A 57,230-nucleotide genomic window follows, 5' to 3' on the forward strand; every position below is an offset into this window, starting at 1 on the left:
TAGTTGGGCAGCAGGGGGTTGTCGGGACGGAACAGTTTGCCGACGTTCTGCGCGTGTTCGATGCCGACGTAAAAGTCGGTGTAGTCGTTGATGCGCGCCGGAACGTGCATCTGGCAGTCGGCGGCACGGTGAAGCACCTGGGCCTCGCGGGTTTGCAGCTTGCTGCCTTCGGCGAGCAGTTCCAGTAGACGTTCGCGCAAGGCCACGCGCGGGCCACGACCCAGTTCGAAAAACGCATTCAACTGGCCGCTGGCCGTTGCTTCGACGGCACGACGGGCATCACCCTCGAATTCGTCGATGGCTGCCTGCAAGTCGAGGATCGAATCGCCAATCGCCACGCCAGCGCGCGGCGCCGAACCGTTGATGCTGAACACCCCCAGCGGCAGGTTTTGCAGGGGGAAGTCGGTGTGACCGTTGGCGGAGGCCACCCAGCTGCGGGTAAGTGTGGGCTGAGTCATGGGTTATCTCCGGTTCGGGTTGAAGGTGGCGGGCAGCGAAGCCCAGCACGCGTCGTAAGAGTTTTGTAGTTGCAGGCATTCCAGGGCGAACTGTGTAGGGCGCAGCACTTGGCTGGTCTCGAACATGAAGGCCATGGTGTTATCGATCTTGTGCGGCGCCAACTCGACGTTGATGGCCTTGGTGCAGGTCTCGCCGTCCGGGCCGTGGGCGCTCATGCAGCTGTGCAGCGACGCACCGCCCGGCAGGAAACCTTCGGCCTTGGCGTCGTAGGCGCCCTGGATCAGGCCCATGTATTCGTTCATCAGGTTGCGGTGGAACCACGGCGGACGGAAGGTGTTCTCGGCCACCATCCAGCGCGGCGGGAAGATCACGAAGTCGAGGTTGGCCAGGCCGTGCACGCTGGTGGGCGAGGTCAACACGGTGAAGATCGACGGGTCCGGGTGATCGAAACTCACCGTGCCAATCGTGTTGAAGCGGCGCAGGTCGTATTTGTACGGCACGTTATTGCCGTGCCAGGCGACGACGTTGAGCGGCGAATGGTCCAGCTCGCAGGCCCATAGCTCACCGAGGAATTTCTGCACGAGGGTGGTCGGTTGCTTGAGGTCTTCGTAGTGGGCCACCGGCGTCAGGAAGTCGCGTGGGTTGGCCAGGCCGTTGCTGCCGATAGGCCCCAGGTCTGGCAGACGCAGCGGTGCGCCATGGTTCTCGGCGACATAGCCACGCGCCTGGGCGTCCAGCAGTTCGATGCGGAATTTAAGGCCACGCGGCAGCACGACGATTTCCAGCGGCTCCACCTCCAGCACGCCCAGTTCGGTGGCGATACGCAGGCGGCCCTGCTCGGGCACGATCAACAGTTCGCCATCAGCGTTGAAGAACACACGCTCCATGGAGCGGTTGGCGCGGTAGTGATAGATGCTGATGCCAGACGGTTTTTCCGACCCGGCGTTGGCAACCATGCCGACAAGCCCATCGATGAAGTCCGTCGGCTCGCCCGGAATATCCAGTGGGTTCCAACGCAAGCGATTAGGCGTCACCGCGCCGAGCGGGCCACCGGCCAACTGCCGTTCCAACTTGATAAACGCTGGGTGATTGGCCGACGGCTGGATGCGATACAGCCAGGTGCGACGGGCTTCGCTGCGCGCCATGGTGAACGCGGTGCCGGAGAACAGTTCGGTGTACAGCCCGTAGGGCGCTTTTTGCGGGGAGTTCTGGCCGACGGGCAGTGCGCCGGGCAGGGCTTCGCTGGCGAATTCATTGCCGAAGCCCGACAGGTATTCGAGGGTCATGGATCGTCCTCTGAGCGGAAGTTGTTTTTATCGTAATCCAGTTACGCATAACGTAATTTGATCACTATCGACCGTCAAGCTATAAAGACGCCCATTCATCTCTCGGATTCCCGCTGCCCCATGGAAAAGCCCCGCGACACCGGTAAACAGAAAGTCCGCTCGGCCGAAGTGGGCACCGATATCCTCAAGGCCCTGGCCGAACTGTCCCCCGCCACGTCATTGTCACGCCTGGCCGAGCACGTGCAGATGCCCGCCAGCAAGGTGCATCGCTATTTACAGGCGCTGATCGCCTCGGGGTTTGCCGAACAGAACACCGCCACCAACCATTACGGCCTGGGCCGCGAAGCGTTGCGCGTGGGCCTGGCCGCGCTGGGCAGCATGGACGTGCTGAAAGTCGGCGCGATGCCTCTGGCGGAGCTGCGCGATGAATTGAACGAAACCTGCTTTTTGGCGGTGTGGGGCAACCAAGGCGCCACCGTGGTGCAGATCGAACCCGCCGTGCGTGCGGTGACGGTGGTGACGCAGTTGGGCTCGGTACTGCCCCTGCTCAGTTCCTCCACCGGGCTGGTGTTCAGCGCCTACTTGCCGTCACGGGAGACCGTGGAATTGCGCGAGCGCGAAATCCAGGCGGGCACTGCCCACGCCCTGGCGGACGACCAGGCCTACGCCACCGCCTGCGAACAGATCCGCAGCCGTGGCCTGCACTTTGTGCATGGCTTGCTGATGCCTGGGGTGGATGCGCTCTCGGCGCCGGTGTTCAACGCGGTCGGGCAGGTGGCGGCGGTGATGACCGTGGTCGGCCCCACCTCCCTGTTCCATGCCGATGAAGATGGCCCGGCGGCCCAGCACTTGCTGGCGGCGACCCGGGCCGTGAGCTGGCGCATGGGCTACCAGCCCTGAATCAGTTGTCCCAACCGGCGAGGGCTACGGCCACGCGGTTTTCCACGGCCTTGACCTGCGCCCCGGCCACCACGTAGTTGTTGGTGACCATCGAGAACACCAACCGATGCCCGCGCGCATCATTGATGTAGCCACTGAGTGACGACACACCGCCCATGGAACCGGTCTTGGCATGCAAGTTGTTCTCGGCCGGCGTGCCGACCAGGCGATAACGCAAGCTGCCACCCGTCATGCGGTCGGCGTTGCCAGCAATCGGCAGCGCGTTGTACCAGGCGTTGAACCAGGGTTGTTTGCTGGCCGCCAGCAACAGGTCGGTCAGGGTTTGCGAAGAGACCAGATTGCGTCGCGACAAACCGGAACCATCCACTTGATTCAGCGCGGCCGCATCCAGGCCCTGGCGCTTGAGAAACCCGGCCACCGCCAACGCCCCCGCCGCCGCCGTGCCGCTATTGGCGGTCTGGCGCCCCATGGCCTTGAGCAAGGCTTCGGACATGTTGTTGTTCGACAGTTTAAGCAGCGGCGTGATCAGTTCCTGCAACGGTGCCGATTGGTGTTCGGCCAGCACGCTGGCGGTTGCCGGGCTGGTGCCGCCCATCACCCGACGACCCGACACGCGGATGCCCTGCTGGGCCAACGCCTGTTCAAACAGGTTGGCCACCAGTTGCGTCGGTTCCCAGACACTCACCAACTGCTGGCTCTGTTTGCCTGGCGCTACCGCACCACTGAGCTGCAGCAGGTTGGTGCCATGGCGGCGGTTGATCCCGTAGGTATTGCCCGGGCCGCTGACGGCGCGGTTACTCAATTGCAGGTAGTCGGTGGGCGGGAAGATCTCCACCCCCACCGGCTGGCCTGCACGCAACGGAGCCTTGGCAGTCACCAGCACGGTGCCCGCATCAAAATCGCTGTTGGGTGAGACGGTCAGCGCCGAAATCTGCGCGCCGTAGTAGGTGCTTTCATCGTCATGGGACCAGTCGACGCCCAGCCGCTCGGCGTCAAACCAGGTGTCGTCGAACACCAGGTCGCCCTGCACCTCGCGCACGCCCCGGCTGGCGAGTTGCGCGGCCAGTACCTGGTAATCGGCAAACTGCAGGGTGGGATCGCCCAGGCCGCGCAGGTAGAGGTTGCCGGTCAGGCGATCACCTTGCTGCTGGCCGTTGCTCAAGAGCTGAGTGGAGAACCGATACTGCGGCCCCAGCACATCCATCGCCGCCGCCGTGGTCAACAACTTGAGGTTGGAGGCTGGCACCAGCCGTGTGCGCGGGTTGTGCTGGTAGAGCGTGGCGCCGCTACGGGCATCCCGCACCGTGAGGGAAACCGTGGCGCCATGCAGCGCCGGGTCGGCCAGCATTTGGTCCAGGCGCTGCCCGCTCGCGGTGTTCGAAGACGTGGCGCAACCGCCGAGCAACACACCGAAACCCAGCGCCATCGCGCTGGCCTGTATCCATCGTCCCAACCGCATAACCCTGGCATTCCTGAATCTAAGAAAGTGCGCAGCTTGGGTAATTCACCGCATTCAATCAAGTGCCAGGGTGGTGATAGAGAATGTTCCCGCTTGAAACTGCGGGTCTGCCTTGGGCTCGGCGGCGGGCTGCACGTAGTCCATGGCCGGCAAGTAAACCCGTTGGTGCTGCGCGTCGAACGCCATGTTGTAGGCCATCGGCAAGGTGCTGATGGTCGCTGCCACGGCGTAATGGTCGGCATCCGTCTGGTCGATCACCACAAGGCTGGCGTCCACACCGCTGGGGACCAGCAAGCGGCGATGCTGTGCGTCGTAGGCCACGGCGTTGACGTCACGCCCGATCGGCAATTTGGCCTTCACTTCACCCGTCTCGCGGTCCGCCACGATCAACAACGGCGTGTCACCTCGACAGGCCACAAACAAGCGTTGCCGCTCGACATCCTGAGCCAATGCGCTGGGCTTGGGGCAGTCGGCAAACTGCCAGGTGTCGAGCAGCGCAAAGTTGCTCGCGGCATAACGCGCGACCTTGCCTTCATCCCGCATGGGCAGAAAAAAGCTGCCATCGCCCTTGAGCAGCAGCGGGTCGATCTTCTTCACGGCCAGCTCATGGGCACCGGTGATGCGCTCCAGCTTCGGATCAAACTCGAACAAGGTTGATCGGTCTGCACGGCGCCCACTGACGATGATCACTTTGCCGGTCAAAGGCTCGTACACCGCGCTGTTGAGGTTGCTTTGCGCCACCTCGATGCGCTTGAGCGGCTTGAGCGTGGATAACTGCACCACACTCAAACTGCCGTCGGTGTTGAGCACAAACACGCGATCCAACTCAGGCACGAACACCACGCCGTTGGCGCCTTGCGACTGCGCCACCGTCTTGACCGTTTTCTGGTGCTGAACATCAAACACCGTCAGGCCATTTTCACGCCGGGCCACAAACAGGTAGGGCCGCGTCGGGTCCAGGCCGACAAAGCCCCAACTGTGACCGGAACCGGGCAACGTCACCCGGTGTTCACGGTGGGCGACGGCATCATCTGCCGCCGCCGTGGTGGTGATGAACAGGGCCAGTAGCCAAGCGAAGGCCTTCATCAGAAGGTCAACGTGCTGGAGACCGACACCTGGCGCGCATCGCCGATGGACACGAACTGCGTATTCACCGAAGACGTGTAATACGTGCGGTCGAACAGGTTCTTCACGTTGAGTTGGAACTTGACTTTCTGCCCGTCGATTTTGGTGTCGTAGCTGGCAAACGCATCGGCCACGGTGTAGCTCGGCAGTTCGAAGCTGTTGGCCGCGTCCCCTGCCCGCTCGCCCACATAACGCGCACCGGCGCCGACACGCAGCTGATCGCCACCCAGAATGCTGCCGAAGTCATACACGGCCGACAGCGAAGCGGTATTTTTCGCCACGTTCTGTAGGCGCTTACCTTTGAGTGCAGGGTCTTCGGTGACCTCGGCATCGGTGTAGGCGTAGCTGCCGATCAGGCTCCAGTTATCAGTCAGCTGGCCACTGGCATCCAGCTCCAGGCCACGGGAGCGCACCTTGCCCGCCACGCTGTAGACCGCTGCCAAGCCGTCGCCGACCTGCACCAGCACATTGCGTTTCTCGATATCGAACAGCGCGGCGCTGGCCGTGATGCGGCCCGGAATGTCGAGCTTGGTACCCAGTTCCCAGGCCTTGGACTGCTCCGGTTCCAGGCTACCGTCTAGCACGCTTTTGTTAGCCAACGGAGCGATGGTCGAGTTGGGTTTGAACGACTCGGTGTAGCTGCCGTAGAAGGACAACTGGTCGGTATAGCGGTACACCAGACCAGCACGCGGTACCCACTTCTGGCCATTGCCATCGGTGTTGGCAGTGAACGGTACGCCCTTGCCCGCGTATTGGTCGTACATCTGGTAGCGCGCGCCGCCGACCAGAATCCATTGGTCATTCAGGTGAATGGCATCCTGGAAGAACAGCGAATCGCTGCGCAACAGGTCGGTCTGGTTGCTGTCAGGTGCACTGACGGTCGTGCCAGCGACTTCGTTGCCATATACCGGGTTGTTATAGTTGAAGACACCCCGCGGGGCTTGGCGAATCAGGTCAGCGCGGTAGATCTTGCGGTATTCGTCATCCAGGCCGAACACCAGGTCATGTTGCATGCCGGCGACGTCAACCTTGCCTTCCAGGCTGGTGGTAGCGAAACGGTCGGTGGTCAACGCGCCCTGCGTGCCGTCCATGCTGCGGGTCAACGTACCGTTGGTGTTCACCTTGACCACACGCACCTGGCTGGCATCGTACGTCTCGCGGTTCCAGCTGTAGCCGAAGTGGGCTTTCCAGTCGTCGTTCAGATCATGATCGACTTCCAGGCGGTACAGGTCGGAGCGGCCTTCCATGTTGTTGAACGGCTCATCCAGGCGACGGGTCGCAGGGATGTTCAACGGGTGGTTGGTCTTGGGGTCGATGGCAGTGCCACGGTCGAACGGTGAAAGGAATTCACGGTGTTCATAGGCAAACACCACCTTGGTGGTGTCGCCATACCAGGCCAGCGACGGCGCCACCAGCGTCTCGCGGTGGGTGCCGAAGTTGCGCCAGTAGTCTTCGTCTTCATGGTCGACGATCAGGCGATAAGCCAGGCCGCTGTCACCAATCGGGCCGGTGGTGTCGAGGTTGCCGCCGCTGCCGTTCTTGCCATCACCAAAAGTCGAACCGCGTGCGGTCAACGAAGTGGACTGCACCAGTTCAGGCTTTTTGCTGACGATGTTGACGACGCCGCCCGGGTCCTGGATGCCGTACAACAATGACGACGGGCCCTTGAGTACTTCAACGCGCTCGGCGGTGGAGTTCAACGCACGGCCCTGCACCACGGGCATGCCGTCCTGCATGATCGAGCCGTTACGGTTGTCGCCGAAACCCCGCAGCATCACCGCATCCTGCGTGCTGCCGAGGGTGTTTGCCTGGGTAATGCCACTGATGTTGCCCAGGGCGTCGTCCAGGTTGCGTGGCTGTTGATCACGCAGCACTTGGGCCGGCACCACGTTGACGGTTTGCGGAGTCTCCAGCAGCAAGCCGTGGGAGCGCATCACCGAACTGGTGGGCGGCGGCTGGTAGCTGGTGGTGTCCTGGGTCTGGCCGACACCGCTGATGGTGGTGGCGCCGAGGTTCACCGCGCCTTCGGTCGGCACAGGCTCCAGGGCCAGGGTGCGGGCGTCGATCTGGCGGAAGGTAAAGCCGGACTTGCCCAGCAGGCGTTGCAAGGCCTGGGTCGCGCTCATCTGCCCGCTGACGGCGGGGGCGCTGAGGCCGTAGGGCGCCTCATCGGTGTAGATCACGCTGATACCGGTGACCCGGCTGAAGTCGCTCAAGGCCTGGGGCAGCGGTTTGGCTGCCAGGGCAAAGTTGAACTGGGCGCTTTGCTGCTCCTGCGCCTGTGCAATGCCGAGGGGCAGCAACGCCAGCCCCGAAACCGCCAATACCGAGGCTCCCAGCCACTGTTTAACCAAACCGCCCGCCGTCGACTTCATGCTGTGAGAACCCGTGTAGAAAACGCTGTTAATGCGAATAGATCGCAGTTTCAAGCACTACACGGATGGGCTGGCGATTTACCTCACCTCTGTTTGCAAATATTTTTATTTATTACGCCTGGATGCAAAAACCCATGCGTGGGAAATGCACATGCACGGTGCCGGCACGCTCGTCGGTACGGCGCAGGATCAGCTCTTCGCGCCCGGCAAACAGCAGTTCGCCAGCCACCGGGTCGGTGCCGTAGTCGGTCGCCGAAACGGTCACCTGTTGCCCCACTTTGAAGCCGTTCAAGTCGTCGAAAACTTCATCCGGCAACACCGCCGGGCTCGCATTGCGCGCGACTTCCAGGGCTTGCTCGGCGCTCATCTGGGTGGACGTGCCATGGCCAAAGCCCAATACGCGATCCAGCCAGGCAGCCACAGCGGGATAGGCATCCACCAACGGCGCGGTTACCGGAGAGCCCTTGAGGAACCACAACGGGTGGGCCAGGGAGAAGTCGGCAATCGAAGGCTCGCCGAACAGGAAATCCCCCGCCTGATGCTGCAATTGCTGATTGATACGGCTGATGATCGCCGGCCATTGATGAAGAGCCTGTTCCAGTTGCACGCGCGCCGCCGTGCCACCGCTGAACAGTTTTTTGCGGTCGGCGACCAGCACCTGGATCATTTCCGGCGGCACCTTGGCAAATTTGACCGCCAGGGATTCAGGCTGGAACACCAGCGCCACGGCATGGGAAAACACAACCGAATCGGCCCACGCGGCAAAACCCTGGGTGACAACTTCCAGGCCTTGAGGGAACAGCGTCGGCGCGGCTTTTTCCTGCTCAAGACGGCGGGCGATCAGTGCGGTGTCGCAGTAGATATCAGCGCCCACTTGCAGCACTGGCGTCTTGCGATAGCCACCCGTCAAAGGCATCAGGTCGGGCTTGGGCATCACCGGTGCGATATGCACCGAGCGCCAGGACAAGCCTTTGAAACCCAGCAGCAGGCGGGCTTTTTCAGCAAAAGGGGACTGGGGATAGTGGTGAAGAATCAACTCAGACATACCAGGCTCCGCTCGATAAGTGAGCCGCTAGCTTAGCCTGCAACACGCGCAATGGGGACGATGGGAACCCATCAGTCAAATCAATGGGCTGCTCGCCGCCAGGCACTCCTTGGCGCTCTTCTTCAGCTTCTTGATCAAGCGCTCCTGGCGCAGTGCCTCAGCCTTGCTCGCGCACTGCTCGGTATACACCAGCGCCACGGCCGGGCTGGACAGGAAGAACCGCGCGCCCTTGCCACGCTGGTGCATGGCAAAACGGCGCACCGGGTCATTGCTGATGCCGCAGTACAACGAGCCATTGGCGGCGCGTACCAGGTAGACAAACCAGGGTTTGGGTTCAGAAGTTTCAGTCACAAGTCGAGCCGGCAAAACCAGAAGAGCGCCCAGCTTATCAACGACTGGCCTGGAACGCCTTCAAACCACGCAGGGCTTGGGTGCGCACGGCGTTTTTCACCAGCGGCGTCCAGCCCAGCAACAAACCTTTGGTGCCCAGCGCCTGACGCGACCAGCGCCACAGGTCGAAGCTGTCGTGGTGCTCACAAATCTTGCCGTCGCGAAACACAAACCGCGCCTGGATATCGTTGACCACCGTGTTGCCCGTGGCACTGAACAAATAGGTGGCGACCCAATGGGCGCCACCGCTGCGGTCATCGCTGCGCACGTTGTCGAAGGTCAGGGAAAAGTCTTTGGCGCGCGTAGTGAGCATGCGCCACATGTCACCGGCATCACGCCCGCGCAGTTCACCGAACGCGGGATCACTGAACACCACATCATCGGTGTAGCAGGCGGCCATGGCTTCGGCATCCAGGCGCTGGAACGCTTCATAGAAACGGGTGATCAGGGTGGTGTGGGCATCACTCATGGGCAAGCTCCGATCGCTAGGGTTATCCGGTCGCACGATAGTCTGCCTACGGGCGCAAAGCCATGCCCATTTGCGGGGGAAATGGAGAAGGTGTGATGCAACGCAAACCACTCTGAATGATACGGCGACGCCCGCCATTCGTTTAACAACTGCCTGAACACGCTCAACGCTTTATCTATTACCCGTGCAAGCCAGCAACTTGAATCCCAATAAGTTGGTCAACTAAGGCACCATCCCAACCTCCCGTGCATATGCAAAAAGGTCAACATCGGTAGATATACACAGCCTGTGCATCGCCGTGCTCTTTTGTTTGCTGATAGTTGAGATACTGCGATTGACTCTCGCAGCAATCTGGCTGACGGTCATACCGCTGGCGAGCATGCGTACAACTTCCTGTTCCTTGCCGGAAAGTGTTGGCGTCTGGGTCGGTTGCGAACCACACACCTGGTCCAATTGCACACGCAGGCACTCACTGACAAATTGTCGGCCCTGCACCACGGCATTCAGCGCCTGGGGCAGCTCCCTGGCGGAAGCACTCTTGGCGATCACGCCTCGCGCGCCGTGGCTGAACGCTGCGCGCAGCGTAGCGACATTGGCAAACATGGTCACCAGGACTACCGGTAACGCCGGGTACTTTCGGTTCAACAAACCCAACAGGCCGTACCCATCGGCCTGCTGATTTCCCGGCATGGCGAAGTCGGTCACTATCACGTCGCAGGGTACACGGCTGACCAACGCCAACAATTGATCAGGCCCGTCGGCTTCGCCGACCACTTTGCACTTGCCACTTGCCTCAATCACCACTTTTTGCCCAACACGAACAATGGGGTGATCGTCAGCAATAATGATGCGGATCATTGGTTTTTCCATGATGGCAGTTTGAGACTGGCAAAATACCCCGATCGCTTTTCTGCAACAACAGGTAATAACTCATCATTAAGCGCGCCACCCCGTATTTAAAGCACCTCGAACTAATACCTACACAATTAAGAGAAATGGAATACAGAAAAGTACTACACGGCAAAGTATGTATTCCTTCAAAGTTGCGTAAGATAATTCAGGTACCGCTCGACATCGTGACAGAACGCTCTCAATGCCGGTGTATTGATTGCCACACCGTTTACCTGCACCCGTTTGATCAGGTCCACCGCCCTCGCATCCAGGCCAGTCGCCCCCAAAAACGCGACACTGCCCACTAACCGGTGCAAACGTTGGGCAGCCATAGTCGCGTCCTGAGTGGCCTGCGCGTGAGCCAGCACGGCGAGGTCCGCATCGGCCTCCTGAACCAGACTCAGCAACAGCGGCTCCACAACCTCCCACGTACCAAACGTCTCGATCAAACTGACGCGACTGGGCACAGTGCCACCGGGCAAAGCCGCAGCCCCTGCGGGTAGCCCCGCCGAAAGCAAGGGCTTCGGCGACGCCAGCCAGTAGCACAGCACTTCACGCAACTGGGCAAACCCTACGGGTTTGATCAGCCAGCCGTCCATTCCACAGGCCACACACTGGCGGATTTCTTCCGGCCCCAGGCCGCCTGTCAGCCCCAGAACAACCAGAGGAAGCCGCCCCTGGGCCTGCTCACGCATTCGCAGTTCACGAGTCAGGGCGTATCCGTCCATCACCGGCATGCGGCAGTCACTGATCATCAGGTCGAAACACTCGGTAGTCAGCCGTTGCAGAGCCTCTTGACCATTGCAACAACACTGATAAGCGACGCCGAGTCGTTCCAGCAGCGAACCCAGCAGAAAACGATAGGCGGGGTGGTCATCCACTACGAGAACACGCGCCCGAGACACATCGACAGCAGAAAATGAATCGCTCGAATCGCGTGCAGAAAACTGACCAGGCATGGCGCCCTCGAAAGGGGCGATCAGTTCGCCCGGACTTTTCGCAACTAAACAATGACCCCGATCCTTATAAAGGGATCCGGGCAATCAAAGATCGCGAAAAATATCCGAATACATAGCCGTCAGCGATACAACAACTACGACAACACCCAATAAAACCTATTATTTCAACAGCCCCGCCCCCTTTTGTCATTGCCACCCTGTCATTCGTAATAGTTGCATTTCCGCCTCTCCCGCCCGGCGATAAATTCCTCCCCGCTTTCCCTTAAAGCGACGCGTGCCCACCACAACCATAAAACCCATGGGCAACTTCACCGCGTCGCTCTGCCCCTGATCCGTGCATAGGAATACCGACTGTGATGAAAGACTCTCTCGCCGCCCTGGCCGGAGCCCTGCTGATCGCCCACGCCAGTACGGCGCTGGCCGCTAGCTCCGTGGACCTTTCGGTCAAAGGTGCCATTACCCCGAGCGCTTGTACGCCTAGCCTGAGCAATGGCGGGCTGGTGGATTACGGCAAGATCTCGACCCAGGACCTGGACCCGACCGGGGTCACCGAACTGCCCAGGACCCTCTTCAAGTTGGCGGTCAATTGCGAAGGGTCGAGCCTGTTCGGGCTGAACGCCCAGGACAATCGATCGTCAGTGGCGGGCCCCGCCGCCTCCTTCGTATTGGGGCGGATCAGCCCGACAAACTGGATCGCCACGTATTTCCTGACCATGGAAAACGTGGTCACCGACGACCCCACCGCCTACCCGATCTACTCCCTGGATAACGGCTCGACCTGGATCTACAACTCCGAACGGCAGGTACCGGCCAACACACTCAGTGCTTTCGGCAATCAGACGTCCGGCACACGCGCCCCCGTTCCCCTGACAGATGTAGCGCTGGACCTGATTGTCCAACCCTACATTTTTCCAAAAAGCCAGATCCCGGCAGGCGAAACCATTCCCCTGGACGGGTCCGCCACGTTCGAGTTGCGCTACCTATGAAGGCCTCGACACTGTGCCGTTGCGGCACGTTCGGCCTCGTGCTCAACCTGGCCCCTGTGGCGTTCGCCGCCAGCAACGTGGACCTGACGGTACGCGGCATCATCACCCCCAGCGCGTGTACCCCGAGCCTGGCCCAGGAGGGGCTGATCGACTACGGCAAGATCGCCGCCCGCGATCTGAACCGCGAGTCCTTCACCCCGTTGCCGCTCACCCAGTTGCCTGCGGCCGTCAACTGCCAGGCCCCAACCCTGTTCGCCTTGAGGCTCACCGATAACCGCGCCGGCTCCAGCGCCTCCGAGCCCTTCGGTTTCGGGCTCGGACTGACCCACGCCAGCGAACGGATCGGCGTGTACCACACCATCTTGCACACGCCCTTGGCAGAGAACGCACCCATCACTCAATTGCAGTCATCAGACAACGGCCAAAGCTGGAGCGTGGTTGAAGAAAACGTCGCTTTGCCCCCGCTGCGACTGGCCGCGTTCGGGGACGCTTCTTCCGGCGTCTGGAGCCCGCTGCCGATCCAGGCACTGCGTGTGCAAATACGTGTGAGCACGCTGATCGCACCGGCCCAGGGCCTGACCCTGGATCGTGAAGTGCCACTGGACGGCTCAGCCACTCTGGACCTGATTTACCTATAGCGCCTTCACCCTTAACCCTACCTTACAAGGACTTGTGCCCATGGACAGACCCACCCTCGCCTTCCTGCTAGCCGCCCTTGCGCCTGGCGCGTTCGCTGCCAGCAGTACGGACCTGAGCGTCTCCGGAACCATCACCCCCAGCGCCTGCGCACCCGTGCTGTCGAACGGTGGCGTGATCGACCACGGCAAGATGACCTCCAAGGACCTGCAACCCAGCTCCCCGACGTTGCTCGATCCAGCCGAGATGCGCCTTGAAGTGCAATGCGAGGGTGAGACCTTTTTTACCTTGACCACCGTGGATAACCGCGCGGGCACCTCCGCCATCAACCCGAGGCACCACGGCCTGGGCATGACCGCCGAGAAAGAAAAACTGGGCAGCGTGGCGTTTTCGCTGTTCGACCCGGTGGCCGATGACAAACCGGTCAAGGTGATCACTTCAAGCAACGGGGGCGCCAATTGGGCCGCTTCGATCTACCTGGGGCATGAGGCACTGACCTCGTTTGCCGCCCTCGACGGCCCCAATACGCCCATCGCCCTGAAAATCCTGAATGCCCGTCTGCGCGCATTCACCATCATCGTGCCCGCCACCGAGCTGACCTTGCTCGATGAGGTGCCACTGGACGGCCAAGCCACGCTGCAACTCAAGTACTTGTGACCCTTTGACCTCAACTTACCTTGATAGGAGCAACACCATGAAAGCCCTGAATGCCCTGTTCGCCACCCTGCTGCTCACCGGGACCGGCACGGCCCTCGCCGCCTCAAGCGTGGACCTGACCGTACGTGGATTGATCACTCCGAGTGCCTGTGAGCCAAGCGTGTCCGGCGGCGGCAATGTGGATATCGGCAAGATTTCGGCCAAGGACCTCAATGCCAATACAGAAACCCCGCTGGCGGATCACACCCTGCAAGTGACCGTCACCTGTGACGCCGCCACCTTGATGGCCATTGAGCCCAAGGACAACCGTGCAGGTTCGGCCTCGGTCACCAAAGACACCGCCTTCGGCTTGGGCCTGGTCAATAGCAACGAAAAGCTGGGCTACTTCGAAATGACCTTGGGATCGGCGGTGGCCGATGGCGTCAATGTGGATCCCATTGCTTCGCGTGACAATGGCCTGACCTGGGCACTCCTGGTGTCCCTGATCAACAACGGCATTACCTCCATCGCCAACAGTGCCACCGTCGCGCCCGTTCCGGTCCAGTCACTGGTGGCCGATTTGACCGTCTCGCCCTTCATTGCCCCGGCCAACGGTCTGACCCTGACCGAGGAAGTGCCAATCGACGGTTCGACGACCCTGACCGTCAAGTACCTGTAATGGAAAACGGGCGCAGCCTTTGCGCGCTGCGCCCAGCGCCGCACTCACGGATGTCTCTCAACACGGTTCCAACATCAGACCATGAACACGCTCCCACGCTGCTTGATGACGCTCGGTCTCTGCCTGACCGCCACCTCCGCCCTGTGTGCCTCGAAGGTCGACGTGACGTTGACCGGCAGCATCACCCCCAGCGCCTGCACGCCGGTCCTGTCGCCCAGCGGCATCGTCGACCACGGGCGGGTGCCAGCCCGCTCGCTCAACCAGTACGAGTTTACCGAGCTGCCCATGCGCACGCTGGACATGAACGTCACCTGCAACCAGCCCGTGTTGTTCGTGCTGGTGGGTGTGGATAACCGTGCCGACTCCTCCGTGGGGCCAGGCTTCTATTACGGTCTGGGCAACAACATCCATGCCCCGGCCGAACGCATGGGCTCGGTGGCCCTGGCCATTCGCGAAGCCGTGGGCGATGGCCAGCGCGCCATTGTGCTGGCCTCCAGCAACCGCGGCCTGACCTGGTTTCCCGAAACCAACGCCTACCCGGACAACTACATGGGCTTTGCGCACCCCGGCACCCTGGTGCCCGATCCGCACAGCGTGCTCAGCGCCAAGCTGGACATCAAAACATCGATCAACGCCGCCGCCTACCTGACCCTCGACCAAGAGGTGCCGTTGGACGGCTCCATCGTGCTAGACCTGAGGTATCTGTAGTCATGCTCCCTTTCCCTTGCGTTGCCAAAACAATTACACGGGTGTTCAACCTGGTTCGCTATGCCTCCCTCTACCTCGCCGCGCTGGCGCTGACGTTGTGGGGCCCCACCCTTGTGCTCGCCGACGGCATGGTGCCGGACACTTCGGTGGTGATCGTCAATGAGGCCGATGGCGAAGCCTCGGTGTCGGTAACCAACACTGACGCCAAGCTTGCCCTGCTGCACGTCACCCTCGAAGACATTCCCGAAGACCCGGCGCCCCTGCTGTTTGTCACGCCACCGCTCACACGGGTCGAGCCGTCCAAGAGCCAGTTGATCCGCTTCATCCTGCAATCTGCCACGCCACTGACCACCCAGCGCTTGAAACGGGTGATCTTCGAAGGCATGCCCCAGGGCCGCGCCGAAGGCCAGGCCGGGCATGCGCGAGTGGGCGTGACGGTGCGCCAGAACCTGCCGGTGATTCTGCACCCCAAGGGGCTCGCACCAAATCGCACGCCCTGGACCGGCTTGGTCTGGAGCCTGAAGAACCAGCAACTGAGTGTGAATAACCCGACGCCCTACGTGGTCCGCCTGGCTCAGGAATTGACCTTGCTGCCCGGCAAAGGCTCAGCCTTGCTGCCACGCACCTACGTGCTACCCGGCGAGACCTTGAGCGTGGCCGCCAGCCAGGCCCAGGCCAGCACCGTGCAGATACAACCGGCCACCGTCTACGGATTTGCGGTCGCGCCTTACGAAGCACCGATCACCCTTTGATCGCAGCGCCGGCGGGCCGAATGCCGGCGCCCTGATAACGAAGTGGCCTCTCATTGAAGGCCGCCGGGAGCTCTCCCGCCACGATGGAATGGCGCGGGCCAGACTCCATTACTCGAGTACGACTTGTGAGCACAGTTATGACTGATCGCGACGGCGAAGCCGTGCCTGGTGTTTCATCACCCCGGGCGCGCCAATGGCTGGCGGGCGTTGCGCTGAGCCTGGGCACCGTGCTGCCAACGGCTGCCTCCCTGGCCGATGAAGGCGCCGGCTCATTTGATCCACAAACCCTGGCCCAACGGGGCATTGACCCGCAATTGGCCAACCTGTTGCTGGAAGCCCCGCGCTTCCCGGCCGGGCGCCACGCCCTGAACCTCACCGTGAACGGCCAGCGACGTGGGCGGGTGGACATGCTGTTCAACGGGCAAGGCGCGTTGTGTTTCAACCAGGCCCTACTGGATGCAGGCCACTTGCGCGTACCGGCCGACGATGGCGAATGCCATGCCTTTCTCGAGGCCTACCCGCAGACCTTGATCGAGCAGGATCCCGCCACCCTCAGCCTGTCGCTGGTCGTGCCCACCGATGCGCTGCGTCCGACCGTGCGCGATGTGTCCGGCTACCAGACCGGCGGGTTCGCCGGGCTGCTCAACTATGACCTGAGCGGCCTGTACAACGAATTCGGCGACGACACTAGCCGTTTCGGCTCGGCCAACACCGAGGTCGGTTTCAACGCCGGCGACTGGATCGTGCGCAGTCGCCAGGTACGCACCTGGCAAGACAAGGTGTCGCGCACCACCCACCTGGACGCCTACGCCCAGCGCACCTTTGCCGAACAGCAAGCAGTGTTCCAGGCCGGGCAGATCAACCTGTACAACCCGGTATTGGCCGGCGCACAGATCACCGGGGCGCAGGTGCTCACCGAGACGGCCCTGCAGGACCAGAACCAGGGCGCCACCATCACCGGCATCGCCAACAGCCCGGCCCAGGTGGAGATCCGTCAGAACGGCACGTTGATTCATTCCACCGTGGTGCCGGCGGGGCCGTTCTCCCTCACCGATGTACGACGCTTGAACAGCCGTTCCGACGTGGAAGTCACGGTCAAGGAAAGCAGCGGCGAGGAACGTCGCTTCACCGTGCCTGCCGCCATGCTTGGCCTGGGCTTGCCTGCGCCGGGTTACTCGGTGGCCGCGGGACGCGTGCGCAAGCTCGGTGCCGGTGAAGGCGCCGAACCCTGGGTGGTCAGTGGTGGCTGGAGCGGAACGTTGCACCCGCAAGTCAGTGTGGGTGCCGGCGCGCTCGGCGCCGAAGACTATCGTGCGGTGGGCGCAAACATTGGCTGGCTGCCCTGGCAGGACAGCCAGCTCCAACTGTCCAGTCAAATCGCCCAGGCCACGCGCAATGGCAACGAACGGGGTGTACAAACCGATCTGTCGTGGTCGCAACGCCTGTCCGAACGTTGGGCAATCACCACGGCGGGCTCCTGGCGCACCCTGGGTTATCGCGACCTGGAAGACTCCACCTACCTCACCGAAACCCGCGAGCAACGCCAGTCGCGCTACCGCGACCAACAGAGCGCGACCGCATCCTGGTCACACCCGATGCTCGGCGCATTCAGCGCCGGCATCTCGCGCTCATCCTCGTTTACCGGTGAGAGCAGCAGCCGCGCGCTGGCATCGTGGGGCACCAGCTTTGGGCGTGTTTCGGTGTCCGCCAGCGCCGAGTGGCAAGTGGGCGGCCGCCAGCAGAGCGATGACAGTGTGTACCTGAACATCAGCGTGCCCCTGGGCGAAAGCCGCCGCGGTCGTGCCTGGGCGCGCAATGCCGGAGGCGATCACCGCATCGGGGCCGGGGTCAGCGAACAGATCAACGACCAGTTGAGCTACCAGGCAAGCGTTGAACGCGACAGCCGTGACCGTGAGGTGGAGTCATCCATCGGTGTCTCGACGCTGCCGTATTACAGCCAGTTGGACTTCAACTACACCCGCAACAATCAGGAACGTTCCAGCTATCAAGGTGGCGCACGCGGTGGCGTGGTGTTGCACGGCGATGGGCTGACTTTTTCGCCCTACCCGGTGCGCGAGACCTTTGCGCTGATGTCGGTGGGCGACATGGCCGGCATCAAGGTCAGCACCCCCAGTGGCCCGGTGTGGACCGACTGGCAAGGCCAGGCCGTGGTGCCGCAACTCAGCCCCTATGGGCGCAGCCCGGTGGAAGTGCAAACCCGCTCGTTGCCGCGCAACGCCGACATCAGCAATGGCTTGGCAGTGCTGTCGGCCGGGCGTGGCGCCGTAGACAACGTCGAGTTCGGCGTGGCGCTCACACGCCGGGCCCTGTTGAGCGTAACCGACGCCAACGGCCAGCCTCTCCCCCGCGGCGCCGCCGTCAGCACCGCCAACGGTGAGTTCGTAACCCTGGTTCAGGACGGCAGCCAGGTGTTCTTGCCGGACGTATTGGACCGCCGCGAATTGTGGGTCAGCGCCCCTGGTCAACCCCGCTGCCGCCTGGACTTCGAGCTGCCCGAACGGGGCGATCCCGAGGTGTATTACGAAACCGCACCGGCACGGTGCCAACCATGAGGAACTTAACCATGGGCCTGAAACCTGCCTTGTTGTCCGCCAGCCTGTTGCTGGGCGCTAACGCCTGGGGCATGGAAGAGTGCCAGTTGAACCTGAGCGAAACCGCCGTGGATTTCGGCCTGGTGAACCGGGCGGTGTCGCCGGTAGCCGTGGCCGAGCACCTGCTGGGCGAACGGCGCCTGAGCCTGACGCTGAACTGCCCCACGCCCACTGACTTGAGCCTGTTCTATCGCGGGCTGGCAGCCGGCACCGAGCGCTTCCAATTCACCCGCCGTGGCAGCTACAGCCTGCGGGCGAGCGACGCACTGCTCGACGGCCAGCCCGTGGAGTTGGGCCTGGTGCCCGGCAGCGGCCAGCCGCCGGTGAGCAGCGCCGCAGCCCTGCGCTGGCGTCCTGAACACGGCATCGTGCCGATGCGTGCCGGCGTGCCGGTCAGCGGGCGCAGCTTGTCGTTGCAACTGGAGGTCAGCGCCTGGGCCAGTCAAGACGCCCTGCGCGTCAGCGATACCGTCACCTGGGACACCAGCGGCGTCGTCGATGCCCTCCACACGGGACGCTCGCGGGAGTTGCGCCTGCAAGCCCGCTTCGCCCCTGCGGCCTGTACGCCGAGCCTGTCCAACGGCGGCACGGTGGCCTTCGGCAAGTTATCGGTGATGGACCTGAGCGTCGACAAAGAGACGGCCCTGCCCGCACGACCACTGGTGGTCAGCGTGGCCTGCGACGCACCGACCGCGTTCAGCCTGCGCCTGCAGGACAACCGCCAAGGCTCGGCCACCGGCCCGGGAGACGACAGCACCTACGGCCTGGGGCTCGACGCCCAACAACAGAAAATCGGCCGTTACCGGTTGGTCTTCGACCCTGCGCGCACCACCGCCGACAGTTTCCCCGGGCTCTACCGAACCGACTCCCCCACCGGCACCGCGCCCTGGAGCAGCGCGAGCGCCAACCCGCTGGCGATTGGCGCCAGCCGTTTCCTGGGGTTCAGCACCAGCGTCGGCAACACCAGCGGCCCCGTGCCGATTCAACAACTCAGCGCCACCACGAGCCTGGAAGCGGTGATCGCACCGCTGGGCACGCTGGACCTGGGCAGCGAAGTGCGCCTCGACGGCGCCGCCACCCTCGAACTCAACTACCTCTAGGAGCCTTCCCATGAAACACCTTCTGATTGCCTTGGCATTCGTATCGGGCAGCGCACACGCCGCCTCCACCGTTGACCTGGCCGTCACCGGCCTGATCACGCCCATGGCCTGCACGCCGCTGCTGTCCGGCGGTGGGCTGGTGGACTTCGGCAAGATCTCGCGCAATGACCTCAACCTCACCAACGGTACGCGCCTGCCCCACAAGTACCTGACCCTCACCGTCAACTGCAACGCACCTGGCCGCTTCGCCCTGCGCATGCGTGACAACCGCGACGGCACGGCCCACGTCAACAGCGAGATTTTCTACGGCCTGGGCCTGGATACCAGCGGCAACAAGATCGGCGTGTACTCGGTGAGCTTCGACCCCAGGCAGACCGTGGTCGACAACCTGGCCGTGGTGTACGGCACCGAATCCACCACCGGCGGCCTGGCCTGGCGCACCGCCAACCTCAACCCCATCGACGTGGGCTCGCGCAGCCTGCTCGGTTTCACCGATGTGGTCGGCAGCACTGCCGGCCCCTCGGCCATCCAGACGCTGACCAGCACCCTGAAGCTGGAAGCCACGCTCAACGCCCGCCAGAACCTGGACCTCAGCGTGGAAACGCCGATGGACGGGTCGGCCACGTTGGAAGTTGTGTACCTGTAATTCGCGTTTTTTCCCAACCCTGTAGGAGCAATACCATGAGCATCACCCGTAACCTGTTGATCACCGCGCTGATGATGAGCGCAGGCCATGTGGTCGCCGCGTCCAGCGTCGACCTGAGCGTCAAGGGGACGATCACCCCGAGTGCGTGTGAGGTCAGTGTCTCGAACGGCGGTCAATTTGACTTGGGCAAAATCGCCGCCAAGGATCTGTCCCCAGACGGCGCTACATACTTACCCGTGCTGAATGCCGAGGTGACGACCACCTGTGAGGGCGCGACGTTGATAGCGCTTGAGCCCAAGGACAATCGCGCCGGTTCGGCCCACATCAACGACGACTACTTGTTCGGGCTGGGCTTGATCAACGGTACCGAGAAACTAGGGGCCATGACGGCCGCGCTCCGCTCTCACATCGCAGATGGCGTGGTGGCCTATTCCATCAACTCGTCGGATGGCGGTCTGACTTGGACCACAGGAGGGTTTTTCAAACCGACAAGTAACCTTGTCTCGGTTCGTCAGGGCGCTACCACCGCTCCGGTACCGGTGCAACTCCTGGTTTCAACCCTGCGGATCGAGGCGGAAATTGCCCCGACCAACAGCCTGACCCTGACCAATGAAGTTCCCATCGACGGCTCGATCACCCTGACCGTGCGTTACCTCTGACCCTTGTCGCCAATCCCCTAGACGCTGACCAGCCGCCTGAAGCTGGAAGCCACACAACGCCCGACAGAACCTGGACGCTCAGCGTGGAAACGCCGATGGACGGATCGGCCACGTTGGAAGTTGTGTACCTGTAATTCGCGTTTTTTCCCAACCCTGTAGGAGCAATACCATGAGCATCACCCGTAACCTGTTGATCACCGCGCTGATGATGAGCGCAGGCCATGTGTCCGCCGCGTCCAGCGTCGACCTGAGCGTCAAAGGCACAATCACCCCAAGCGCCTGTACACCCACACTGGGTAACGGCGGGGTCATTGATATCGGCAAGATCTCCACAAAGGAGCTCAATGCTGACAGGGCGACTCATATTCCCACCCCCCTCATCAAACTGACCGTCACCTGCGATGCCGCGACACTGATGGCAGTCTCGGGCAAAGACAATCGGGCAGGTACCCACTTCGAAGAGGACAACCCGTACGACTTCGGCCTGGGATTGATCAATGGCACCGAAAAATTGGGCGGTATTGAGTTGCGTGTGGATAACCCCATTGCCGATGGCGTGGCAGTACGCACAATCGCGTCCGACGACGGTGGACCCTGGTATGGGGGGCGGGTCCTTGCAACCACTACATTGATCTCGGTCGCAAACACCGGCAGCCTGGCCCCAATCCCGGTGCAAGTGCTGAGTGCCGACATGTCGTCCTATCTGAGTATTGCACCCACTAAAAATCTGACCCTTGATAAAGAGGTCGCAATCGACGGCTCCGCAACAATCACCGTGAACTACCTGTAAATCAAGGCCCTGCGACAGGGACGGCCTCGCTCTGTACGTCTACGTATCGGGCGCGGCCGGCCCCCAGACCCGCGATGATCGCGCCCAGGCCGATCACGCCGAACACCCAGCCGGTGGCGCCCCAGCCACCGGTCCAGTCATGCAACACACCGACCGCCAGCGGGCCCAATGAGGCCAGCGTGTACCCGATGCCCTGGGCCATGCCCGACAGGTTGGCCGCCACGTGGGAATCCCGCGAGCGCAGCACGATCAGGGTCAGCGCCAGGCTGAACGTACCGCCCTGGCCCAACCCCAGCAGAATCGCCCAGCCCCACAACCCTTCAAGGGGCGCAAACAGGCAGCCAAACAGCCCGCCCAGGGTCAACAGCATCACCACCACAATGGCTAGGCGCTGGTCCTTGCCCCGGGTGGCCAGCCACGGCGCGGTCAAGGCGCTGAACAATTGCACGATGATCGAACCCGACAGCAGCAAGCCGGCTTCGGTGGCACTCAGGCCACGGCTGATCAGGATCGATGGCACCCAGCCGAACACGATGTAGGCCAGGGATGATTGCAGGCCCATGTACAAGGTCACTTGCCAGGCCAGCGGATCGCGGAGCAACCCCTTCACCTTGTAAGCCACTTGATGAGCGCCATGTTTTTGCCCCACCTGTGGCAACCAGAACAACGCCGCAACCAGCGCGGGCACGATCCAGAACCCCAGGCCGAAGGTCCAGCTGTCGCCGAAGAAATGACTCAGCGGCACCGTGGCCCCCGCCGCCAGCGCCGCGCCCAGACACAGCGCCATGGTATAGACACCGGTCATGGTCCCGGCCTGTTTGGCGAAGTCACGCTTGACGATGCCCGGCAGCAATACGCCGATGATGCCGATACTGGCGCCGGCAATCAGGCTGCCAACGAACAGCCCGGCCTCGCCGAACGAGCTGCGCAGGATGATGCCGCCGGCCAGCGTCAGCAAAATCCCCAGCACCACCCGCTCGGCACCAAAACGCCGGGCCAGGATCGGCGCCAGTGGCGCGAACAAGCCCAGGCACATTACCGGCAAGGTGGTCAGCAGACCGGCCTTGGCCGCCGACAGGCCCAGGCTGGCCGAGACGTCATTGAGCAACGGCGACAGACTCGACAGCGCCGGGCGCAGGTTCATCGCCACCAGGACCAGCCCCAGGATCAGCAACCAGGGGCGGCTCATGGCGGGTGGGGTGTGTTGCACAACGTCATCGTCGGCTTCGGCGTCGATCAACAGTTCTTCGAGTTTGGTTTCAGGGTTCATTGATCAACTGCCGGCAGAGGGATTTGGCGCGTTCCGGGTCTTGTTTTTCGACGGCTTCGAGCAAGGCGATATGCAGGTCGAACACTGCCTGGCGGCGCGGAGTGATGTTCAAGGTCTGGCGCAACTGGGCGCCGACGATGGCGGAAAAGTACTGGTACAACTCGCTCAGCGCCGGGTTGTGCGCGGCGTCCACCAAGTGCTTGTGAAAGATCAGGTCGGCGCTGATGTAGGCCTCCAGGTCGCCGTGATACAACGCCGCGCTGGCGTCGAGGGCCTCGCGCAGCCTTTTGAGGTCTTCGTCGGTGCGGCGCAACGCGGCCAGGCTGATCGCCTCCACCTCCAGGATCTGCCGGGTCTCCTGCGCCTGCTCCAGCGTGCAATGGGAAAGCGCGCGCATCGTGCCCAACGGGTCAGTCATCGAGCGCAAGTAGCTGCCGTCGCCCTGGCGGATCTCAATCAACCCGGAAAACGCCAGCACACGCATGGCCTCACGCACGGTATTGCGGCTGATGCCCAGCTCGGCAGACAGCTCGGGCTCGGTGGGCAGGCGTTCGCCAATGGCCCACGTGCCCTGGCTGATGCGCAGGCGCAGCTGCTCCAGGGCCTGGTCGACCAGAGAGCGTTTGATCAAGGGGGCGATGTCTGTCATAGGTTTTAAGCTTTCGTCCAATCATAGGATGAATTTTCCTACAGCCTATTCGGAGTTGCCTACAAAGGCAACGCACTACGGTTCTTAAGCAGGAAAAGGAGCAGTATTTTCGATTGGTAAAATTACCCTCTGAGGGTAATTATTGGACTCAGGTGTCTTATGGAAAAGTACACACCTCACTACGATTTGGCGTTGGTTAAGGCTGAGGTCATTAAGTTGGGTTTCAGGGCGTTCACCGCAACTGCCCGAGAGGGAGCTCGACAGCTCGAATTGAGCCTGGACCAAATGCAACAGGTGGTCTGCGCCCTTGAGCGCCGAATGTTGTGCAAATCGATGACGACCTATGCAGACCATCGGGTATGGCAGGACGTCTACCTGATCAAGATTTACGGCACGGAGATTTACATCAAGGTCACTTACCGCCCAGGCGGTGGTCCTCCCGTAATCTCCTTCAAGGAGAAACCCCTATGAGAACCCAGCAATGCATGAGCTGCGGAACCCATGACGCAATGCAGCACTTCGAAGGTCGCACCTTCACGATCAACACGCGGGGAATGGTTCGAGATATCCCCGACATTGCAGGCTGGGAATGCGAGGTCTGCCATGAAGTTGAATTCGATCACGACGACGACAGTGCAGAGCGTTATTGCAAGGCCTCTGATCTGCTGTTGATCGACGCACGCAAAATCATCGCCGCCGAAATGAAGCGAATCCGCCGCAAACTGCACCTCACGCAAAAAGACGCGGTGAGGCTCTTCACCGTCCGTGGGCACAATGCATTTTCACGCTACGAACGGGCTGAAATTTTTCCGCCGGAACCGTTGCTCACATTGATGCGCCTTCTGGATAAACACCCACACCTGCTGGCTGAAATCGAGGTCCTCAACGCGGGGAAAGACTTGAACCAACTACTCATCGCCAGGGATGCACAGCTACTGGCGGCTCAGGCGTCCTGAAAAAAACGCAGGCAAAAATAAACCCGGCACAGGGCCGGGTTTATTTATTCACCCATCGATCAATGCAGAATCTGGCTCAAGAACAACTTGGTCCGGTCATTCTGCGGGTTGTCGAAGAAGTCATTCGGCGCCGCCTGCTCCACGATCTCGCCCTTGTCCATGAAGATCACGCGGTTGGCCACGGTGCGCGCAAAACCCATTTCGTGGGTGACGCACAGCATGGTCATGCCGTCTTCGGCCAAGCCGATCATGGTGTCGAGTACTTCCTTTACCATCTCTGGGTCGAGTGCCGAGGTCGGCTCATCGAACAGCATGATTTTCGGCTTCATGCACAGTGCGCGGGCAATCGCCACACGCTGTTGCTGGCCGCCGGACAGTTGCCCTGGAAACTTGTGGGCCTGCTCCGGAATGCGCACGCGCTCCAGGTAGTGCATGGCGATTTCCTCGGCCTTGCGCTTGGGCATCTTGCGGACCCACATCGGCGCCAGCGTGCAGTTCTGCAGGATGGTCAGGTGCGGGAACAGGTTGAAGTGCTGGAACACCATGCCGACTTCACGGCGGATCGCTTCAATCTGCTTGAGGTCGTTGGTCAGTTCCACACCATCGACCACGATGCGGCCCTGCTGGTGCTCTTCCAGGCGGTTGAGGCAGCGGATGGTGGTGGACTTGCCTGAACCCGACGGGCCGCACAGCACGATACGCTCGCCCTGCTTGACGTTGAGGTTGATGTCTTTCAACACGTGGAACTGGCCGTACCACTTGTTGACGCCCTGCATCTGGATAATGCCTTCAGGGCCCACAGGCTTTTTGATTGCTTCGCTCATAAAAGAACTCCTAACGCTTGTGGCCTGTGTCGAGCTTGCGTTCCAGATGCATGGAATAGCGCGACATACCAAAACAGAAAATCCAGAACACCAGGGCGGCGAACACATAGCCTTCAGTGGCCATGCCCAGCCATTTCGGGTCGGCAGCCGCTTGCTTGACGCTGTTGAGCAGGTCGAACAAGCCGATAATGATCACCAGGCTCGTGTCCTTGAACAGCGCAATAAACGTGTTGACGATGCCCGGGATCACCAGCTTCAGGGCTTGCGGCAAAATCACCAGGCCCATGCTGCGCCAGTAACCCAGGCCCATCGCCGCAGCAGCTTCATACTGCCCTTTGGGAATGGCTTGCAGACCGCCGCGCACCACTTCGGCCACGTAGGCCGACTGGAACAGGATCACGCCGATCAGGGCCCGCAGCAGCTTGTCGAAGTTCATGCCTTCAGGCAGGAACAACGGCAGCATCACCGAGGACATGAACAGCACCGTGATCAACGGCACGCCGCGCCAGAATTCGATGAAGGTCACGCAGACCACTCGAATCGCCGGCATGTTCGAACGCCGCCCCAACGCCAGCACGATGCCCAACGGCAAGGCACCGGCGATACCGACGGTGGCGATCACCAGGGTCAGCATCAGGCCGCCCCATTGGCTGGTCGCCACGTTGGTCAGGCCGAACACACCGCCGTGCAGCAGGAAGTAGGCAATGATCGGGTACAGCACCAGGAAGCTCAGGCCGTAGATCGCCTTGTGCTGGAAGCGCGAGATGAACAACGGCGCCACGCCGACGATGGCCAGCCACACGGTCAGGTCCACGCGCCAGCGCAGGTCGCCCGGGTAGTAGCCGTACATGAACTGTCCGAAGCGCTGTTGGATAAACACCCAGCAGGCGCCTTCCTTGGTGCAGTCTGCGCGGGTGGTGCCCACCCAGTTAGCGTCGATGATGGCCCAATGCAGGATCGGTGGCACCACCAGGTACACCAGGTAAATCGCCAACAAGGTCAGCAGGGTGTTGAGCCAGCTGGAGAACAGATTGGCGCGCATCCACGCCACCGGGCCGAAGACTTTGCTCGGCGGCGGCATATCAGGTTTGAAAGTATGCGTACTCATGGGTGTTTCCTCACCGCTCGATCAGCGCAATGCGCTTGTTGTACCAGTTCATCAGCAGGGAAATGCTGATGCTGATCGCCAGGTACACGCTCATGGTGATGGCAATGACTTCAATGGCCTGGCCGGTCTGGTTGAGTACCGTGCCGGCAAACAGCGAAACCATTTCCGGGTAACCGATACCGGCGGCCAGCGACGAGTTCTTCGCCAGGTTGAGGTATTGGCTGGTCAGCGGCGGAATGATCACCCGCAGGGCCTGCGGGATGATGACCTTGCGCAGCGTCGGCCCAGGGCGCAGGCCCAGGGAACGTGCAGCTTCGGTCTGGCCGTGGCTGACGGACTTGATGCCCGAACGCACGATCTCGGCGATGAACGCGGCCGTGTAGACGGTGAGCGCCAGGGTCAGTGCCAGCAGTTCGGGGATCAGTACCCAGCCACCGACAAAGTTGAACCCTTGCAGCTTCGGCATTTCCCAGTGCAGGGGGGCGCCGAAGATCAGGGCGCACAACGCCGGGATCACGATGAGCAGCGCCAGGCCCGCCCAAAACTTATGGAACGGCACGCCGGTGGCTTCAAAGCGCTTGTTGGCCCAGCGGGCCATGAACACGATGGCCACGATGGCGACCACGATGCTCGCCACGAACGGCCAGAAACCCTCAGCGGCCAGTGCTGCCGGCATGTTCAAGCCACGGCTGCTGACAAAGAAGGTATCGCCGAAGTTGTGGCTGTTACGCGGCCCCGGCATGGTCAGGAACACCGCGAAATACCAGAACAGGATTTGCAGTAGCGGCGGGATGTTGCGGAACACTTCCACATACACCGTCGCCAGCTTGTTGATCATCCAGTTCGGCGACAGGCGCGCGACGCCGACGATGAACCCGAGGATCGTCGCCAGCACCACGCCGATCACGGTCACCAGCAGGGTGTTGAGCAAACCGATGACGAACACGCGGGCGTAGCTGTCCGATTCGGTGTAGTCGATCAGGTGCTGCGCGATGCCGAAGCCGGCACTGCGCTCAAGAAAGTCGAAACCCGAGGTAATGCCCCGGTGTTGCAGGTTGGTCTGGGTGTTGTTGAAGAGGTACCAGCCCAGCGAGACCACCGCCACAATCGTGATGATCTGGAAGAGCCACGCACGCACTTTGGGATCGCTGAAGCTGAGCTTCTGCTTTGGTGCGCCGATTTGATTTTGCATGAAGTGCCCCGGAAAGAATGGAACAGAACATCACCCGGCGGTTGGCCCACCGGGTGACAGAACCATCAGCGATCAGCGCACAGGTGGTGCGTATTGAATGCCGCCGTTGTTCCACAGCGCGTTCAGGCCACGGTCGATTTCCAGCGGGGTGCTCTTGCCGAGGTTTTTCTCGAAGACTTCGCCGTAGTTACCGACTTGCTTGACGATCTGTACAACCCAATCCTTTTTCAGTTTCAGGTCTTTGCCGTATTCGCCGTCAGCACCGAGCAGACGTGCAACGTCCGGGTTCTTGGTGGACTTGGCTTCAGCTTCAACGTTCTTCGAGGTGATGCCGGCTTCTTCAGCGTTGAGCATGGCGTAGCCAACCCAGCGCACGATGGCCAGCCACTCGTCGTCGCCGTTACGCACGACTGGGCCCAGTGGTTCTTTGGAAATGGTTTCCGGCAGAACCGAGTAGTCCTTCGGCGAAGCCAGCTTGCTGCGCTGTGCGAACAGCTGCGACTTGTCGGAGGTCAGCACGTCGCAACGACCGGATTCCAGCGACTTGGCGCTTTCATCGGAGGTGTCAAAGGTGATCGGGGTGTATTTGAGGTTGTTGGCGCGGAAGTAGTCGGAAACGTTCAGCTCAGTGGTGGTACCGGCCTGGATGCAGATGGTTGCACCGTCCAGTTCCTTGGCACTTTTCACGCCCAGCTTGTTGTTTACCAGGAAGCCAACACCGTCGTAGTAGGTGATGAAGCCTGGGAATTTCAGGCCCATGCCGGCATCGCGGGAGCTGGTCATGGTGGTGTTACGCGACAGGATGTCGACTTCGCCGGACTGAAGCGCGGTGAAACGCTCCTTGGCATTCAACTGGCTGAATTTGACCTTGGTAGCGTCGCCGAAAACGGCAGCGGCTACAGCGCGGCATACGTCAGCGTCGATCCCCAGGATCTTGCCGCCGGCATCCGGTACCGAGAAACCCGGCAGGCCGTCACTCACGCCACATTGCACAAAGCCTTTCTTCTGCACGGCGTCCAGGGTGGCGCCGGCTTGGGCGAAACCACTAACACCCAGCACGGCCGCCGCACACACGATGGCCAGGGTGGATTTCAATACCTTCATTCAAACCTCCAGTTTTGCTCTTGTTGTGTCGGAGCTCGAACCCCAGCGCACCCTTATGAGGCGATATCGACCTGTGTTGGCTTTTTTTAGGTCGAGCGGCATGAGGCTTTCGCAATAATTCCAGTTGCTATCCCACAAGCGGCAGTCACTGATAGTGTTACCGTCCTGGGTTAGTTCTGACATCGACCTACACATAGCAAGGCCCGTACCAGAGTGCTGGCTGAGTCGTTTCAGCCCATGGTCAATAGAAAAAGATTCAACCGTGCGACATTCTCTTAACAGATCAACCCGTCGCGCACCGTTCCGACGCACTCAATCGGAGCGCGCGCACATATATGGAGCAGACATGACCGAACCCTTGATTCTTCAGCCCGCCAAGCCCGCAGACGCCTGCGTAATCTGGTTGCATGGCCTGGGTGCCGATCGCTACGACTTCCTGCCGGTGGCCGAAGCCCTGCAGGAAAGCTTGCTGACTACCCGCTTCGTTTTGCCCCAGGCGCCGACCCGCCCGGTGACCATCAACGGCGGTTACGAGATGCCGAGCTGGTACGACATCAAGGCCATGAGCCCGGCCCGCTCCATCAGCCTGGAAGAGCTGGAAGTGTCGGCAAAAACCGTCACGGATTTGATCGAAGCGCAGAAGAGAACCGGAATAGACGCTTCGCGAATTTTCCTCGCCGGTTTTTCCCAGGGTGGCGCCGTGGTTTTCCACACCGCATTCTTGAATTGGGAAGGCCCGCTGGGTGGCGTGATCGCCCTCTCCACCTATGCGCCTACCTTCGGTGACGAGCTGGAACTGTCCGCCAGCCAGCAACGCATTCCCACCCTGTGCCTGCATGGCCAATACGACGACGTGGTCCAGAACGCCATGGGTCGCAGCGCCTACGAGCATTTGAAGAGCCGTGGTGTCACCGTGACATGGCAGGAATACCCAATGGGCCACGAAGTGTTACCCGAAGAGATACGCGATATAGGTGCCTGGTTGACCGCTCGCCTGGGCTGAAAACCACACATTATGTAGCCACATGACAGACGCACTACGCCGCGCCCGATTCTTGCATTACACTGGCCGGCGTACATTCCTTAACCAATTAATGAGATCACCGTGCTCGAAGCACTCAAGAAGATGTTCGGCAAAAGCGAGGCCGAGCCGCTCGCGCCTGTTCCCACTGCCCCTGCCCCCACTGCTGGCAGCCGCAATGACGGTAAACAGCCCGACCGGACTGCACCTGTCGCTCAGCCTGAAACGCCTACGGTGACACCGCCTGAGCAGGCAAAACCGGCTGAAGCCGCGCCGCCAGCGCCTAAGCCACGCCGCGAACGTGCGCCCAAACCACCGGTCAAGCCGTGGAAACTCGAAGACTTCGTCGTCGAACCCCAGGAAGGCAAGACCCGCTTCCATGATTTCAAACTCGCCCCGGAACTGATGCACGCCATCCAGGACCTGGGCTTCCCGTATTGCACGCCGATCCAGGCGCAGGTGCTGGGCTTCACCCTCGCCGGCAAAGACGCCATCGGCCGCGCCCAGACCGGCACCGGCAAGACCGCCGCGTTCCTGATCTCGATCATCACCCAGCTGCTGCAGACGCCGCCGCCGAAAGAGCGCTACATGGGTGAACCCCGCGCGCTGATCATCGCCCCGACCCGGGAGCTGGTGGTGCAGATCGCCAAGGACGCCGCCGACCTGACCAAGTACACCGGCCTCAACGTCATGACGTTCGTGGGCGGCATGGACTTCGACAAGCAGCTCAAGCACCTCGAAGCGCGCCATTGCGACATCCTGGTCGCCACCCCGGGCCGCCTGCTCGACTTCAACCAGCGCGGCGACGTGCACCTGGACATGGTCGAAGTGATGGTGCTGGACGAAGCCGACCGCATGCTCGACATGGGCTTTATCCCGCAAGTGCGCCAGATCATTCGCCAGACCCCGCCGAAATCCGAGCGCCAGACCCTGCTGTTCTCCGCCACCTTCACCGATGACGTGATGAACCTGGCCAAGCAATGGACCACTGACCCGTCCATCGTCGAGATCGAAGCGGAAAACGTGGCCAGCGAAAACGTCGAGCAACACATCTACGCCGTGGCCGGCGCCGACAAATACAAGCTGCTCTACAACCTGGTCAACGACAACGGTTGGGAGCGCGTGATGGTGTTTGCCAACCGCAAGGACGAAGTGCGCCGCATCGAAGAGCGCCTGGTGCGCGACGGCGTCAACGCAGCGCAGCTGTCCGGCGACGTGCCCCAGCACAAGCGCATCAAGACGCTGGAGGGCTTCCGCGAAGGCAAGATCCGCGTGCTGGTGGCCACCGATGTGGCCGGCCGCGGCATTCACATCGACGGTATCAGCCACGTGATCAACTTCACCCTGCCGGAAGTGCCGGACGACTACGTACACCGCATCGGCCGTACCGGTCGTGCCGGGGCGGCGGGTGTGTCGATCAGTTTTGCCGGGGAAGATGACTCGTACCAGTTGCCGTCGATCGAGGCGTTGCTGGGTCGCAAGATCAGCTGCGAAACGCCGCCGACGCACCTGTTGCGGGCCGTAGAGCGCAAACGCCCTTAAAGGCTGGAATGCACTCGACCTGTAGGAGCTGGCTTGTGTGGGAGCTGGCTTGCCTTCGATGAGGGCCCCAAGATCGCCGCTGGCCTTGGGGTAGCTATCGCCGGCAAGCCGGCTCCTACAGTGGATCGGGTTCCTGCTTAGAAATGAGGATTCCAGGAGGAACCATGAACCACGCCGACTACCTCATCATCGGCGGCGGCATTGCCGGTGCCTCGGCCGGCTACTGGCTGTCGCAACAGGCCCGCGTCATCGTGCTGGAGCGCGAGTCCATGCCGGGCTACCACTCCACCGGCCGCTCTGCCGCGCTCTACATCGCCGCCTACGGCACACCGCAGGTACGCGCCCTGACCCTGGGCAGCCGCGCCTTCTTCGACCACCCACCTACCGGTTTTACCGAGCATCCCTTGCTGACACCCCGTGGCGAAATCATCGTCGACCTGGTGGGTGACGCCGAGGAGCTGCAGCGCCACTACCAGAGCGCCAAGGCTTTGGTGCCCGCTACCCGTTTGCTGGACGCCGATGACGCCTTGGAGATGATGCCGATCCTGCGCCCGGAAAAAGTACACGGCGCGATCTACGACCCGACCGTCTGCGATATCGACACCGACGCGCTGTACCAAGGCTACTTGCGCGGTATTCGGCGCAATGGGGGCGAGATCCACACCGACAGCGAAGTACAACAGCTGCACCGCGACAACCACGGCCACTGGCAGGTACACACGGCGCACCACGTGTTCACCGCGCCGGTGGTGATCAACGCCGCCGGCGCCTGGGCCGACCAGATCGGCGCCTTGGCCGGTGCACCCCCGATCGGCCTGCAACCCAAGCGCCGCAGCGCGTTTATCTTCGCCCCGCCCGAGGATGTGAATACCAACGCCTGGCCCGAGCTGGCGGCGTTGGACGGCTCGTTCTACATGAAGCCGGATGCCGGCATGTTTCTGGGCTCACCCGCCAACGCCGACCCGGTAGAACCCCACGACGTGCAGCCCGAAGAACTGGACATTGCCATGGGCATCTACCACATCGAAGAAGCCACCACCCTGACCATCCGCCGCCCGACCCGCACATGGGCAGGGCTGCGCAGTTTTGTCAGTGACGGCGACCTGGTGTGCGGGTTTGATTCACACGTGGAAGGGTTGTTCTGGGTGGCCGCCCAAGGCGGTTACGGCATCCAGACCTCCCCGGCCATGGGGCAGGCCAGCGCGGCGCTGGTGCGAGGGGAGCCGTTGCCCGACTCACTGACCGGGCTTGGGTTGACCGAGGCGATGCTGTCGCCAGCAAGGCTGAATTGCCCTGCTCTTTAACCCGCAGCAGATCAAATGTGGGAGCTGGCTTGCCTGCGATGCGGGCACTGCGGTGCTTCATTCATATCGCGGTGATGCTATCGCAGGCAAGACAGCTCCCACACAAGCCCACATTGACGGCCCCATCCCCAGGAATTATTTCCAGCGGTCTGCGGCGGTGTGATCGCTGCTGCGCCCTTCAACCCAGCGCGGGCCTGCGCTGGTGTTTTCTTTTTTCCAGAACGGCGCCCGGGTCTTGAGGTAATCCATCACAAATGCACAAGCATCAAACGCCGCCTGCCGATGGGCACTGGCGGCGGCGACGAAGACGATAGGCTCGCCCGGCTCCAGGCTGCCGATGCGGTGCAACACTTCCAGCTTGAGCAACGGCCAACGCTGTTCGGCTTCCACGGCGATCTTGGCCAGGGCTTTTTCGGTCATGCCGGGGTAATGCTCGAGGAACATCCCCGCCACATCGAAGCCGTCGTTGAAGTCGCGTACATAGCCGACAAAGCTCACCACCGCGCCGACGCCGACATTGGCCGCGTGCATCGCGTTGACTTCGGCACCGGGATCGAACGCCTGGGCCTGCACACGAATGGCCATGGTCAGCCTCCGGTCACGGGCGGGAAGAACGCCACTTCATCGCCGGCTTGCACGGGCTCATCGAGGCCGCACAATTCTTCGTTGCGCGCGCACATCAGGCTGGCTTCGTTGAGCACCGCAAACTCAGGGTCGCTGGCCAGGGCCTGCCGTACGGCATCGACGGTGGCAAAGTCGCCCTCCATCTCCAGCGAGTCAAACCCCACCGCCTCGGCGTAGCGTGCGAAAAACAATACGTTGATGCTCATGCCTGGTCCGCCTTGAAGTGCCCGCTTTTACCGCCAAGCTTTTCCAGCAGACGGATATTTTCGATGGTCATGCCGCGGTCTACCGCTTTGCACATGTCATAAATGGTCAGTGCGGCGACGCTGGCGGCCGTGAGGGCCTCCATCTCCACGCCGGTCTGGCCGGAGAGTTTGCAGCGTGCCAGGATGTGCACCGCGTCCACGCCGTCGGCGCTGAGTTCCACCTTGACGCCAGTCAGCATCAACGGGTGGCACAGGGGGATCAGGTCGCTGGTTTTTTTCGCTGCCTGGATCCCGGCGATGCGGGCCACGGCAAACACGTCGCCCTTGGGGTGGGCGCCGTCGACGATCATTTTCAGGGTCTCGGGCAACATGCGCACCCGCGCTTCGGCCACCGCTTCACGGAACGTCACGGCTTTGTCGGTGACGTCGACCATGTGGGCGCGACCTTGGGAATCGAGATGAGTCAGCACAGGGATACTCCTGATCAGGAGCAGCGATTGTAAACCTAACGCATAACAAATGTGGGAGCTGGCTTGCCTGCGATGCAGGCACCGCGGTGTATCAGCTACACCGCGGTGATGCTATCGCAGGCAAGCCAGCTCCCACAAAAAGCCCGGCCCCTATGGGTCGGTTAGAGGTGAGATTCGGCGTATTCAGCCAGGATCGAGCGTGGAACCCCTTGCAGCGCAATGTGCACGCCGTTCGGGAAGTCTTTGAAGCGTTCCGTCAGGTAGGTCAGCCCGGAGCTCGTCGCGGACAGGTAAGGGGTGTCGATCTGTGCCAGGTTGCCCAGGCACACCACTTTGGAACCGGCGCCGGCACGGGTGATGATGGTTTTCATCTGGTGCGGCGTGAGGTTCTGGCATTCATCGATCAAAATCAGGCTTTGCTGGAAGCTGCGACCTCGGATGTAGTTGAGGGATTTGAACTGCAACGGCACTTTGCTGAGGATGTAGTCGACGCTGCCATGGGTGTTTTCGTCATCCATGTGCAAGGCTTCGAGGTTGTCGGTGATCGCCCCCAGCCACGGCTCCATTTTTTCCGCCTCGGTGCCGGGCAGGAAACCGATTTCCTGGTCCAGGCCCTGCACGCTACGGGTGGCGATGATGCGGCGATAGCGCTTGGTCACCATGGTCTGCTCGATGGCGGCAGCCAGGGCAAGAATGGTTTTACCGGAACCGGCCGCACCGGTCAGGTTGACCAGGTGGATGTCCGGATCGAGCAGCGCGTACAGCGCCAGGCTCTGGTAGATATCACGCGGTTTCAGGCCCCAGGCTTCCTGGTGCAACAGGGGTTCCTGATGCAGGTCAAGGATCAGCAGCTTGTCGACCTGGATCTCTTTGATCCAGCCCACGAAGCCCTGCTCGTCGACGATGAATTCATTGATGTGCACGGCCGGCAGGTTGTCGATCAGCTGAACCTGGTGCCAGGTGCGGCCATGGTCCTGACGGGTTTCGACCTTGCTGACGCGGTCCCAGAACGAGCCGGTCATCATGTGATAACCCCGGGAGAGCATCGACACGTCGTCGACCAGTTGGTCGGTGCTGTAGTCCTCGGCAGCGATCCCACACGCTCGTGCCTTGAGGCGCATATTGATGTCTTTGGTCACCAGCACCACGCGCAGGTCCTTGTCGCGAGCGTGCAGGTCGATCAATTGGTTGATGATTTTGTTGTCGTTCAGGTTTTCCGGCAGCAGGCTGTTGGGCTCGCTGCGCTTGCTCATCAGAATCGACAACAAGCCCTTGGGCCCGCCTTTGCCTCGCTGGATCGGCACACCGACTTCAACGTCTTCGGGCGATGCTTCGCCCAAGGTCTTGTCGATCAGGCGAATGGCCTGGCGGCATTCGGCGGCCACGCTGTGGTGCCCGCTTTTGAGTTTGTCGAGCTCCTCAAGCACGATCATCGGGATGGCGACGTGGTGTTCTTCGAAGTTAAGCAGCGCGTTTGGATCGTGGATCAGTACGTTGGTATCAAGCACATAAAGGATTGGCTGGTCGGAAGAAGGGTTACGTCCATGATCATCCATACTCGGTCACCTTTGTGGGAGCCAGTCGACGCAATACCTGGGCGGTGCTGCGCCTCGATTCGACCACCGACTGCACCTGAAGTGACGTCAAGCGCAGTGCCCACATGAGGAGTCTTGGAAGACGCCACCTGTGCTGCAGGTTTCGGCGATCTGACTTCGTAATACCGCAAAAGCCATGACAGGAAAAAGCACTTTGACGCTTTTTTGAAGTTTATTTTTCAGGATGACGAATAGCACTAGCCGAGTGCCAGCGACCCCGTTAAAGTCGGAAGTCCGCCTGCATCGAAACGCCCTCTAAAATCGCCCCAAAAACGCCTCATCCCCAACAGGGCCGGGCACTTCGTCTTTTCAGCGAAACGCCTCCCGACAGTCCTGCCAACCCAGCCCGCTTTGCGCCGTTGCCTGCATCAATAAAGGCAATGCCACCCGCGCCTTGTCCTGTGTGTCGTGGAACACAATCACCCCTTTGCGCCACAGCAGCATCAACGTCAGCACGCGCTGCGCCGACTCGTCGGGCTTGAGCTTGCCCGGGTCATCCTGGGAGTCGATGTCCCACAACGCCACTTGCAGCCCCTGGGACTGGAAAAACCCCTGGCTGTCCGCCCGGCGCTGACCGTAGGGCGGGCGAAACAGCGGTACGTAGTTCTCCGGCATCAGGTTTTGCACCAGCGACGCCGTGCGGGTGATCGAACTTTGCCAGTCGACCCAATGGCTGTGGGAACGGTACTGCCAGCCCTGAATACCCACGCACTGGCCTTGGTACAAGGCCTGCACATCAGCGGCAGAGCTGCTCTCCACACGGGTCTGCAGGCTGCTGCCGAGGGCAAAGAACGTCGCGTTCATCTTCTGTTTGCGCAAGTAATCGGTGAGCCAGTCGGTGTTGCCACTGACTGGCGCCGGGCCGCCGTCGAACGTCAGCAAGAACAAGCGGTCGTTGAGCTCATCGCCATTGCGCTCATGGTCACCAAAACGCGCGACTTCGCTGCTGATCTGCGGGAACAGCGCGGCCTTGCGCAGCAACTCATCGAGGTAGCGTTCGTGGAAATTATGGCTCGGGCCGGCCCAGCCTATATAGAAAGAGTTTTCGCTGACCTGGAACTTGCCAGCCTGCTCGCGCAGGTCGTCCATGTTCTCGACCAGGTAACAAAACGAGGCGTCCTCCTCGCAGCTCTGTTGGGCGAAGGTGTAGTTCTCCAACAAACGTTGCCACAGCTGGCGGCGCAGGTCGTCGATGGACGCCAGGTTGATGATCTTCAAGCCCAGGCGCTGCTTGAGCGCGGTTTCGTCCTGGCTTTCGCTGGCCAGCAGGCTGTGGGCGAACATCAGGATTTCGGCGCGTGAGGCCACATCGAACAGCGCGGGGCTGCTGAGCTTTTCAGGCCAGGTGCCACGGTCCAGGCTGGACACGTCCACAGGTGCGGCCTGGGCGCCCAGGCAAAACAGGCAGGCGGACAATAAAAGCGCAATTCGCACAAAGGGTCTCCCTTTCCAGAGTCGTCGGCCACTATAGCCGATCCACCACGCCCCCTGTAGGAGCCGGCTTGCCGGCGATGAGGCCCTGGAGACTTGAAGTGATCTTGCGGACGCCATCGCCGGCAAGCCGGCTCCTACAGTTTCGATCTCTATCGTTGCCATAGGTGGAGTCGAACGCCTCAACCCCCTAGAATCCCCCCACGATTTAAGGAGACGACTTCATGCTGACGGTGATTTCACCCGCCAAGACCCTCGATTTCGAGACCGCGCCTGCGACCCAGCGCTTTACCCAGCCGCAATTTCTGGACCACTCCCAGGAACTGATCGAGCAGCTGCGCACGCTGAGCCCGGCGCAGATCAGCGAGTTGATGCACGTGTCCGACAAGATCGGTGGCCTCAACGCCGCCCGCTTCGGCAGTTGGACCCCGGCGTTCACCCCCGCCAACGCCAAGCAGGCGCTGCTGGCGTTCAAGGGCGACGTGTACACCGGCCTCAACGCCGAAACCTTCAGCGACGCCGATTTCACCTACGCCCAGGACCACCTGCGCATGCTCTCGGGCCTGTACGGCCTGCTGCGCCCCCTGGACCTGATGATGCCGTACCGCCTGGAAATGGGCACCAAGCTGCCCAACGCCCGTGGCAAGGACCTGTACGCCTTCTGGGGCACCCGTATCAGCGAGTGGCTGAACGAAGCCCTGGCCGAGCAAGGCGATGACGTGCTGCTGAACCTGGCGTCCAACGAGTACTTCTCGGCGATCAAGCGCACGGCCCTGAACGCGCGGATCATCAACACCGAGTTCAAGGACCTGAAGAACGGCCAGTACAAGATCATCAGCTTCTACGCCAAGAAGGCCCGGGGCATGATGAGCCGCTTCGTGATCGAAGAACGCATCAACGACCCGGCCAGGCTCATGGAGTTTGACGTGCAGGGCTATCGCTTCAATGCCGAGCAGTCCAAGCCCGACAACCTGGTGTTCCTGCGCGATCACGCACCGGAATAAAGCCCTCGAAAGCACAGATGTTCGAATGTGGGAGCTGGCTTGCCTGCGATAGCGTCGGTGAATTCAACACCGCCATCGCAGGCAAGCCAGCTCCCACATTTCTTGACCGCATTTCGCCCACCGAACCGTCATCATTTTGGCGTCAAAAAATATCTTGACGCATTCCTAACGAATCTTTCACTCGACAATTCTCATTTTTTTTCGTAGTGGCACCACTTTTTTTAAACAGTAGTGGCACAAAACTATCTCCCCGCACCAACTCCCCACAACTACTGGCCCAAATAGCAAGTGCTATCACTATAGTACTAGTGCCATCTTTCCTAATATTTCAAGAAATTTCCGGAAACAGGATGAGCGGCCTGGAACTTCGCCAAAACGCACGGCTCATACCACCGGTAACGAAATTCTCTGTTTCTGTAGGAGATGACTTACATAGCGACCCAAGGAAGTAGCAAAGTTGCCCCATCAACTTTGACTCACGGGTCATATCATCAACTGAATTGAGTTGAGGGCGGCGATAAGGACTGGTTGCTATCCCCTATAGGCCAAGGCAGCGCTTACCTAAATGTGTCGGTGGTGACACCCAGGTGATTGATAATTAAGGGCTTTAAGCCTCTATCAAGCCCCTGCGGCACCGGCGTCGGGCCCTTCTCCAAGGTAGCCCGGCTGCATTTCAGGGCAAGCCCCAATAACAAGGCCAAGTTGCGCACAACTTGAGTGCAATAGTTAGTCACTCGCTATTTAACATGCCTGTACGCGGTAAGTCGGCGTCTATTCGTCTAACTTCCGCGGCAACAGTGACGCTTGCAAACATGAACTCCGGCCATCTAATTGGCATGATTAAAATCGTCTTCAATGACAAGAGGTAAATGCGATGCGCATCAGCATATTTGGTTTGGGTTACGTTGGCGCAGTGTGTGCCGGTTGCCTGTCTGCCCGTGGCCACGAAGTGGTGGGCGTAGACATCTCCAAGGAAAAGATCGACCTGATCAATGCGGGCAAATCGCCAATCGTTGAACCGGGTCTGGGTGAACTGTTGAGCCAGGGGATCGAAACCGGTCGACTGCGCGGTACCACCAACTTCGCCGACGCCATCCGTGACACTGACCTGTCGATGATCTGTGTCGGTACGCCGAGCAAGAAAAACGGTGACCTGGAACTCGACTACATCGAAGCCGTGTGCCGCGAGATCGGTTTTGTCCTGCGTGACAAAACCACCCGCCACACGGTGGTCGTGCGCAGCACCGTGCTGCCAGGCACCGTGGCCAACGTGGTGATCCCGATCCTCGAAGACTGCTCGGGCAAAAAAGCCGGTGTCGACTTCGGCGTCGCGGTCAACCCGGAATTCCTGCGTGAGTCCACCGCCATTGCCGACTACGACTTGCCACCGATGACCGTGATCGGCGAGTTCGACAAAGCCTCCGGCGATGTCCTGCAGTCGCTCTACGAAGAACTCGATGCACCGATCATCCGCAAGGACATCGCCGTTGCCGAAATGATCAAGTACACCTGCAACGTGTGGCACGCCACCAAGGTGACCTTCGCCAACGAGATCGGCAACATCGCCAAGGCCGTCGGCGTCGATGGCCGTGAAGTGATGGAAGTGGTGTGCCAGGACAAGACCCTCAACCTGTCCCAGTACTACATGCGCCCAGGCTTCGCTTTCGGCGGTTCGTGCCTGCCCAAAGACGTGCGCGCCCTCACCTACCGTGCCGGCTCTCTGGACGTGGAAGCGCCGCTGCTCAACTCGCTGATGCGCAGCAACGAGTCCCAGGTACAGAACGCCTTCGACATCGTTTCCAGCCACGACAAACGCAAAGTCGCCCTGCTGGGCCTGAGCTTCAAGGCCGGCACCGACGACCTGCGTGAAAGCCCGCTGGTTGACCTGGCCGAAATGCTGATCGGCAAGGGCTACGACCTGAGCATCTACGACAGCAACGTCGAATACGCCCGTGTCCACGGCGCGAACAAGGACTACATCGAGGGCAAGATCCCGCACGTGTCGTCCCTGCTCAACTCGGACTTCGATGATGTGATCAATAACTCCGACGTGATCATCCTCGGCAACCGCGACGAGAAATTCCGCGCCCTGGCGCAGAACGCTCCGCACGGCAAGCAAGTGATCGACCTGGTGGGCTTCATGTCCAAGGCCACCTGTGCGACCGGTCGTACCGAAGGCATTTGCTGGTAACAGCAACGGCAAGTTCCAGGCGGCAGGCGTTTCCATCCCCAGCGCCTGCCGCCTGGAACCTCCTTCACCTTCGGATGACGCTTATGTCCAAGTTAAAACATGTACTACTGCAATCCGCCGGCTGGCTGTTCTTCCTCAGCCTGCTGATGGGACTCGCCCTGCTGCTGCCGGCGAGTACGTTCGACTCGGAGTCGAAGAATTTTATTTTCCTGATTGGCGCCGTCGGTATCTGGCGCTACTCGATGGGTGCTACGCATTTCTTTCGCGGCATGCTGTTTTTGTACGTGGTCTACCCGCACCTGCGCCGCAAAGTGCGCAAACTGGGCAAGGCCGCCGACCCGTCCCATGTGTTCCTGATGGTCACCAGTTTTCGTATCGACGCGCTGACCACCGCGCAGGTCTACAGCTCGGTGATCCGCGAAGCCATCGAATGCGGTTTCCCCACCACCGTGGTGTGCTCGCTGGTGGAAATGTCCGATGAACTGCTGGTGAAAAGCCTGTGGGAACGCATGAACCCACCGGAGCACGTGAAGCTCGACTTCGTGCGCATCGCCGGTACCGGCAAGCGTGACGGCCTGGCCTTCGGTTTCCGTGCCATCTCCCGCCACCTGCCGGATGACCGCGCCGTGGTCGCCGTGATCGATGGCGACACCGTGCTCGCCGAAGGCGTCGTGCGCAAGACCGTGCCGTGGTTCCAGCTGTTCGGCAACGTCGGTGGCCTCACCACCAACGAATTCTGCGAAGTGCGTGGCGGCTACATCATGAGCGAATGGCACAAGCTGCGCTTCGCCCAACGCCACATCAACATGTGCTCCATGGCCCTGTCCAAGCGCGTGCTGACCATGACCGGTCGCATGTCGGTGTTCCGTGCCAGCGTAGTGACTGACCCGGGCTTTATCGCCGACGTGGAAAGCGACTCGCTGCAACACTGGCGCCTGGGCCGCTTCAAGTTCCTCACCGGTGACGACAAGTCCAGCTGGTTCAGCCTGATGCGCCTGGGCTACGACACCTTCTACGTACCGGACGCCGCGATCAACACCGTGGAACACCCGCCGGAAAAAAGCTTTATCAAGGCCAGCCGCAAGCTGATGTTCCGCTGGTACGGCAACAACCTGCGCCAGAACTCCCGCGCCCTGGGCCTGGGTGTGCGCCGCCTCGGTCTGTTCACCAGCATCGTGCTGTTCGACCAGCGTGTGTCGATGTGGACGTCCCTGCTCGGCCTGACGGTCGCGTTCATCGCCACCTTCAAGTACGGCGGCGCGTTCATCCTCGCTTACCTGCTGTGGATCGGCATCACCCGCCTGATTCTCACCCTGTTGCTGTCGTGTTCCGGCCACAAGATCGGCCCGGCCTACCCGGTGATTCTCTATTACAACCAGATCATGGGCGCGCTGGTGAAGATCTACGTGTTCTTCCGCCTTGATCAACAGTCCTGGACCCGCCAGGACACCAAACTGACCCGCGATTTGGCCAGCTTTCAACGTTGGTTCAACACCTGGTCGTCTCGGACCATGACCTTCTCCGCCGGCAGCATTTTCGTCGCCGTGTTGCTGATGATGGTCTGACCCTGCCAAGCCTGAATTAACCTAGGAATTACACCGATGAATAGCCAAGCAAACGTCAACGTTGTCCACGAATCCGAAGCCCAGCGCCAACATGCCCGCGTGAAAATCCCGGCCAAGCTGCGCTTTTTCAACACTGACCGCACACCGACCGAAGCACGGGTCATCGACCTGTCTGCCGGCGGCCTGGCCTTCACCTCCACCCAGCCGTTGACCGTCGGCGAAGTGCACAAGGGCCGCCTGCAGTTTGTGATCGACAACCTGGGCCTGGCCATGGACGTGGAACTGCAAATCCGCTCCTACGACCGCCAGACCGGCCGCACCGGTTGCCAGTTCCAGAACCTGGAACCCCAGGACATTTCCACCCTGCGCCACCTGATCACTTCGCACTTGTCCGGTGACATCGTGACCATGGGCGACGTGCTGGCGACCCTGCAACGCGACAACTTCACCAAGGCGCGCAAGGTCAAAGACAGTGGCAGCGGCATGACCGCCTTTGGTCGCCTGCGTGCGGTGACCTTCAGCGCCGGTATCTTCATCGTCGGCCTGGCCGCGTTCGGTTTCGTGTTCAAGTCGGTGTACGGCATGTACTTCGTCAGCCACGCCCAGGCCGGCCTGGTCAGCGTACCCGGCATGAACGTGACCATGCCCCGCGACGGCACCGTGCAAAGCCTGCTCAAAGGTGATGCGGTGGCCGCCAAGGGCGCGCCGCTCGCCACCTTCAGCACCAGCATGCTCGATGTGCTCAAGGGCCACCTGGACGAAGACCAACTGCAACCGGCCAAGGTTGAAGAGCTGTTCGGCAAGCAAATGACCGGCACCCTGACGTCGCCGTGCGACTGCGTGGTGGCCCAGCAAATGGTCGCCGACGGCCAATACGCCAGCAAAGGCGACGTGATCTTCCAACTGGTGCCACGCGGCAGCCAGGCCAACGTGGAAGCGCGCTTCACTTATCGCCAGTTCGCTGACGTGCGCCCAGGTACGCCGGTGAGCTTCCAGGTGGCCGACGAAGAACAGATCCGCACCGGCACCATCGTCAGCAGCACCAGCCTGAACAGCGCCGACCTGTCCTCCGACATCCGCGTACAGATCAAGCCTGACGCACCGCTGGACAGCACCTACGCCGGCCGCCCGGTGGAAGTGACCAGCGACCGTGGCCCTTCGCTGAACTGGCTGATCGACAAAGCCATGGCCAACGGTCTGTAAGCAGAGGACATGCCTGTGAACCCTATTTCAACAACAACACCGGCCAATGTGGGAGCCGGGCTTGCCCGCGATGGCGGTGGTGATTACAACACCGCTATCGCAGGCAAGCCAGCTCCCACACAAAGCAGATCTCACTCAGCCATGGCCTGCTGTGCTCTGGCACTGGCCGTCAGCCTGGCCGGTTGCGCCGGCCTGCCCGACCAACGCCTGGCTAACGAAGCACTCAAGCGCGGCGACACCGTCACCGCCCAGCAGAACTACCAGCAACTGGCCGACCTGGGTTACAGCGAGGCCCAAGTGGGCCTGGCCGATATCCAGGTGACCACCCGTGACCCCGAGCAGATCCGCCAGGCCGAAGCCACCTACCGCGCCGCCGCTGACACGTCGCCGCGTGCCCAGGCTCGCCTCGGTCGTCTGCTGGTGGCCAAGCCCGGTGCCACCGAAGCCGAGCAACACGAAGCCGAAGGCCTGTTGAAAAAGGCTTTTGCCAATGGCGAAGGCAACACCCTGATCCCGCTGGCGATGCTCTACCTGCAATACCCTCACAGTTTCCCGAACGTGAACGCCCAGCAGCAGATCAGCAAGTGGCAGGCCGCGGGTTATCCGGAAGCCGGCCTGGCCCAGGTGCTGCTGTATCGCACCCAAGGCACCTACGACCAGCACTTGGATGATGTGGAGCGCATCTGCAAGGCCGCGCTGAACACCACCGATATCTGCTACGTCGAGCTGGCCACGGTCTACCAGAAAAAAGCCGAGCCGGAAAAACAGGCCGAACTGCTCAAGCAAATGGAAGCCGGCTACAGCCGTGGCACCGTCACCGCGCAACGCGTCGACAGCGTTGCTCGCGTACTCGGCGATGCCACCCTGGGCAAGCCGGACGAGAAAACCGCCCAGGCCCTGCTGGAAAAAATCGCCCCTGGCTACCCGGCGTCCTGGGTCAGCCTGGCGCAACTGCTCTACGACTTCCCGGAACTGGGCGATGTCGACCAGATGATGAAGTACCTGGACAACGGCCGCGCCGCCGACCAGCCGCGCGCCGAGCTGTTGCTGGGCAAGCTCTACTACGAAGGCAAGTGGGTGCCGGCCGACGCCAAAGCCGCCGAGGCACACTTCGAAAAAGCCGTGGGCAAGGAAGTGGCCGCCGATTACTACCTCGGCCAGATCTACCGTCGTGGCTACCTGGGCAAGGTCTACCCGCAAAAAGCCCTGGATCACTTGCTGACCGCTGCGCGCAATGGCCAGAACAGCGCCGACTTCGCCATCGCCCAATTGTTTTCCCAAGGCAAGGGCACCAAGCCCGACCCATTGAACGCCTATGTCTTCAGCCAGTTGGCTAAAGCCCAGGACACGCCAGAGGCCAACGACTTGGCCACGCAACTCGAAGCCCCGCTGACCCCGGAGCAACGCACTCAAGGCCAACGCCTGGTGCAACAAGAGCTGGCCGCCCGCGGCACCCTGGCCCAGAGCACGCTGCAACTGCACGCCCTGGATGAAGAAGACGGCGAGGAATCCCTATGAAGCTCAATCCATTCGTCAAGGCCGGCATCGGCCTGACCTTCGCCTTGTTATGGTCGTGCCCGACCCTGGCTGCGCTCACCGAAGCCAAGAACTTCGGCCTGGAAGTCAAAGCCACCGCGCAGTCCGAAGATGACCGCGACCTCGGCACCCAGAAAGGCGGCGACGTCAACGGCATCGGCCTCGACCTGCGCCCGTGGATCTATGGCGAAAGCGGCGCGTGGAGCGCCTACGCCATGGGCCAGGCCGTGACCTCCAGCGACATCATCGAGACCGACACCCTGCAACAGTCGGCCGACGACACTACAGAACAATCGAGCAACGATGACCGCAAGGCCAAGAAAAACTACCTGGCCCTGCGTGAGTTCTGGGTCGGCTACAGCGGCTTCACGCCCTACCCTGGCGAGATCCTCAAGTTCGGTCGCCAGCGCCTGCGCAATGACGACGGCCAATGGCGCGACACCAACATCGAGGCGCTGAACTGGACTTTCGACACCACCTTGCTCAAGGCCAATATCGGCGCCGCTGAACGCTTCAGCGAATACCGCACCGACCTCAAGGAACTGTCGCCCAAGGACAAGGACCGCCAACACTTCTACGCCGACGCCGCCTACCAGTGGACGCCGGGCCAGTGGATCGGCCTGCGCGGTCACCACACCCATGACGACGGCAAGCTCGACTACGCCGAACCGGGTGTGGCGTCCGACCCGCTGGACAAGCGCGAAAACGGCGACCTGACCTGGCTCGGCATCGAAGCCAACAGCGACGCCTACAACTGGCGCAACACCAACACCGTCAACTACTGGGCCAGCGTCACCGGCATGCAGGGCAACCGCGACACCGTCAACGCGCTGAACGCCGACGGCACCCGCCCAACGAATGCCAAACGCAGCGATGACGTGAACGGCTGGGCCACCGACCTGGGTATCCGCCTGCGTCTGGACCCGCAATGGCAAGTAGGCGCGGCCTATGCCCGCGCCAGCGCCGAGTACGAACAGAACGGCCTGCAAAGCAACCGTTCGAACTGGACCGGCACCCAATCGCGCCTGCACCGCTTCGGCGAAGCGTTCCGTGGCGAGATGAACAACATGCAGTCCATGAGCCTGTTCGGTTCCTGGCAGCTGCGCGAGGACTACGACGCCAGCCTGGTGTACCACAAGTTCTGGCGCGTCGACGGCAACAAGCCAGTGGGCAGCAACGGTATCGATGCGGTGCAGAACAACACCGATGACGTGACCGGCGCGATCCTGTCCAGCACTTCCCTGCCCCTTGAAGACGGCAAGAAAGACCTGGGCCAAGAGATGGACCTGGTCGTCACCAAGTACTTCAAAAAAGGCCTGCTGCCGGCCGCGCTCAGCCAGTCGATCGACGAACCGTCGGCCCTGGTGCGCTTTCGTGCAGGCGTGTTCAAACCGGGTGACGCCTATGGCAGCCAGGTGGACTCGTACATGCACCGCGCCTTTGTCGACGTGATCTGGAAATTCTGATGGGAGCCTGCGCGATGAACCCTCAAGCCCTCAAAGGCTCGGTCAGCCTGCTGGTCGCAGCCATGCTGCTGGCCAGCACTTCGGCCTTTGCCGACGGTGCGGCGGTGAAGGCGCCGACCATCGCCAAAGAGCTGCAACAGGCCAAGACCTACACCATTTCCAGCCCGCCGACGGCGCCACTGGAAATGGATAAACCGGCCCTGCCTGATCTGTCCGGCTACACCGCTGCGGCGATGGAAAAGAAAATCGTGCGGACCAAGCCGGGCAAAATCAGCCTGCGCCGCATGATGCAGGAAGACGCCCTCAAGGACTTTATCGGCGGTGACAACAAGATGGCCGAATGGGTGGTGCGCCAGCACGGCATTCCCCAGGCGATCTTCGTCGATGACGGCTACATGAACCTCAAGGACCTGCTGGGCAAGGTGCCCAAGCAGTACTTCAGCGAAACCTCACCGGGTGTGTTCCTGGCCAAGCTGCCGATTGTGGTCGGGCGCAAAGGCATCCTGGAAATCGACAAGAAGACCCAGGAATTGCGCCTGTCCCAAGAGGCCGGTTCGTTCCTGATCAACGACGGCCAGCTGTTTGTGCGTGACACCAAAATTACCGGCTGGAGCGAAAAGGCCAACGGCCCGGCGCTGTTCAAGTCGCCCAAGGAATTCCGCCCGTTCCTGCTGGCCTGGGGCGGCACCGAAACCTACGTCGCCAACAGCAAGATGGCCAGCTTCGGCTACGCCAACAGTAAGTCGTACGGGGTGAGTATTTCCCAGTACACGCCGAACATGGCCAAGGTGCTCAAGCGCCCGGAACCGACCGGCTGGATTATTGATTCCGAGTTTTCGGACATGTGGTACGGCTTCTACTGCTACGAAACCACCGGTTTTGTGCTCAAGGGCAATACCTACAAAGACAACATCGTCTACGGCATTGACCCCCACGACCGTTCCCACGGCCTGATCATTGCGGACAACACCGTGTACGGCACCAAGAAGAAGCACGGCATCATCATTTCCCGGGAAGTGAACGACAGCTTCATCTTCAACAACCGCAGCTACGACAACCACCTGTCGGGCCTGGTGATCGACCGTAACAGCGTGAACAACCTGATCGCCGACAACGAGATCTACCGCAACCACACCGACGGCATCACCCTCTATGAGAGCGGCGACAACCTGCTGTGGGGCAACAAGGTGATCAGCAACCGTCGCCACGGCATCCGCGTGCGTAACAGCGTGAACATCAAGCTGTACGAAAACACCGCCATGGCCAACGGCCTGACCGGCGTCTACGGCCACATCAAGGACTTGACCGACACCGACCGCGACATCGCCCTCGACCCGTTCGACGCCAAGGTCTCGCTGATCCTGGTGGGCGGTGAGCTGGCCGGTAACGGCAGCGGGCCGCTGTCGATCGACTCGCCGTTGAGCATCGAGCTGTACCGCGTGTCGATGCTGGCGCCGACCAAATCCAGTGGTATCAGCTTCTCCGGCGTTCTTGGTGATCGCCAGGAAGAAATTCTCGACCTGCTGGTGCGCCAGCAGAAAGCCGTGCTGATCGACCCTGTCGAACGCCAGACCGAAATGCAGGACTGAGGATGACCCTTATGCACCCACACATGATCAAACTGCTGAGCCTCTCGGGTCTGACCCTCGGCCTGCTGGCGGCCAGCCAGGGCGTACGCGCCGATGAAGTAAAGGCCCCGACCTTTACTGCCGAACCCTGCTGCAGCCTGTGCCCGGCCGCCCACGATGCGCGCAACTACACCACGCGCTACCAGCAGAACTTCACCACCCTGGTGCAAGCCCAGGGCGACTGGTTGTTCCGTACCCAGGAAGACCTGCGCACCGAGTTCGACACCAGCCCGGCCGGCTACAAGCGCATGCAGCAACTGCACGATGCGTTCAAGGCCAAGGGCGTGGAACTGGTGGTGGTCTACCAGCCGACCCGTGGCCTGGTGAACCGCAACAAGCTCAATCCGGAAGAAAAAGCCAAGTTCGATTTCGACAAGGCCCTGGCCAACTACAAAACCATGCTCGGCCGTTTCGCCAAAATGGGCTACGTGGTGCCGGACCTGTCGCCATTGACCAACGAGCAACTGCCGGATGAACTGCCGGCCCACGATTTCTACTTCCGTGGTGACCAACACTGGACGCCGTACGGCGCCCAACGCACGGCGAAAATCGTCGGTGAAAAAGTGCGCGCCATGCCTGAGTTCGCCGACATTCCCAAGCGCGAATTCGAGACCAAGCGCTCCGGGCGCATGGGCAAGACCGGCACCCTGCACAATATGGCCGGGCAACTGTGTGGCACCAGCTACGCGATCCAGTACATGGACCAGTTCACCACCGAGCCCAAGGGCGAAGCGGGTGACGGCGACCTGTTCGGCGATTCGGGCAACCCGCAGATCACCCTGGTGGGCACCAGCCACAGCGGCAAGAACTACAACTTCGCGGGCTTCCTGGAACAGGAAATCGGCGCTGACATCCTCAACGTCGCCTTCCCCGGCGGTGGCCTGGAAGGCTCGATGATCCAGTACCTGGGCAGCGATGAATTCCAGAAGAGCCCGCCGAAAATCCTCATCTGGGAATTCTCGCCGCTGTACCGCCTGGACCAGGAAACCATCTACCGCCAGATGATGGCGTTGCTCGACAACGGCTGCGAAGGCAAGACCGCGCAGATGACCTCCAGCACCACCTTGAAACCCGGCAAGAACGAATTGCTGGTCAACAGTTCGAACAAAGACCTGCGTAACGCCAGTCACCAGGTTGATATCCGCTTCGCCGACCCGTCGGTGAAAACCTTGCAAGCCACCCTCTGGTACATGAACGGGCGCCACGAGGACCTGAAGATCGAAAAACCCGAAACATCCGATACAGACGGGCGTTTCGCCTTCGAACTGCGCACCGATGAAGACTGGGCCTCGCAGAACTTGCTGGCCGTGGAAGTCCAGGGCCCCGAAGCAGGCCAGGCCGCGCAGAAGGTTGAAGCGAAAATTTGCACACGCAACGTATTCCCAGCCGGTGGTCAACAGACCGCTTCAACTGGGCAATGAGGTTACCTATGCAGAAGTTATTGATCCCAACGTTACTCGGCCTTGCGATCTTCGCAGGCTCGGTTAACGCCGCCGCGCCACTGCGCCCGCCTCAGGGCTACTTCGCCCCGATCGAGGCGTTCAAGACCGGCGACTTCAAGAATGACTGCGACGCCATGCCGGCGCCGTACACCGGTTCGCTGCAATTTCGCAGCAAGTACGAAGGTTCGGACAAAGCTCGCGCCACGCTGAACGTGCAATCTGAAAAAGCCTTTCGCGACAGCACGGCCGACATCACCAAGCTGGAAAAAGACACCAGCAAGCGCGTGATGCAATTCATGCGCGATGGGCGCCCGGAGCAGCTGGAATGCACCTTGAACTGGCTGGCCACTTGGGCTCGGGCAGACGCACTGATGTCCAAGGACTTCAACCACACCGGCAAGTCCATGCGCAAATGGGCGCTGGGCAGCATGGCGTCGGCCTATGTGCGCCTGAAGTTTTCCGACTCTCACCCGCTGGCCAACCACCAGCAGGAATCGCAGTTGATCGAGGCGTGGTTCAACAAACTCGCCGATCAGGTCGTCAGCGATTGGGACAACTTGCCGCTGGAAAAAACCAACAACCACTCCTACTGGGCTGCATGGTCGGTGATGGCAACGTCCGTCGCCACCAACCGTCGCGACCTGTTTGATTGGGCAGTGAAGGAATACAAAGTCGGCGTGAACCAGGTCGATGACCAGGGCTTCCTGCCCAACGAATTGAAGCGTCAGCAACGCGCCCTGTCGTACCACAACTACGCCCTGCCGCCGCTGTCGATGATCGCCAGTTTTGCCCTGGTCAACGGTGTTGATTTGCGCCAGGAAAACAACAGCGCGCTCAAGCGCCTGGGCGACAAGGTGCTGGCCGGGGTCAAAGACCCGGACATCTTCGAGCAGAAGAACGGCAAGGAACAGGACATGAAGGACTTGAAGCAGGACATGAAATTCGCCTGGCTCGAACCTTTCTGCACTCTCTACACCTGCGCCCCGGATGTGGTGGAGCGCAAGCACGGCATGCAACCGTTCAAGACGTTCCGCCTGGGGGGTGACCTGACCAAGGTCTACGACCCGGCGCATGAAAAAGGCAACAAAGGCAGTTAGGTGAATACCCTCCTGTAGGAGCCCGGCTTGCCGGCGATGGCGGCCTCAAGATCGCCATCGCCGGCAAGCCGGACTCCTACAGGAAGGTGGCGTGAATGCTGTACCGCCCCCCCCGAATTTTCGTGGGGGGGTTTGGGGGGGCTCTGGCCCTTGACTGTGATTAAACATGGAGAGATCGGGATGGTTTTCTCGTCCAATGTGTTCCTGTTTCTGTTCTTGCCGATCTTTCTCGGCTTGTACTACTTGAGCGGGCAACGCTATCGCAACCTGCTGCTGCTGATTGCCAGCTATGTGTTCTACGCCTGGTGGCGAGTGGACTTCCTGGCGCTGTTCGCCGCCGTGACGCTGTGGAACTACTGGATCGGCCTTAAAGTCGGTGCAGCCGGCGTGCGCACCAAGCCGGCCCAGCGCTGGCTGCTGCTCGGCGTGGCGGTCGACCTGTGCATCCTCGGCTACTTCAAGTACGCCAACTTCGGCGTCGACAGCATCAACGTGATGATGAAGTCCATGGGTCTTGAGCCGTTCATCCTCACCCACGTGCTGTTGCCGATCGGTATCTCGTTCTACATCTTCGAGTCCATCAGCTACATCATCGACGTGTACCGTGGCGATACCCCGGCCACCCGCAACCTGATCGACTTCGCGGCGTTCGTGGCGATCTTCCCGCACTTGATTGCCGGCCCGGTGTTGCGCTTTCGCGACCTGGCCGACCAGTTCAACAACCGCACCCACACCCTCGACAAGTTCTCCGAGGGCTGCACGCGGTTCATGCAGGGTTTCATCAAGAAGGTCTTTATCGCCGACACCCTCGCGGTGGTGGCCGACCATTGCTTCGCCCTGCAAAACCCGACCACGGGCGATGCCTGGCTCGGCGCGCTGGCCTACACCGCGCAGCTGTACTTCGACTTCTCCGGCTACAGCGACATGGCCATCGGCCTGGGCTTGATGATGGGTTTCCGCTTCATGGAAAACTTCAAGCAGCCGTACATCAGCCAGTCGATCACCGAGTTCTGGCGGCGCTGGCACATCAGCCTGTCCACCTGGCTGCGTGACTACCTGTACATCACCCTGGGCGGCAACCGCAAAGGCACGCTGATCACCTACCGCAACCTGTTCCTGACCATGCTGCTCGGTGGCCTGTGGCACGGTGCAAACATCACCTACATCGTGTGGGGTGCCTGGCACGGCATGTGGCTGGCGATTGAAAAAGCCATCGGCCTCAACACCGCGCCACGCAGCTTCAACGTGGTGCGCTGGGCCTTCACCTTCCTGCTGGTGGTGATGGGCTGGGTGATCTTCCGCGCCGAGAACCTGCACGTTGCCGGCCGTATGTACGGTGCGATGTTCAGCTTTGGCGAGTGGTCGCTGTCGGAACTCAACCGCGCCAGCCTCACCGGCCTGCAAGTGGCAACCCTGGTGGTGGCGTACGCGACATTGGCGTTCTTTGGCCTGCGTGACTTCTACACCAACCGCCCTGCCGAGAAGACCAAGCCGGCCGACCCGAGCCTGATCAAGGCCGTCCCGGGCGACAACCCCGGCAGCATCCACCAGCCCGGTTTCACCGTGGGCCAGGACGCCGCCGTGCAACCGGCCTACTGGACCGCTGACTGGCCACGCTACGCCATGCGCGCGGCAGTGCTGCTGCTGTTCGTGGCGTCGATTCTCAAACTGTCGGCGCAGAGTTTCTCGCCGTTCCTTTACTTCCAATTCTGAGGAAGCCGACCATGACCCGTTCATTACGCGTCCTCTATATCGGCCTGTTCCTGGTGGTGCTGCTGGCCCTGGGCGCCTGGTCGCTGCGCAGTTTCTTCGGCTTCAGCACCAATGCCGACGCCACGGTGCTTAACGGTCGCTGGACCAAAGCCGTCGAGACCCACTACGACGACGAGTTCCCGATCAAGCGCCTGGGCACCAACCTGTGGGCCGCGCTGGACTACAAGCTGTTCAATGAGGGTCGCCCTGGCGTGGTGCTGGGCCGCGATCACTGGCTGTACAGCGACGAGGAGTTCAACCCCGCCGTCAACGAAGACCAGAACCTGCAAGGCAACTACGCGCTGGTCGAAGGCGTGCGCCAGAAGCTCAAGGCCCAGGGCATCCAACTGGTGATGGCGATCGTGCCGGCCAAAGTGCGCCTGTACCCGGAGCACCTGGGTGAGGTGAAACCGGCGAGCATCCACGCCAACCTCTACCAGGATTTCCACGCCCGCGTCGCCGCCGACAAGATCATTGCCCCGGACCTGCTCGGCCCGCTGCAACAGGCCAAGCTGGGCGGCAAGCAGGTGTTCCTGCGCACCGACACCCACTGGACCCCGGACGGCGCCGAGATCGCCGCCAAGCAACTGGCAGCGACCATTCGCGAGAAAACCCCGCTGAGCGGCGAGCCCCAGCGTTTTGTCACCGAGGCCGAGAACACCGCACCGCACAAAGGCGACCTGCGTCTGTTCCTGCCCCTGGACCCGCTGTTCGAAAACCTGATGCCACCTAAAGAACCGCTGGAAAAACGCGTCACGCACCTGGCCGAAACCAAAGGTGACGATGCCCTGTTCAGCGACAGCGAAACCCCGGTGGCCCTGGTAGGCACCAGCTACAGCGCCAACCCTAACTGGAACTTTGTCGGTGCGCTCAAGCAAGCCCTGCAAAGCGACGTGGTCAGCTACGCCGAAGACGGCCACGGCCCGATCCTGCCGATGCTCAGCTACCTCAAAAGCGACGACTTCAAGAACAGCCCGCCCCAGGTGCTGATCTGGGAGTTTCCTGAACGTTATCTGCCCGTGAACAACGAAATCGGTGATGCCGACCCCGCGTGGGTTGCGCAGCTTAAACAAGCCGGTTCGCGCCAACAGAACATGGCACTGAACACCCCAGTTAAAAACCAGAAATCCGAGACGCCCGACCGGGCGCAAAACTGAAAGAGAGGTAACTCACATGACTTTCACTACAACTCCTCGTCGTCTCGCTAAAACCCTGGCCATCGCGGCCGGCCTGAGCGTCGTATCGATGTCTGCCTTTGCCGGCGGTGACGCCGCCCTCTACGGCCCGACCGCGCCAAAAGGTTCGAGCTTCGTGCGCATCTACAACGCCAGCAACCAGGAAGTCAGCGCCACCGTCGGCGCCACCAACCTGAGCGACGTTGCGCCCCTGGCCAGCAGCGACTTCAGCTTCATGCCGGGCGGTGACTACAGCGCCAAGGTGGGCAGCCAGACCGTGCCGGTCAAGCTCGCCCCGGATCACTACTACACCCTGGTCAACAGCGGCAGCGGCCAGCCCCAGCTGATCGAAGAGCCGCCGTTCAAGAACAAGCAGAAGTCCCTGGTGCGCGTGCAGAACCTGAGCGACAAGGCCCTGACCTTGAAGACGGCTGATGGCAAGACCGACGTGGTCCAGTCGGTGGCCGCCAAAGGCCGTGGCGAACGTGAAATCAACCCGGTGAAAGTGAGCCTGGCGTTGTATGACGGTGACAAGAAAGTCGGCGATGTGAAGCCGGTTGCGTTGGAACGTGGTGAAGCGGCGGTGCTGTATGTGACGGGCTCCGGTTCGAGCCTCTCGCCGGTCTGGGTGAAACGCCCGGTGTCGACCCGCTAATGAATTCTGCAGATTGACACCGAACCTGTAGGAGCCCGGCTTGCCGGCGATGGCGTCCTCAAGGTCGCAATCGCCCGCAAGCGGGCTCCTACAAAGGGCGGTGTGCAATCGGCGACCGAGACAAAAACAAGAGTGAAACGACAAACCTTCGTAGCTCTGACCCATATCGATTCAAGGAGAAACAGCATGATCCCAGTAATCCTTTCCGGTGGTAGCGGCTCACGTCTTTGGCCGCTTTCCCGTAAACAGTTCCCTAAACAATTCCTGGCGCTGACCGGCGAGCACACCTTGTTCCAGCAAACCCTGGAGCGCCTGGTGTTCGAAGGCATGGACACGCCGATCGTGGTCTGCAACAAGGACCACCGTTTCATCGTCAATGAGCAACTGAGCGCCCGCAAGCTGGAAAGCCAGCGCATCCTGATGGAGCCGTTCGGCCGCAACACCGCGCCGGCCGTGGCCCTCACCGCGATGATGCTGGTCAATGAAGGCCGCGACGAGCTGATGCTGGTGCTGCCCGCCGACCACGTGATCGACGACCAGAAAGCCCTGCAACGCGCCCTGGCCCTGGCCACCGTGGCCGCCGAGCGTGGTGAGATGGTGCTGTTCGGCGTGCCGGCCACCCGCCCTGAAACCGGCTACGGCTACATTAAGTCCACCAACGATTCGCTGCTGCCCGAGGGCGTGAGCCGCGTCGAGCAGTTCGTGGAAAAACCCAATGAAAAACGCGCCGTCGAGTTCGTCAAAAGCGGCGGTTATTTCTGGAACAGCGGCATGTTCCTGTTCCGTGCCAGCCGCTTCCTCGAAGAGCTGAAAAAGCACGACCCGGACATCTATGACACCTGCCTGCTGACCCTGGAGCGCAGCGAGCAGACCGCCGACACCGTGTCCTTCGACGAAGCCACCTTCGCCTGCTGCCCGGACAACTCCATCGATTACGCCGTGATGGAAAAAACCCAGCGCGCCTGCGTAGTGCCACTGAGCGCCGGCTGGAGCGACGTGGGTTGCTGGGCGTCGCTGTGGGCCGTCAACGATAAAGACGCCAACGGCAACGTGAGCAAGGGCGATGTGGTGATCCAGGACAGCAAGAACTGCATGATCCACGGCAACGGCAAGCTGGTATCGGTGATCGGCCTGGAAAACATCGTGGTGGTGGAAACCAAGGACGCGATGATGATTGCCCACAAGGACAAGGTCCAGGGCGTCAAGCAAATGGTCAACACCCTCAACGAACAGGGCCGCAGCGAGACCCAGAACCACTGCGAGGTCTACCGTCCGTGGGGTTCCTACGACTCGGTGGACATGGGCGGTCGCTTCCAGGTCAAGCACATCTCGGTCAAGCCGGGCGCGTGCCTGTCGTTGCAGATGCACCACCACCGCGCCGAACACTGGATCGTGGTCAGCGGCACCGCCGAAGTCACCTGTGACGAGAACGTGTTCCTGCTCACCGAGAACCAGTCCACCTACATCCCGATTGCCTCGGTGCACCGCCTGCGCAACCCGGGCAAGATCCCGCTGGAGATTATCGAAGTGCAATCGGGCAGCTACCTGGGCGAAGACGATATCGAGCGGTTCGAAGATATCTACGGTCGCTCCACACCGGTTGAGCGCGGCGTGTCGGTGAAAACCATCGCGCAGTAATACTGTCGTACAAGAAGCCCCCGTCCAGCCGACTGCGTCCCCTATCCGCAGCCGGTTGGGCGGGGGCTTTTTCTTTGAGTTTTGCAGTGATGCTGAAGGCCCCATCGCAGGCAAGCCAGCTCCCACAGTTGTGGGAGCTGGCTTGCCTGCGATGGGGCCCGCCGATTCAACACTTATCTCAAGCTGACCAATCCCACCTAAGCTTACGTTAGGATGCTCGTTCCCTATTCGAGGTGGTCTCCATGTTCTTCGGCGTTCTCCTGATCATCACCTGGCTGATCCTGCTGCTGCGTTACCCCGCCAAGGCCTTGCCGGTGTCCCTCGCGGCTGCCGTGGGCCTGGGTTTCGTGGCGATCTGGGTGGTGTGGCTGGACAACCGCGAAGCCTCGCAACTGGCACGCCTGGAGCTGCGCATCACCTACGCGCCCCAGGAATGCCCCGCCGACCGTCCCCTCAAGTTGGTCCTGAACAACGGCAACGACGTACCCCTCACCGAACTGCGCTGGCGCGTCGCCGCCTATGCGCCGGGCGATACCGTCAACCTGGCCGACAACGTCTACGCCGCCCCGCGCTACCGCGGCCCCGGTGAGCTGCAAGCCGGCGCTACTTGGGAAGACTGCCTGCCCACCCCGCCACTGCGCCCCGGCTACCGCCCGCAAACCCTGGAATTTCGTGCCGAACACCTGCAAGGTGGCTTCTCGGACTGACAAAGGACTGATCCATGCCCAACGTACTTATCACCGGCTGCTCCAGCGGCATCGGCCGCGCCCTGGCGGATGCCTTCAAGGCGGCCGGCTATCACGTGCTGACCAGCGCTCGCCGCGAAGCCGACGTGATCGCCCTCAACGACGCCGGTTTCCAGGCCGTACTGCTGGACGTGAATGACAGCGCCGCCCTGCAAACCCTGGCCACCCAGGTGGGCGAGCTGGACGTGCTGATCAACAACGCCGGCTACGGCGCCATGGGCCCGCTGCTCGACGGCGGCACTGAAGCCCTGCAACGCCAGTTCGAAACCAATGTGTTTTCCATCGTCGGCGTGACCCAGGCGCTGTTCCCCGCCCTGCGTCAAAGCAAGGGATTGGTGGTGAATATCGGCAGCGTTTCCGGCGTGCTGGTCACCCCGTTTGCCGGCGCCTACTGCGCCTCGAAAGCCGCCGTGCATGCCTTGAGCGATGCGCTACGCATGGAACTGGCGCCGTTTGGCGTACGGGTCATGGAAGTCCAGCCCGGCGCCATCAACACCAGCTTCGCGAAAAATGCCGGGGCCCAGGCCGAATTGCTGATCAACGAACAATCGCCGTGGTGGCCCATCCGCGACGGCATCCGCGCACGCAGCCAGGCCTCCCAGGACAAACCCACCCCTGCCGCGCAATTCGCCGCCGAGGTGCTCAAGGCCGTTCAGCAACCCCAGCCACCGCGCCTGCTGCGTGCAGGCAACGGCAGCCGGGCACTGCCGTTGATGGCGGCGTTGTTGCCCAAGGGGTTGCTGGAGAAGGTGTTGAAGAAGCGCTTCGGGCTGGCGGGCTCGCTCTAGGCTTTCATGAAATCAATGAACGCCCGCACCTTCAGCGGCAAATGCCGGGTGTCCGGGTACATCGCGTAGATCCCTTGCGGGGCAAAGCGATAGTCCGGCAACAAGCGCACCAACGCGCCTTTTTCCAGGTCATCCTGGACCAGCCACTGCGGCAGCACCGCCACGCCGTGCCCGCGCACGGCAAAGGCCTGGAGCACGGCCGCGCTGTCGGCCACCAGTGAGCAGTGGCCGGGGAGGTATTGATGCTCGCCGCCTTCGGGGTCGATCACACTCAGTGCTGTCAGCCGCCCATGCCCCAACTTTGGCAACGGTTCCAACTCCTCCAGCGTATTGACCCCGGCAAACGCTGGCGCCGCCACGGCGAGCACTTCGAACGTCGACAACTGCACCGCCCGGTGATTGGAGTCCAGCAGACGCCCCAAACGAATCGCCACGTCGAAACGTTCTGAGATCAGGTCGGCGTGGGTGGAGGATGTGGATAAGTGC

At 61.4% G+C, this 57,230-nt stretch carries 54 protein-coding genes (2 of these 54 cut by a window edge); 32 read left to right on the top strand and 22 right to left on the bottom strand.

Annotated features, from left to right (window positions below; all coding sequences use genetic code 11):
- Positions 1-458, bottom strand: partial view of a fumarylacetoacetase gene (gene fahA / locus HX792_RS04495; RefSeq protein WP_176994961.1) — the start only. Its footprint begins 829 nt before the window's first position; the window shows 458 of its 1,287 coding nt (coding positions 1-458); it begins with the start codon at positions 456-458; its stop codon lies beyond the left edge, outside the window.
- A gap of 3 nt (positions 459-461) precedes the next feature.
- The gene (gene hmgA / locus HX792_RS04500; RefSeq protein WP_176994962.1) at positions 462-1,745 is read right to left on the bottom strand and encodes a homogentisate 1,2-dioxygenase; all 1,284 of its coding nucleotides are present in this window, start codon (positions 1,743-1,745) and stop codon (positions 462-464) included.
- 120 nt (positions 1,746-1,865) lie between these two features.
- On the opposite strand from hmgA, the gene HX792_RS04505 reads away from it, so the two are divergent.
- The gene (locus HX792_RS04505) at positions 1,866-2,645 is read left to right on the top strand and encodes an IclR family transcriptional regulator (RefSeq protein ID WP_176994963.1); all 780 of its coding nucleotides are present in this window, start codon (positions 1,866-1,868) and stop codon (positions 2,643-2,645) included.
- A gap of 1 nt (position 2,646) precedes the next feature.
- On the opposite strand, the gene dacB is transcribed toward HX792_RS04505, so the two are convergent.
- The 8 genes from dacB to HX792_RS04545 form a co-directional block, all read right to left on the bottom strand.
- Positions 2,647-4,104, bottom strand: coding sequence for a D-alanyl-D-alanine carboxypeptidase/D-alanyl-D-alanine-endopeptidase (dacB, locus tag HX792_RS04510; protein WP_176994964.1), 1,458 nt, complete (start codon positions 4,102-4,104; stop codon positions 2,647-2,649).
- 54 nt (positions 4,105-4,158) lie between these two features.
- Complete coding sequence (locus HX792_RS04515) at positions 4,159-5,190, bottom strand: hypothetical protein (protein WP_176994965.1); 1,032 nt, start codon at positions 5,188-5,190, stop codon at positions 4,159-4,161.
- Positions 5,190-7,604, bottom strand: a complete 2,415-nt coding sequence (locus tag HX792_RS04520; protein WP_176994966.1) for a TonB-dependent receptor — start codon at positions 7,602-7,604, stop codon at positions 5,190-5,192. The genes HX792_RS04515 and HX792_RS04520 overlap by 1 nt, the downstream gene beginning before the upstream one ends.
- A 112-nt stretch (positions 7,605-7,716) precedes the next feature.
- Positions 7,717-8,649, bottom strand: coding sequence for a glutathione S-transferase family protein (locus tag HX792_RS04525; protein ID WP_176994967.1), 933 nt, complete (start codon positions 8,647-8,649; stop codon positions 7,717-7,719).
- A 75-nt stretch (positions 8,650-8,724) separates the two neighbouring features.
- A complete protein-coding gene (locus tag HX792_RS04530) occupies positions 8,725-9,000 on the bottom strand; it encodes a GIY-YIG nuclease family protein (protein WP_176994968.1) in 276 nt (91 codons plus the stop codon).
- A 37-nt stretch (positions 9,001-9,037) separates the two neighbouring features.
- Positions 9,038-9,508, bottom strand: a complete 471-nt coding sequence (locus HX792_RS04535; RefSeq protein ID WP_176994969.1) for a nuclear transport factor 2 family protein — start codon at positions 9,506-9,508, stop codon at positions 9,038-9,040.
- 222 nt (positions 9,509-9,730) lie between these two features.
- Positions 9,731-10,366: a response regulator transcription factor gene (locus HX792_RS04540; RefSeq protein WP_176994970.1), complete on the bottom strand. Its 636-nt coding sequence runs from the start codon at positions 10,364-10,366 to the stop codon at positions 9,731-9,733.
- A 179-nt stretch (positions 10,367-10,545) separates the two neighbouring features.
- The gene (locus tag HX792_RS04545) at positions 10,546-11,358 is read right to left on the bottom strand and encodes a response regulator (RefSeq protein ID WP_176994971.1); all 813 of its coding nucleotides are present in this window, start codon (positions 11,356-11,358) and stop codon (positions 10,546-10,548) included.
- A 356-nt stretch (positions 11,359-11,714) separates the two neighbouring features.
- Between HX792_RS04545 and HX792_RS04550 the strand changes: the two genes are divergently transcribed.
- The 11 genes from HX792_RS04550 to HX792_RS04600 all read left to right on the top strand — a co-directional run bounded on the left by HX792_RS04550 (position 11,715) and on the right by HX792_RS04600 (position 21,562).
- On the top strand, positions 11,715-12,344 hold the full coding sequence (locus HX792_RS04550; RefSeq protein WP_176994972.1) for a DUF1120 domain-containing protein: 630 nt from the start codon (positions 11,715-11,717) through the stop codon (positions 12,342-12,344).
- Positions 12,341-12,982, top strand: coding sequence for a DUF1120 domain-containing protein (locus HX792_RS04555; protein WP_176994973.1), 642 nt, complete (start codon positions 12,341-12,343; stop codon positions 12,980-12,982). The genes HX792_RS04550 and HX792_RS04555 overlap by 4 nt, the downstream gene beginning before the upstream one ends.
- A 40-nt stretch (positions 12,983-13,022) precedes the next feature.
- Positions 13,023-13,637, top strand: coding sequence for a DUF1120 domain-containing protein (locus HX792_RS04560; RefSeq protein ID WP_176994974.1), 615 nt, complete (start codon positions 13,023-13,025; stop codon positions 13,635-13,637).
- A 37-nt stretch (positions 13,638-13,674) separates the two neighbouring features.
- Entirely contained in the window at positions 13,675-14,295 is a 621-nt protein-coding gene (locus tag HX792_RS04565) for a DUF1120 domain-containing protein (RefSeq protein WP_176994975.1), read from the top strand.
- A gap of 105 nt (positions 14,296-14,400) precedes the next feature.
- Complete coding sequence (locus tag HX792_RS04570; RefSeq protein WP_256349797.1) at positions 14,401-15,003, top strand: DUF1120 domain-containing protein; 603 nt, start codon at positions 14,401-14,403, stop codon at positions 15,001-15,003.
- 2 nt (positions 15,004-15,005) lie between these two features.
- Positions 15,006-15,755, top strand: a complete 750-nt coding sequence (locus tag HX792_RS04575; RefSeq protein WP_176994977.1) for a fimbria/pilus chaperone family protein — start codon at positions 15,006-15,008, stop codon at positions 15,753-15,755.
- A gap of 137 nt (positions 15,756-15,892) precedes the next feature.
- On the top strand, positions 15,893-18,328 hold the full coding sequence (locus tag HX792_RS04580; protein ID WP_218172543.1) for a fimbria/pilus outer membrane usher protein: 2,436 nt from the start codon (positions 15,893-15,895) through the stop codon (positions 18,326-18,328).
- An 11-nt stretch (positions 18,329-18,339) separates the two neighbouring features.
- The gene (locus HX792_RS04585; RefSeq protein WP_176994979.1) at positions 18,340-19,467 is read left to right on the top strand and encodes a DUF1120 domain-containing protein; all 1,128 of its coding nucleotides are present in this window, start codon (positions 18,340-18,342) and stop codon (positions 19,465-19,467) included.
- A 10-nt stretch (positions 19,468-19,477) separates the two neighbouring features.
- The gene (locus HX792_RS04590; RefSeq protein WP_176994980.1) at positions 19,478-20,113 is read left to right on the top strand and encodes a DUF1120 domain-containing protein; all 636 of its coding nucleotides are present in this window, start codon (positions 19,478-19,480) and stop codon (positions 20,111-20,113) included.
- A 35-nt stretch (positions 20,114-20,148) separates the two neighbouring features.
- Complete coding sequence (locus tag HX792_RS04595) at positions 20,149-20,772, top strand: DUF1120 domain-containing protein (protein ID WP_176994981.1); 624 nt, start codon at positions 20,149-20,151, stop codon at positions 20,770-20,772.
- 169 nt (positions 20,773-20,941) lie between these two features.
- On the top strand, positions 20,942-21,562 hold the full coding sequence (locus HX792_RS04600) for a DUF1120 domain-containing protein (RefSeq protein ID WP_176994982.1): 621 nt from the start codon (positions 20,942-20,944) through the stop codon (positions 21,560-21,562).
- Between the two features lies 1 nt (position 21,563).
- Here the strand turns inward: HX792_RS04600 and HX792_RS04605 are convergent, their stop codons facing one another.
- Together HX792_RS04605 and HX792_RS04610 are read right to left on the bottom strand one after the other, a co-directional pair.
- The gene (locus HX792_RS04605; protein WP_176994983.1) at positions 21,564-22,832 is read right to left on the bottom strand and encodes a CynX/NimT family MFS transporter; all 1,269 of its coding nucleotides are present in this window, start codon (positions 22,830-22,832) and stop codon (positions 21,564-21,566) included.
- Entirely contained in the window at positions 22,822-23,481 is a 660-nt protein-coding gene (locus HX792_RS04610) for a FadR/GntR family transcriptional regulator (RefSeq protein WP_176994984.1), read from the bottom strand. The genes HX792_RS04605 and HX792_RS04610 overlap by 11 nt, the downstream gene beginning before the upstream one ends.
- 159 nt (positions 23,482-23,640) lie before the next feature.
- Here HX792_RS04610 and HX792_RS04615 point away from each other — a divergent pair, with 159 nt between their 5' ends.
- Positions 23,641-23,952 carry a type II toxin-antitoxin system MqsR family toxin gene (locus HX792_RS04615; protein WP_176994985.1) on the top strand — a complete coding sequence of 104 codons (312 nt, stop codon included), beginning with the start codon at positions 23,641-23,643 and terminating at the stop codon, positions 23,950-23,952.
- Positions 23,949-24,437: a type II toxin-antitoxin system MqsA family antitoxin gene (locus tag HX792_RS04620; protein ID WP_176994986.1), complete on the top strand. Its 489-nt coding sequence runs from the start codon at positions 23,949-23,951 to the stop codon at positions 24,435-24,437. The genes HX792_RS04615 and HX792_RS04620 overlap by 4 nt, the downstream gene beginning before the upstream one ends.
- Positions 24,438-24,496: 59 nt before the next feature.
- Here the strand turns inward: HX792_RS04620 and HX792_RS04625 are convergent, their stop codons facing one another.
- The 4 genes from HX792_RS04625 to HX792_RS04640 form a co-directional block, all read right to left on the bottom strand.
- Positions 24,497-25,261 (bottom strand): amino acid ABC transporter ATP-binding protein, encoded by a 765-nt coding sequence (locus HX792_RS04625; protein ID WP_003221897.1) that lies wholly within the window; start codon positions 25,259-25,261, stop codon positions 24,497-24,499.
- A gap of 10 nt (positions 25,262-25,271) precedes the next feature.
- On the bottom strand, positions 25,272-26,369 hold the full coding sequence (locus HX792_RS04630) for an amino acid ABC transporter permease (RefSeq protein WP_176994987.1): 1,098 nt from the start codon (positions 26,367-26,369) through the stop codon (positions 25,272-25,274).
- Positions 26,370-26,379: 10 nt separating this feature from the next.
- Positions 26,380-27,561: an amino acid ABC transporter permease gene (locus tag HX792_RS04635; protein WP_176994988.1), complete on the bottom strand. Its 1,182-nt coding sequence runs from the start codon at positions 27,559-27,561 to the stop codon at positions 26,380-26,382.
- A gap of 72 nt (positions 27,562-27,633) precedes the next feature.
- Positions 27,634-28,665 (bottom strand): amino acid ABC transporter substrate-binding protein, encoded by a 1,032-nt coding sequence (locus tag HX792_RS04640; RefSeq protein WP_176994989.1) that lies wholly within the window; start codon positions 28,663-28,665, stop codon positions 27,634-27,636.
- 346 nt (positions 28,666-29,011) lie between these two features.
- Here HX792_RS04640 and HX792_RS04645 point away from each other — a divergent pair, with 346 nt between their 5' ends.
- From HX792_RS04645 to HX792_RS04655, 3 genes are all read left to right on the top strand, one after another.
- Positions 29,012-29,668 (top strand): alpha/beta hydrolase, encoded by a 657-nt coding sequence (locus tag HX792_RS04645; RefSeq protein ID WP_176994990.1) that lies wholly within the window; start codon positions 29,012-29,014, stop codon positions 29,666-29,668.
- 96 nt (positions 29,669-29,764) lie between these two features.
- Positions 29,765-31,228 carry an ATP-dependent RNA helicase RhlB gene (rhlB, locus tag HX792_RS04650; RefSeq protein WP_176995250.1) on the top strand — a complete coding sequence of 488 codons (1,464 nt, stop codon included), beginning with the start codon at positions 29,765-29,767 and terminating at the stop codon, positions 31,226-31,228.
- A gap of 164 nt (positions 31,229-31,392) precedes the next feature.
- Complete coding sequence (locus HX792_RS04655; RefSeq protein WP_176994991.1) at positions 31,393-32,532, top strand: FAD-binding oxidoreductase; 1,140 nt, start codon at positions 31,393-31,395, stop codon at positions 32,530-32,532.
- Between the two features lie 135 nt (positions 32,533-32,667).
- Here the strand turns inward: HX792_RS04655 and moaE are convergent, their stop codons facing one another.
- From moaE to HX792_RS04680, 5 genes are all read right to left on the bottom strand, one after another.
- Positions 32,668-33,117 (bottom strand): molybdopterin synthase catalytic subunit MoaE, encoded by a 450-nt coding sequence (moaE, locus tag HX792_RS04660; protein ID WP_176994992.1) that lies wholly within the window; start codon positions 33,115-33,117, stop codon positions 32,668-32,670.
- A gap of 2 nt (positions 33,118-33,119) precedes the next feature.
- The gene (gene moaD / locus HX792_RS04665) at positions 33,120-33,362 is read right to left on the bottom strand and encodes a molybdopterin converting factor subunit 1 (RefSeq protein ID WP_176994993.1); all 243 of its coding nucleotides are present in this window, start codon (positions 33,360-33,362) and stop codon (positions 33,120-33,122) included.
- A complete protein-coding gene (gene moaC, locus HX792_RS04670; RefSeq protein ID WP_176994994.1) occupies positions 33,359-33,832 on the bottom strand; it encodes a cyclic pyranopterin monophosphate synthase MoaC in 474 nt (157 codons plus the stop codon). The genes moaD and moaC overlap by 4 nt, the downstream gene beginning before the upstream one ends.
- Positions 33,833-33,993: 161 nt before the next feature.
- Positions 33,994-35,388 (bottom strand): PhoH family protein, encoded by a 1,395-nt coding sequence (locus HX792_RS04675; protein ID WP_003188745.1) that lies wholly within the window; start codon positions 35,386-35,388, stop codon positions 33,994-33,996.
- A 348-nt stretch (positions 35,389-35,736) separates the two neighbouring features.
- A complete protein-coding gene (locus HX792_RS04680; protein WP_176994995.1) occupies positions 35,737-36,861 on the bottom strand; it encodes a polysaccharide deacetylase family protein in 1,125 nt (374 codons plus the stop codon).
- Positions 36,862-37,082: 221 nt separating this feature from the next.
- On the opposite strand from HX792_RS04680, the gene yaaA reads away from it, so the two are divergent.
- The 15 genes from yaaA (at position 37,083) to HX792_RS04755 (ending at position 56,744) form a co-directional block, all read left to right on the top strand.
- A complete protein-coding gene (gene yaaA / locus HX792_RS04685) occupies positions 37,083-37,862 on the top strand; it encodes a peroxide stress protein YaaA (RefSeq protein ID WP_176994996.1) in 780 nt (259 codons plus the stop codon).
- 874 nt (positions 37,863-38,736) lie between these two features.
- Complete coding sequence (locus tag HX792_RS04690) at positions 38,737-40,053, top strand: nucleotide sugar dehydrogenase (RefSeq protein WP_176994997.1); 1,317 nt, start codon at positions 38,737-38,739, stop codon at positions 40,051-40,053.
- Positions 40,054-40,136: 83 nt separating this feature from the next.
- Positions 40,137-41,618 carry a mannuronan synthase gene (gene alg8 / locus HX792_RS04695; RefSeq protein WP_176994998.1) on the top strand — a complete coding sequence of 494 codons (1,482 nt, stop codon included), beginning with the start codon at positions 40,137-40,139 and terminating at the stop codon, positions 41,616-41,618.
- 36 nt (positions 41,619-41,654) lie between these two features.
- Entirely contained in the window at positions 41,655-42,821 is a 1,167-nt protein-coding gene (locus HX792_RS04700; protein ID WP_176994999.1) for an alginate biosynthesis protein Alg44, read from the top strand.
- 141 nt (positions 42,822-42,962) lie between these two features.
- Positions 42,963-44,339 carry an alginate biosynthesis TPR repeat lipoprotein AlgK gene (algK, locus tag HX792_RS04705; protein ID WP_176995000.1) on the top strand — a complete coding sequence of 459 codons (1,377 nt, stop codon included), beginning with the start codon at positions 42,963-42,965 and terminating at the stop codon, positions 44,337-44,339.
- Entirely contained in the window at positions 44,336-45,823 is a 1,488-nt protein-coding gene (locus tag HX792_RS04710; protein ID WP_176995001.1) for an alginate export family protein, read from the top strand. Before algK ends, HX792_RS04710 begins: the two co-directional genes overlap by 4 nt.
- Positions 45,823-47,412, top strand: coding sequence for a mannuronan 5-epimerase AlgG (gene algG, locus HX792_RS04715; RefSeq protein WP_176995002.1), 1,590 nt, complete (start codon positions 45,823-45,825; stop codon positions 47,410-47,412). The genes HX792_RS04710 and algG overlap by 1 nt, the downstream gene beginning before the upstream one ends.
- 11 nt (positions 47,413-47,423) lie before the next feature.
- On the top strand, positions 47,424-48,872 hold the full coding sequence (locus tag HX792_RS04720; protein ID WP_176995251.1) for an alginate O-acetyltransferase: 1,449 nt from the start codon (positions 47,424-47,426) through the stop codon (positions 48,870-48,872).
- An 8-nt stretch (positions 48,873-48,880) separates the two neighbouring features.
- Positions 48,881-49,990, top strand: coding sequence for a mannuronate-specific alginate lyase (locus HX792_RS04725; RefSeq protein WP_176995003.1), 1,110 nt, complete (start codon positions 48,881-48,883; stop codon positions 49,988-49,990).
- Positions 49,991-50,170: 180 nt separating this feature from the next.
- Positions 50,171-51,703, top strand: coding sequence for an MBOAT family protein (locus tag HX792_RS04730; protein ID WP_176995004.1), 1,533 nt, complete (start codon positions 50,171-50,173; stop codon positions 51,701-51,703).
- Positions 51,704-51,714: 11 nt separating this feature from the next.
- Positions 51,715-52,899: an alginate O-acetyltransferase gene (locus HX792_RS04735; RefSeq protein WP_176995005.1), complete on the top strand. Its 1,185-nt coding sequence runs from the start codon at positions 51,715-51,717 to the stop codon at positions 52,897-52,899.
- Between the two features lie 16 nt (positions 52,900-52,915).
- Positions 52,916-53,572, top strand: coding sequence for an alginate O-acetyltransferase AlgF (locus tag HX792_RS04740; protein WP_176995006.1), 657 nt, complete (start codon positions 52,916-52,918; stop codon positions 53,570-53,572).
- Between the two features lie 186 nt (positions 53,573-53,758).
- The gene (locus HX792_RS04745) at positions 53,759-55,210 is read left to right on the top strand and encodes a mannose-1-phosphate guanylyltransferase/mannose-6-phosphate isomerase (RefSeq protein ID WP_176995007.1); all 1,452 of its coding nucleotides are present in this window, start codon (positions 53,759-53,761) and stop codon (positions 55,208-55,210) included.
- Positions 55,211-55,452: 242 nt separating this feature from the next.
- The gene (locus HX792_RS04750; protein WP_135308501.1) at positions 55,453-55,917 is read left to right on the top strand and encodes a multidrug transporter; all 465 of its coding nucleotides are present in this window, start codon (positions 55,453-55,455) and stop codon (positions 55,915-55,917) included.
- 14 nt (positions 55,918-55,931) lie between these two features.
- Positions 55,932-56,744, top strand: a complete 813-nt coding sequence (locus tag HX792_RS04755; RefSeq protein ID WP_176995008.1) for an SDR family oxidoreductase — start codon at positions 55,932-55,934, stop codon at positions 56,742-56,744.
- On the opposite strand, the gene HX792_RS04760 is transcribed toward HX792_RS04755, so the two are convergent.
- A protein-coding gene (locus tag HX792_RS04760) for a LysR family transcriptional regulator (RefSeq protein WP_176995009.1) crosses the window boundary here: on the bottom strand, positions 56,741-57,230 show its 3' portion. Its footprint extends 368 nt past the window's final position; the window shows 490 of its 858 coding nt (coding positions 369-858); its start codon lies off the right edge, out of view — the gene reads right to left on this strand; its stop codon occupies positions 56,741-56,743. The two genes, HX792_RS04755 and HX792_RS04760, sit on opposite strands and share 4 nt — an antisense overlap.

Source organism: Pseudomonas sp. B6002 (assembly GCF_013385985.1).
Classification (GTDB): Bacteria; Pseudomonadota; Gammaproteobacteria; order Pseudomonadales; family Pseudomonadaceae; genus Aquipseudomonas.

What these genes read in the sequence shown, in the direction of transcription:
- HX792_RS04755 (WP_176995008.1), top strand. Translation starts at nt 55,932, where the DNA reads ATGCCCAACGTACTTATCACCGGCTGCTCCAGCGGCATCGGCCGCGCC.
- HX792_RS04725 (WP_176995003.1), top strand. Translation starts at nt 48,881, where the DNA reads ATGCAGAAGTTATTGATCCCAACGTTACTCGGCCTTGCGATCTTCGCA.
- HX792_RS04655 (WP_176994991.1), top strand. Translation starts at nt 31,393, where the DNA reads ATGAACCACGCCGACTACCTCATCATCGGCGGCGGCATTGCCGGTGCC.
- HX792_RS04595 (WP_176994981.1), top strand. Translation starts at nt 20,149, where the DNA reads ATGAGCATCACCCGTAACCTGTTGATCACCGCGCTGATGATGAGCGCA.
- HX792_RS04535 (WP_176994969.1), bottom strand. Translation starts at nt 9,508, where the DNA reads ATGAGTGATGCCCACACCACCCTGATCACCCGTTTCTATGAAGCGTTC.
- HX792_RS04615 (WP_176994985.1), top strand. Translation starts at nt 23,641, where the DNA reads ATGGAAAAGTACACACCTCACTACGATTTGGCGTTGGTTAAGGCTGAG.
- HX792_RS04645 (WP_176994990.1), top strand. Translation starts at nt 29,012, where the DNA reads ATGACCGAACCCTTGATTCTTCAGCCCGCCAAGCCCGCAGACGCCTGC.
- HX792_RS04630 (WP_176994987.1), bottom strand. Translation starts at nt 26,369, where the DNA reads ATGAGTACGCATACTTTCAAACCTGATATGCCGCCGCCGAGCAAAGTC.
- HX792_RS04600 (WP_176994982.1), top strand. Translation starts at nt 20,942, where the DNA reads ATGAGCATCACCCGTAACCTGTTGATCACCGCGCTGATGATGAGCGCA.
- HX792_RS04750 (WP_135308501.1), top strand. Translation starts at nt 55,453, where the DNA reads ATGTTCTTCGGCGTTCTCCTGATCATCACCTGGCTGATCCTGCTGCTG.
- HX792_RS04520 (WP_176994966.1), bottom strand. Translation starts at nt 7,604, where the DNA reads ATGAAGTCGACGGCGGGCGGTTTGGTTAAACAGTGGCTGGGAGCCTCG.
- moaE (WP_176994992.1), bottom strand. Translation starts at nt 33,117, where the DNA reads ATGGCCATTCGTGTGCAGGCCCAGGCGTTCGATCCCGGTGCCGAAGTC.
- HX792_RS04580 (WP_218172543.1), top strand. Translation starts at nt 15,893, where the DNA reads ATGACTGATCGCGACGGCGAAGCCGTGCCTGGTGTTTCATCACCCCGG.
- HX792_RS04505 (WP_176994963.1), top strand. Translation starts at nt 1,866, where the DNA reads ATGGAAAAGCCCCGCGACACCGGTAAACAGAAAGTCCGCTCGGCCGAA.
- HX792_RS04735 (WP_176995005.1), top strand. Translation starts at nt 51,715, where the DNA reads ATGACCCGTTCATTACGCGTCCTCTATATCGGCCTGTTCCTGGTGGTG.
- HX792_RS04690 (WP_176994997.1), top strand. Translation starts at nt 38,737, where the DNA reads ATGCGCATCAGCATATTTGGTTTGGGTTACGTTGGCGCAGTGTGTGCC.
- alg8 (WP_176994998.1), top strand. Translation starts at nt 40,137, where the DNA reads ATGTCCAAGTTAAAACATGTACTACTGCAATCCGCCGGCTGGCTGTTC.
- HX792_RS04570 (WP_256349797.1), top strand. Translation starts at nt 14,401, where the DNA reads ATGACGCTCGGTCTCTGCCTGACCGCCACCTCCGCCCTGTGTGCCTCG.
- HX792_RS04610 (WP_176994984.1), bottom strand. Translation starts at nt 23,481, where the DNA reads ATGACAGACATCGCCCCCTTGATCAAACGCTCTCTGGTCGACCAGGCC.
- HX792_RS04515 (WP_176994965.1), bottom strand. Translation starts at nt 5,190, where the DNA reads ATGAAGGCCTTCGCTTGGCTACTGGCCCTGTTCATCACCACCACGGCG.
- HX792_RS04585 (WP_176994979.1), top strand. Translation starts at nt 18,340, where the DNA reads ATGGGCCTGAAACCTGCCTTGTTGTCCGCCAGCCTGTTGCTGGGCGCT.
- HX792_RS04745 (WP_176995007.1), top strand. Translation starts at nt 53,759, where the DNA reads ATGATCCCAGTAATCCTTTCCGGTGGTAGCGGCTCACGTCTTTGGCCG.
- HX792_RS04605 (WP_176994983.1), bottom strand. Translation starts at nt 22,832, where the DNA reads ATGAACCCTGAAACCAAACTCGAAGAACTGTTGATCGACGCCGAAGCC.
- HX792_RS04625 (WP_003221897.1), bottom strand. Translation starts at nt 25,261, where the DNA reads ATGAGCGAAGCAATCAAAAAGCCTGTGGGCCCTGAAGGCATTATCCAG.
- HX792_RS04675 (WP_003188745.1), bottom strand. Translation starts at nt 35,388, where the DNA reads ATGGATGATCATGGACGTAACCCTTCTTCCGACCAGCCAATCCTTTAT.
- HX792_RS04555 (WP_176994973.1), top strand. Translation starts at nt 12,341, where the DNA reads ATGAAGGCCTCGACACTGTGCCGTTGCGGCACGTTCGGCCTCGTGCTC.
- hmgA (WP_176994962.1), bottom strand. Translation starts at nt 1,745, where the DNA reads ATGACCCTCGAATACCTGTCGGGCTTCGGCAATGAATTCGCCAGCGAA.
- HX792_RS04550 (WP_176994972.1), top strand. Translation starts at nt 11,715, where the DNA reads ATGAAAGACTCTCTCGCCGCCCTGGCCGGAGCCCTGCTGATCGCCCAC.
- HX792_RS04740 (WP_176995006.1), top strand. Translation starts at nt 52,916, where the DNA reads ATGACTTTCACTACAACTCCTCGTCGTCTCGCTAAAACCCTGGCCATC.
- yaaA (WP_176994996.1), top strand. Translation starts at nt 37,083, where the DNA reads ATGCTGACGGTGATTTCACCCGCCAAGACCCTCGATTTCGAGACCGCG.
- HX792_RS04545 (WP_176994971.1), bottom strand. Translation starts at nt 11,358, where the DNA reads ATGCCTGGTCAGTTTTCTGCACGCGATTCGAGCGATTCATTTTCTGCT.
- dacB (WP_176994964.1), bottom strand. Translation starts at nt 4,104, where the DNA reads ATGCGGTTGGGACGATGGATACAGGCCAGCGCGATGGCGCTGGGTTTC.
- HX792_RS04700 (WP_176994999.1), top strand. Translation starts at nt 41,655, where the DNA reads ATGAATAGCCAAGCAAACGTCAACGTTGTCCACGAATCCGAAGCCCAG.
- HX792_RS04575 (WP_176994977.1), top strand. Translation starts at nt 15,006, where the DNA reads ATGCTCCCTTTCCCTTGCGTTGCCAAAACAATTACACGGGTGTTCAAC.
- algG (WP_176995002.1), top strand. Translation starts at nt 45,823, where the DNA reads ATGGGAGCCTGCGCGATGAACCCTCAAGCCCTCAAAGGCTCGGTCAGC.
- moaD (WP_176994993.1), bottom strand. Translation starts at nt 33,362, where the DNA reads ATGAGCATCAACGTATTGTTTTTCGCACGCTACGCCGAGGCGGTGGGG.
- HX792_RS04590 (WP_176994980.1), top strand. Translation starts at nt 19,478, where the DNA reads ATGAAACACCTTCTGATTGCCTTGGCATTCGTATCGGGCAGCGCACAC.
- HX792_RS04620 (WP_176994986.1), top strand. Translation starts at nt 23,949, where the DNA reads ATGAGAACCCAGCAATGCATGAGCTGCGGAACCCATGACGCAATGCAG.
- HX792_RS04560 (WP_176994974.1), top strand. Translation starts at nt 13,023, where the DNA reads ATGGACAGACCCACCCTCGCCTTCCTGCTAGCCGCCCTTGCGCCTGGC.
- HX792_RS04640 (WP_176994989.1), bottom strand. Translation starts at nt 28,665, where the DNA reads ATGAAGGTATTGAAATCCACCCTGGCCATCGTGTGTGCGGCGGCCGTG.
- HX792_RS04720 (WP_176995251.1), top strand. Translation starts at nt 47,424, where the DNA reads ATGCACCCACACATGATCAAACTGCTGAGCCTCTCGGGTCTGACCCTC.
- HX792_RS04525 (WP_176994967.1), bottom strand. Translation starts at nt 8,649, where the DNA reads ATGTCTGAGTTGATTCTTCACCACTATCCCCAGTCCCCTTTTGCTGAA.
- HX792_RS04565 (WP_176994975.1), top strand. Translation starts at nt 13,675, where the DNA reads ATGAAAGCCCTGAATGCCCTGTTCGCCACCCTGCTGCTCACCGGGACC.
- HX792_RS04710 (WP_176995001.1), top strand. Translation starts at nt 44,336, where the DNA reads ATGAAGCTCAATCCATTCGTCAAGGCCGGCATCGGCCTGACCTTCGCC.
- HX792_RS04540 (WP_176994970.1), bottom strand. Translation starts at nt 10,366, where the DNA reads ATGATCCGCATCATTATTGCTGACGATCACCCCATTGTTCGTGTTGGG.
- algK (WP_176995000.1), top strand. Translation starts at nt 42,963, where the DNA reads ATGGCCTGCTGTGCTCTGGCACTGGCCGTCAGCCTGGCCGGTTGCGCC.
- HX792_RS04635 (WP_176994988.1), bottom strand. Translation starts at nt 27,561, where the DNA reads ATGCAAAATCAAATCGGCGCACCAAAGCAGAAGCTCAGCTTCAGCGAT.
- HX792_RS04730 (WP_176995004.1), top strand. Translation starts at nt 50,171, where the DNA reads ATGGTTTTCTCGTCCAATGTGTTCCTGTTTCTGTTCTTGCCGATCTTT.